This is a genomic window from Peribacillus sp. YIM B13482, from assembly GCF_042787975.1.
Lineage (GTDB): Bacteria > Bacillota > Bacilli > Bacillales > DSM-1321 > Peribacillus > Peribacillus simplex_A.
Genome location: NZ_JBHZPF010000042.1, coordinates 1 through 47,027, shown reverse-complemented (window position 1 = coordinate 47,027; position 47,027 = coordinate 1). Strand labels below are relative to the sequence as shown.

39 protein-coding genes, 1 tRNA gene, 3 pseudogenes and 2 riboswitches are annotated in these 47,027 nt (G+C 39.2%); of the genes and pseudogenes, 14 read left to right on the top strand and 29 right to left on the bottom strand.

The genetic code is table 11. The features are described 5' to 3' along the window. Window positions 1-141: 141 nt before the first annotated feature. Together ACFX4L_RS18300 and ACFX4L_RS18295 are read right to left on the bottom strand one after the other, a co-directional pair. Window positions 142-849: a nitroreductase family protein gene (locus ACFX4L_RS18300; protein WP_377405818.1), complete on the bottom strand. Its 708-nt coding sequence runs from the start codon at window positions 847-849 to the stop codon at window positions 142-144. Between the two features lie 114 nt (window positions 850-963). Further along, window positions 964-1,380: an RrF2 family transcriptional regulator gene (locus ACFX4L_RS18295; protein WP_089365044.1), complete on the bottom strand. Its 417-nt coding sequence runs from the start codon at window positions 1,378-1,380 to the stop codon at window positions 964-966. Between the two features lie 521 nt (window positions 1,381-1,901). Between ACFX4L_RS18295 and ACFX4L_RS18290 the strand changes: the two genes are divergently transcribed. Beyond that, window positions 1,902-2,084 carry a hypothetical protein gene (locus ACFX4L_RS18290; RefSeq protein ID WP_284471645.1) on the top strand — a complete coding sequence of 61 codons (183 nt, stop codon included), beginning with the start codon at window positions 1,902-1,904 and terminating at the stop codon, window positions 2,082-2,084. A 114-nt stretch (window positions 2,085-2,198) separates the two neighbouring features. Further along, window positions 2,199-2,744 carry an NADPH-dependent FMN reductase gene (locus ACFX4L_RS18285; protein WP_284471646.1) on the top strand — a complete coding sequence of 182 codons (546 nt, stop codon included), beginning with the start codon at window positions 2,199-2,201 and terminating at the stop codon, window positions 2,742-2,744. A gap of 129 nt (window positions 2,745-2,873) precedes the next feature. On the opposite strand, the gene ACFX4L_RS18280 is transcribed toward ACFX4L_RS18285, so the two are convergent. The 8 genes from ACFX4L_RS18280 to ACFX4L_RS18245 form a co-directional block, all read right to left on the bottom strand. Beyond that, entirely contained in the window at window positions 2,874-3,659 is a 786-nt protein-coding gene (locus ACFX4L_RS18280) for a glucose 1-dehydrogenase (protein WP_377405816.1), read from the bottom strand. A 15-nt stretch (window positions 3,660-3,674) separates the two neighbouring features. Further along, entirely contained in the window at window positions 3,675-4,529 is an 855-nt protein-coding gene (locus tag ACFX4L_RS18275) for a RhaT/GlcU family sugar-proton symporter (protein WP_061461839.1), read from the bottom strand. 142 nt (window positions 4,530-4,671) lie between these two features. Beyond that, complete coding sequence (locus ACFX4L_RS18270; RefSeq protein ID WP_377385122.1) at window positions 4,672-4,836, bottom strand: hypothetical protein; 165 nt, start codon at window positions 4,834-4,836, stop codon at window positions 4,672-4,674. Between the two features lie 51 nt (window positions 4,837-4,887). Next, on the bottom strand, window positions 4,888-5,202 hold the full coding sequence (locus ACFX4L_RS18265; protein WP_377385120.1) for a hypothetical protein: 315 nt from the start codon (window positions 5,200-5,202) through the stop codon (window positions 4,888-4,890). A 245-nt stretch (window positions 5,203-5,447) separates the two neighbouring features. Further along, a complete protein-coding gene (locus ACFX4L_RS18260) occupies window positions 5,448-7,274 on the bottom strand; it encodes an APC family permease (protein ID WP_377385118.1) in 1,827 nt (608 codons plus the stop codon). 136 nt (window positions 7,275-7,410) lie between these two features. Next, window positions 7,411-7,554, bottom strand: a riboswitch (cyclic di-AMP (ydaO/yuaA leader). Between the two features lie 410 nt (window positions 7,555-7,964). After that, complete coding sequence (locus ACFX4L_RS18255) at window positions 7,965-8,420, bottom strand: GtrA family protein (RefSeq protein ID WP_289320936.1); 456 nt, start codon at window positions 8,418-8,420, stop codon at window positions 7,965-7,967. Then, entirely contained in the window at window positions 8,380-9,402 is a 1,023-nt protein-coding gene (locus ACFX4L_RS18250) for a glycosyltransferase family 2 protein (protein ID WP_089364585.1), read from the bottom strand. Before ACFX4L_RS18250 ends, ACFX4L_RS18255 begins: the two co-directional genes overlap by 41 nt. A gap of 15 nt (window positions 9,403-9,417) precedes the next feature. Next, window positions 9,418-11,088, bottom strand: a complete 1,671-nt coding sequence (locus ACFX4L_RS18245; protein WP_375166254.1) for a DUF6044 family protein — start codon at window positions 11,086-11,088, stop codon at window positions 9,418-9,420. Between the two features lie 173 nt (window positions 11,089-11,261). On the opposite strand from ACFX4L_RS18245, the gene galU reads away from it, so the two are divergent. The 3 genes from galU (at window position 11,262) to ACFX4L_RS18230 (ending at window position 14,466) form a co-directional block, all read left to right on the top strand. Continuing rightward, complete coding sequence (galU, locus tag ACFX4L_RS18240; RefSeq protein WP_089364586.1) at window positions 11,262-12,122, top strand: UTP--glucose-1-phosphate uridylyltransferase GalU; 861 nt, start codon at window positions 11,262-11,264, stop codon at window positions 12,120-12,122. Window positions 12,123-12,817: 695 nt separating this feature from the next. After that, window positions 12,818-14,194: a cytochrome P450 gene (locus ACFX4L_RS18235; protein WP_377405814.1), complete on the top strand. Its 1,377-nt coding sequence runs from the start codon at window positions 12,818-12,820 to the stop codon at window positions 14,192-14,194. Window positions 14,195-14,292: 98 nt separating this feature from the next. Next, window positions 14,293-14,466 (top strand): hypothetical protein, encoded by a 174-nt coding sequence (locus tag ACFX4L_RS18230; RefSeq protein WP_155727224.1) that lies wholly within the window; start codon window positions 14,293-14,295, stop codon window positions 14,464-14,466. Window positions 14,467-14,541: 75 nt separating this feature from the next. Here the strand turns inward: ACFX4L_RS18230 and ACFX4L_RS18225 are convergent, their stop codons facing one another. Next, window positions 14,542-14,712, bottom strand: coding sequence for a YjcZ family sporulation protein (locus ACFX4L_RS18225; protein ID WP_089364588.1), 171 nt, complete (start codon window positions 14,710-14,712; stop codon window positions 14,542-14,544). Window positions 14,713-15,013: 301 nt separating this feature from the next. Here ACFX4L_RS18225 and ACFX4L_RS18220 point away from each other — a divergent pair. The 3 genes and pseudogenes from ACFX4L_RS18220 to ACFX4L_RS18210 form a co-directional block, all read left to right on the top strand. Continuing rightward, window positions 15,014-15,205, top strand: a pseudogene (locus tag ACFX4L_RS18220) (amino acid permease); the annotation flags it as partial. Window positions 15,206-15,567: 362 nt separating this feature from the next. Then, window positions 15,568-16,245, top strand: coding sequence for a FadR/GntR family transcriptional regulator (locus ACFX4L_RS18215; RefSeq protein WP_377385112.1), 678 nt, complete (start codon window positions 15,568-15,570; stop codon window positions 16,243-16,245). Between the two features lie 14 nt (window positions 16,246-16,259). Next, window positions 16,260-17,498, top strand: a complete 1,239-nt coding sequence (locus ACFX4L_RS18210; RefSeq protein ID WP_377385110.1) for a CynX/NimT family MFS transporter — start codon at window positions 16,260-16,262, stop codon at window positions 17,496-17,498. Window positions 17,499-18,286: 788 nt separating this feature from the next. Here the strand turns inward: ACFX4L_RS18210 and yhbH are convergent. After that, a complete protein-coding gene (gene yhbH, locus ACFX4L_RS18205) occupies window positions 18,287-19,456 on the bottom strand; it encodes a sporulation protein YhbH (RefSeq protein WP_089364591.1) in 1,170 nt (389 codons plus the stop codon). A 516-nt stretch (window positions 19,457-19,972) separates the two neighbouring features. Next, window positions 19,973-20,152, bottom strand: coding sequence for a hypothetical protein (locus ACFX4L_RS18200; protein WP_089364592.1), 180 nt, complete (start codon window positions 20,150-20,152; stop codon window positions 19,973-19,975). A gap of 118 nt (window positions 20,153-20,270) precedes the next feature. Here ACFX4L_RS18200 and ACFX4L_RS18195 point away from each other — a divergent pair, with 118 nt between their 5' ends. Continuing rightward, window positions 20,271-20,480: a hypothetical protein gene (locus ACFX4L_RS18195; protein ID WP_061461829.1), complete on the top strand. Its 210-nt coding sequence runs from the start codon at window positions 20,271-20,273 to the stop codon at window positions 20,478-20,480. Window positions 20,481-20,635: 155 nt separating this feature from the next. On the opposite strand, the gene ACFX4L_RS18190 is transcribed toward ACFX4L_RS18195, so the two are convergent. The 3 genes from ACFX4L_RS18190 to ACFX4L_RS18180 all read right to left on the bottom strand — a co-directional run bounded on the left by ACFX4L_RS18190 (window position 20,636) and on the right by ACFX4L_RS18180 (window position 25,925). Beyond that, the gene (locus ACFX4L_RS18190; protein ID WP_061461828.1) at window positions 20,636-22,531 is read right to left on the bottom strand and encodes a PrkA family serine protein kinase; all 1,896 of its coding nucleotides are present in this window, start codon (window positions 22,529-22,531) and stop codon (window positions 20,636-20,638) included. A 549-nt stretch (window positions 22,532-23,080) separates the two neighbouring features. After that, window positions 23,081-24,715, bottom strand: a complete 1,635-nt coding sequence (locus tag ACFX4L_RS18185; RefSeq protein ID WP_284471656.1) for a glutamate/serine transporter AimA — start codon at window positions 24,713-24,715, stop codon at window positions 23,081-23,083. A 199-nt stretch (window positions 24,716-24,914) separates the two neighbouring features. After that, the gene (locus ACFX4L_RS18180; protein WP_375166313.1) at window positions 24,915-25,925 is read right to left on the bottom strand and encodes a glutaminase; all 1,011 of its coding nucleotides are present in this window, start codon (window positions 25,923-25,925) and stop codon (window positions 24,915-24,917) included. Window positions 25,926-26,239: 314 nt separating this feature from the next. Between ACFX4L_RS18180 and ACFX4L_RS18175 the strand changes: the two genes are divergently transcribed. Then, complete coding sequence (locus ACFX4L_RS18175; protein ID WP_377405820.1) at window positions 26,240-27,559, top strand: ATP-binding protein; 1,320 nt, start codon at window positions 26,240-26,242, stop codon at window positions 27,557-27,559. A gap of 4 nt (window positions 27,560-27,563) precedes the next feature. Then, on the top strand, window positions 27,564-28,511 hold the full coding sequence (locus tag ACFX4L_RS18170) for a response regulator (protein ID WP_284471657.1): 948 nt from the start codon (window positions 27,564-27,566) through the stop codon (window positions 28,509-28,511). 112 nt (window positions 28,512-28,623) lie between these two features. Here the strand turns inward: ACFX4L_RS18170 and ACFX4L_RS18165 are convergent, their stop codons facing one another. The 7 genes and pseudogenes from ACFX4L_RS18165 to ACFX4L_RS18135 form a co-directional block, all read right to left on the bottom strand. Next, on the bottom strand, window positions 28,624-29,631 hold the full coding sequence (locus tag ACFX4L_RS18165) for a FecCD family ABC transporter permease (protein ID WP_377405812.1): 1,008 nt from the start codon (window positions 29,629-29,631) through the stop codon (window positions 28,624-28,626). Continuing rightward, window positions 29,628-30,634, bottom strand: a pseudogene (locus ACFX4L_RS18160) (FecCD family ABC transporter permease). Before ACFX4L_RS18160 ends, ACFX4L_RS18165 begins: the two are co-directional and overlap by 4 nt. A gap of 64 nt (window positions 30,635-30,698) precedes the next feature. Next, window positions 30,699-31,619, bottom strand: a pseudogene (locus ACFX4L_RS18155) (iron-hydroxamate ABC transporter substrate-binding protein). Next, window positions 31,570-32,418 carry an ABC transporter ATP-binding protein gene (locus ACFX4L_RS18150; protein WP_377405810.1) on the bottom strand — a complete coding sequence of 283 codons (849 nt, stop codon included), beginning with the start codon at window positions 32,416-32,418 and terminating at the stop codon, window positions 31,570-31,572. Before ACFX4L_RS18150 ends, ACFX4L_RS18155 begins: the two are co-directional and overlap by 50 nt. 268 nt (window positions 32,419-32,686) lie before the next feature. Continuing rightward, entirely contained in the window at window positions 32,687-33,436 is a 750-nt protein-coding gene (gene nfsA / locus ACFX4L_RS18145) for an oxygen-insensitive NADPH nitroreductase (RefSeq protein ID WP_377385099.1), read from the bottom strand. Between the two features lie 86 nt (window positions 33,437-33,522). Next, complete coding sequence (gene trmL, locus ACFX4L_RS18140; RefSeq protein WP_089364594.1) at window positions 33,523-34,011, bottom strand: tRNA (uridine(34)/cytosine(34)/5-carboxymethylaminomethyluridine(34)-2'-O)-methyltransferase TrmL; 489 nt, start codon at window positions 34,009-34,011, stop codon at window positions 33,523-33,525. A 67-nt stretch (window positions 34,012-34,078) separates the two neighbouring features. After that, window positions 34,079-34,942, bottom strand: a complete 864-nt coding sequence (locus ACFX4L_RS18135; RefSeq protein WP_309145527.1) for an amidase domain-containing protein — start codon at window positions 34,940-34,942, stop codon at window positions 34,079-34,081. 271 nt (window positions 34,943-35,213) lie between these two features. Between ACFX4L_RS18135 and ACFX4L_RS18130 the strand changes: the two genes are divergently transcribed. After that, complete coding sequence (locus ACFX4L_RS18130; RefSeq protein WP_284471664.1) at window positions 35,214-35,906, top strand: DUF421 domain-containing protein; 693 nt, start codon at window positions 35,214-35,216, stop codon at window positions 35,904-35,906. A 468-nt stretch (window positions 35,907-36,374) separates the two neighbouring features. Here the strand turns inward: ACFX4L_RS18130 and queG are convergent, their stop codons facing one another. Next, the gene (queG, locus tag ACFX4L_RS18125; RefSeq protein WP_061461821.1) at window positions 36,375-37,514 is read right to left on the bottom strand and encodes a tRNA epoxyqueuosine(34) reductase QueG; all 1,140 of its coding nucleotides are present in this window, start codon (window positions 37,512-37,514) and stop codon (window positions 36,375-36,377) included. A 105-nt stretch (window positions 37,515-37,619) separates the two neighbouring features. Between queG and ACFX4L_RS18120 the strand changes: the two genes are divergently transcribed. Next, window positions 37,620-38,288: a B3/B4 domain-containing protein gene (locus ACFX4L_RS18120; RefSeq protein WP_089364596.1), complete on the top strand. Its 669-nt coding sequence runs from the start codon at window positions 37,620-37,622 to the stop codon at window positions 38,286-38,288. A 259-nt stretch (window positions 38,289-38,547) separates the two neighbouring features. Here the strand turns inward: ACFX4L_RS18120 and ACFX4L_RS18115 are convergent. The 5 genes from ACFX4L_RS18115 to mgtE form a co-directional block, all read right to left on the bottom strand. Further along, window positions 38,548-38,621, bottom strand: a tRNA-Gly gene (locus tag ACFX4L_RS18115). A gap of 190 nt (window positions 38,622-38,811) precedes the next feature. Continuing rightward, window positions 38,812-39,225 (bottom strand): YbjN domain-containing protein, encoded by a 414-nt coding sequence (locus ACFX4L_RS18110; protein WP_061461819.1) that lies wholly within the window; start codon window positions 39,223-39,225, stop codon window positions 38,812-38,814. 154 nt (window positions 39,226-39,379) lie between these two features. Further along, the gene (locus ACFX4L_RS18105) at window positions 39,380-41,332 is read right to left on the bottom strand and encodes an FUSC family protein (protein ID WP_377385093.1); all 1,953 of its coding nucleotides are present in this window, start codon (window positions 41,330-41,332) and stop codon (window positions 39,380-39,382) included. Between the two features lie 383 nt (window positions 41,333-41,715). Then, window positions 41,716-42,744 (bottom strand): NADP-dependent oxidoreductase, encoded by a 1,029-nt coding sequence (locus ACFX4L_RS18100; protein WP_377405808.1) that lies wholly within the window; start codon window positions 42,742-42,744, stop codon window positions 41,716-41,718. A gap of 500 nt (window positions 42,745-43,244) precedes the next feature. Next, a complete protein-coding gene (gene mgtE / locus ACFX4L_RS18095) occupies window positions 43,245-44,603 on the bottom strand; it encodes a magnesium transporter (RefSeq protein WP_176432039.1) in 1,359 nt (452 codons plus the stop codon). 280 nt (window positions 44,604-44,883) lie between these two features. Beyond that, window positions 44,884-45,049, bottom strand: a riboswitch (M-box (ykoK) riboswitch). Window positions 45,050-45,407: 358 nt separating this feature from the next. On the opposite strand from mgtE, the gene ACFX4L_RS18090 reads away from it, so the two are divergent. After that, window positions 45,408-46,745, top strand: a complete 1,338-nt coding sequence (locus tag ACFX4L_RS18090; RefSeq protein WP_377385090.1) for an alpha/beta hydrolase family protein — start codon at window positions 45,408-45,410, stop codon at window positions 46,743-46,745. The last annotated feature ends 282 nt before the right edge of the window (window positions 46,746-47,027 follow it).

The following is a 47,027-nucleotide window of genomic DNA, read 5'->3' as shown; positions in this document are numbered from 1 at the left end:
AAAAAAGGTAGATTTCCTCAGAATAAACTGAGAAAAACTACCTCTATTGGCCCGAAGGGACTTTTTCAGTGCCCTCCGAATTTCAGCTATCCTTTTACTTGGTATCTAATCCTTGCTCCAAAAATCCTTTTATGTTGAACCTTAGTATTTATTCCAAGTCAATAAAGTATCTAGTGGGAAACGGACTTTTTCAAATCCTGCTTTAGTTCCTTTTCCAAGGGAGATTAACATGACAGGTTTGAATTTTTCCGGTACATTGAATGCATCCACAAATTTGGCTTCATCGAACCCTCCCATAGGGACTGTATCGTATCCTTTTGCTTTTGCTGCTAACATGATCTGCATGGAAACCAAGCCACCGTCAATCATGGCTACACTTAAAGCCTTTTCAGCAGAAAAGTTACCGTAATTATGGATGATGGAAGCTACAAATGGCTCTTTGATTTCATTCTTCATGATCCCTTTATCCACCAATTCACCATAAATTCGCTCTGCATTTTTGTAACCTTCTATATCAGCTAAAACGGCAATGACCGCAGAGGCATCAACAATTTGTTGTTGGTTATTTGCGATGGGCAGCAATTCTTGTTGGGTTTGCTTATCTTGAATCACAAGGAATCTCCATGGCTGTAAGTTTGAAGAAGACGGCGCTTGAATCGCAACCTCCAGGATTTCTCTAATTTCTTCTTCAGTCATCACGTATTCAGCATCGTATTGGCGAACAGATCTCCGTTCTTTTGCGACCGTAAGGAAGTCTGTATCAGTAAGGACCTTCGGCTTTTCTAGCGGTATATTCAATTCTTTCGATTTATTTAGGTACTCTTCTTTACTCATTGTATTTTTTGTCATTTATAATGACCTCCATTTAACTGTGTATATTACAGGAACAGTATATTACGATTACTGTTCTTTTGTCAAATACAGTTTAAGAAAAACGAAACCCTATTAGTTTCGTTTTTCACTTTAAGATTTTGATAGTAAATCAGCAATCGTCTTTTGTTCCAAGCCTTGTATAATCCAGCTCTCCATCTCGTTTTTCAAACCGCATAAAGCGTCGCGAGAAGAAGGCTGAAAGCATTTTTTATCATTCACATCAAGGAAGCCCTTTGAAAAAGGTTCGGATTTAATTGCAGCGTATATATCTGCAAGTATGATTTGTTCGGGATTTTTGGCTAGTGAATATCCGCCATCCCTGCCTTCTTTAGCTTGAATCAGCCCTGCCTTAACTAAATTACTTAATATTTTTCTGAGAAAACCCGACTCCGAATCAAGCTTATCGGCCAATTTAGCACTATTACATAATCCATCCTGATCTGCAAGAACGAGCAAAGCTTGTACTGCAAGACTAAACCACATTATACTGGATACCTTTTCAGACATTTCTTTCACCTCTCCTCTACTTTAAACTATTTTTCAATGAATATAAAACGCTGCATCGAACAATTCTTCCTAAAACCTCTTTTAAATGAACCAGCCATGCGGAAAAGCTTGCATACCCTTTTAGACCGATCGGAGTTTTTCGGAGCAGTGATAGTAATGGGAAGTAGAATCTGTCACCAAAATGAATGGATAAACACAGTACTCCCACTTGGCGTATTTTATATCACCTTCCATTAAATGCTTTTCCCCATTTTACAAAAACCAGGAAAAAAATGGACTAGTTATTTGTCCAAAATAGGTTTTTTGGGAATATGGTAAACTAACTTAATAGAATTTTCACTCAGGAAGTGTTAATGATTGATGCTAAAGACCCTCTCATCACGACTATAAGCTGGTTATTGGCTTGGAACGGAAATTAATGATCATGGCCCTCTTGGTTTTGTTCATAGCTGCTTCAGAGTATGTCCATTCTTGGGTGGTCGGTAAAATTTTCAAGATGGGGAAAGGGGGATATCATCACCTTGACATTTACAGGAGGAATGCGAAGCATCAGTGCAGGATCCGTTCTTGCGACTACCTATTTCCCTGCTGCCGTCGCTGTACCCGTTGTACTTGGTATGCTTTTTAAGCAAATGCTCGCTTCCTTTTTTGGCTTCATTATGGAGAAGCATTCCACCGTTGTTCGAAAGAAGGGTGATCAGTGAAAGATTATTTCCTAAGCATCCCTTTTCCCTTTCATTTAATTTCCAATTATAATAGACTAGTGGAACTTATTAACATGATTATCCATAAAAAATAAACAATCGGAGGTAATGAAGATGAAAATTGTTGCAATAGTGGGAAGTATTCGTAAAGAGTCTTACAACCTAAAGCTTGCCAAATATATTCAAACTAGATATCAAGATCGTTTTGATCTCGAAATCTTAAACATTCGGGACCTTCCTTTTTATGATCAAGATATTGAAAATGAGCCTCCTGCAGTCGTGAAAGAATTTAAAAGCAAAGTGGCTGATGCAGATGCAGTCCTATGGGTAACGCCTGAATACAATGGGACGATTCCAGGCGTATTGGGCAATGCCATCGATTGGTTGTCACGTGTGGATAAAGTCTTGATTGGCAAACCTTCATGGATCATGGGTGCGTCAATGGGACAATTAGGAACGGTTAAAGCTCAATTGCATTTACGTGAAATCCTATTCGCTCTAGGCATCTCCTCCCCGCTCCTTCCCGGGAATGAAGTATACGTCGGAGCCGTGCATGACAAAATCAATGACGAAGGCAGTCTTACACATGAGTCGACTGTCCAGTTTATCGATACGGTCGTCGATAACTTCATTAGCTGGTATAATCATCATACTCGTTAATGCTTTTAAGACAAGAATCCCAGCAGATCGCTCCTGCTGGGATTCTTGCTGCTTCATTCATGAGTTAAATGAGCCTTGATGGCAGTGCTCCTTCTCGATTTAAATCCTGCCTTTTCTAGGCAGATACATTCATCCTCTTCCAGCTTGGAATGAAGGATATTTCGTCATCCCGCCATCAGCAAATAAAGTGATGCCCGTTACATAACTGGATTCTGAAGATGCCAGCCATACGGCAACCGCGGCAATCTCTTCAGGCTTTCCGATATACCCCATTGGAATCATGCTTTCCAGATCCTTTTTCTTTTTGGGATCTTCAAGTTTGTCGGCATTAATTGGCGTGGCGATGGCTCCAGGTCCAATGCTGTTCACACGAATCCCTTTCGGTGCATATTCAAGCGCCAGGGTTTCCGTAAGCAACTTCACACCGCCCTTGCTTGCCGCGTAATGTACGAATAAAGGCCAGGGAATCATCTCATGTACACTGGACATGTTTATCACATTCCCTTTAACATTGTTCTCGACAAAATACTTGATCGCTTCACGGCAGCCTAAGAAATTACCGGTTAAATTGGTGTCAATTACCCTATTCCAGTCGCTTAACGGCATCTCGTGAGATGGAACGGCATTTTCTACTCCTGCATTATTAATGAATATATCAAGTTTCCCGAATTCCTTTACCGCAGATCGAACAATGTTAATCATATCTTCTTCAACCGTGACATCACATTTCACTGCAATAGCTTCCCCACCATTGTTTTTGATTTCTTCCAATACACTGTCCGCTTCCTCTGATTTAGTGCGATAATTAACCACGACCTTTGCCTTTTCCTGAACAAAGCGAATGGCCATCGCCTTTCCTAAACCAGTGGATGAACCGGTTATAACAACGACCTTACCCTCTAAATCTGTATACATTCAATCACCCTCCAATTAACTTTTTGCCAATCCGAGCATAATCCCGGCTATGATAATCAAGATAATTCCTATAACGATTCCAATTAGTTGGCGCTTCGTTTTCTTTTCACGTAATATGATGATCCCGCCGAGAGTTGATATGACTATGCCCATTTGAGAAAGGGAAAAACTCGTAGCCACTCCAACACGGGGCTGGGATATGAATAAAAACATGTTCCCTGCAGCCCATATCAGTCCGGGAATTATATTGCGGATCGTATATTTGTTAAACGGTTTATGTTTAAAGGTCAATAATAGACCGCCTATCACCATCCCGATCGCTTGAGGGAACAATGCTGACCAGCCATTAACATTGAAAAGCCGGGCTACGACCACATAGACCAAATAACCGAACGTCGAGATGAGGAGAATAATGATTCCTTTTTTCAAGTTTCCCGATTTGCCCTCTTTTGATTCTTTATCTTCCAAGGAGGTCAAGACAATTCCTATAATAATGAAAACTAGTGCCAAAACGCCTAAAATGACCGCTTTCATAGTAGACCATTCGTGAAAAACAATGACCCCGAATAAAGTCGTTGAAATGAGCTGTAATCCAGTTGATATCGGCATCGTTTTGGAAACACCCATTAAATCAATGCTCTTAAGCTGATTAGCTTGTCCAACGGCCCAAAACAATCCAGAAACGATCCCGACGCCAAACACCAAAAGTGACAACTTGATATCGGCAAAAATATAAACACCAATTGAAAAAATCAAGGCGCCAATCGTTGTACCTAGTGTTTGACTATAGGGTCCCCCCCCAAGTTTCACATTAAATAAAACGATGCTTCCCCAGAATAATGCAGGCAAGAGAGCTAATAATATATCCATCTTCAACCCCCATATTTGTATGTACTAACGGAAATTTCATTTTATATTCTCTTAATATGTTGTTCGCATTATTTGAATTGAACCTCGGTAATTTTATCCAGTTCCCGCAGAAATAGTGTTCAACACAAAAAGGGCTGCAGTCTCAGCCCTTTTTGACGATAGTGATATTAATTGCAGCTACCCACCATGTTATGATGTTGCATGTCCATTTCCGAATCATCACTACCTTGAAATAATCACTTTCATAAACAGCCGTCGTTCCGATAAAGATGAGGGAGAACAAGAGAGTCAGAAAGAAAAGGAGCAAATCCCCTCCCACTTTTTGTTTCTTTTACATCCTCTCTCTTTATATAAAAAGTCACAAAGAATATACTGGGAAGGTATTCAGATTCATCGAAATGATCATGAAAGTTTGTGAATCAAGAGCCAGCATGACCCCAAGCATGGCTCCTATCAGTGTTGTTGATAGAGACTCCATAACCGCTGTTAAACCGAATGGCCTTCCGCTATTGATGCTGCCACTGCACATATTGAGATGGCCAGAACGGTAAAACCGCAGCTTGCCGGGCAACAGGAATGGCAGCATTAAACTTGCCGTTATACTTAACATCATGACCATGCATTTACCCAGGCTAACACCAATATGATTATGGTGAAATACTCTAGTTAGCAAATGCAAAATCCAGTAGCCTATATGTTATGAAAGATGAAGTATCCTTGCACCTTACTGAGCAATAATAGTTATTGTGAAATTAATGAGTTATTAATGAATGATCTTATTATATCGGGGGCGTTAGTTTGAAAAAAGACAGCCGTAGTGCTGTCTTTTTAATTATGAGATTATAAATAATATACGAACAGAGCCCAATAAAAAAGCAAACCATATGTAGGTTTGCTTCTTTTCTTAGATGATGGAACTTACTTCTTCAAATGATAGGGAACTGTCGCAACAACTACATTTCTTCTATAAAGCAAGTAGGCCTTAATCAGTAAACTTGATTGGTTATGAAGAATATTGTGCCAGCCTTTCTTCGGAATAAATTGCGGGATTATTACCGTAACTTTATAGTTGGATTCACTCGCTTTATGTTCAACTGTATCCACGAATTTAGTTAATGGCTGTATGATACTCCTGTAATAAGAGTTTAGTGTGACGAGTCTAACATCTGGCTGCCACTTTTTCCACTTTTCTTCAAATTTCTTTTCATCTTCTCTTTCAAAAGCAACATAAACGGCAATGACCTGATGTGCTGATAGAGATTTAGCATAATTTAAAGAGTTCTCAACCACATGAGTTATACCGGCCACAGGCACAATAATGATATTCCCTTCTATTGGCAAGATGGGCTCACAAGTTGTAATCCTTAGCTGGTCTCCGACTGCTTCATAATGCTTCCTAATTCGATGAAAAATTAAAATGATGATAGGTAAAAAAATCAAAACAGGCCAAACCTGAGTAAATTTGGTTAAAAAGAATATCATCGTGACGATAAAACTAATAGTGGCACCAATTGAATTAATGGTTAATTTCATGATCCAGCCTTTTGGCTTTTCGCGTATCCATTTGACAATCATCCCGGTCTGGGAAAACGTAAATGGAATAAATACCCCTACCGCATAAAGTGGAATAAGATTTTCTGTATGTCCCCCAAATGCGACTATTAAGATGATGGATGCAAGTCCTAGTATGATAATTCCATTGGAATATCCTAATCGGTCCCCTCTAATCGTAAACGCCCTTGGTATGAATTTATCTTTTGCAAGATTCACCGCAAGCAAGGGGAAAGCGGAATAGCCAGTATTGGCAGCAAGAATCAAGATCAATGCAGTCGTACCTTGAATGAAGAAATACATGAAATTCCGACCAAAGATCTCTTCAGCAATCTGCGAGACGACCGTTACCTCTGCGCTAGGAACAATGCTTAAATAGTAGGCTAAGAATACGATTCCCGTAAATAATACAGCCAGTAAGGAACCCATAGCTATTAAAGTTTTTGCAGCATTATTCGGAGCTGGGTCTTTAAAGTTCGGAATCGCATTGGAAATCGCTTCGACTCCTGTCAATGCGGAACTTCCTGATGCAAATGCTCTTAGCAGTATGAATAAACTGATGCCCGCTACTGGAGTCCCGATTGGCGCGTGTAATTCCGGTGAGACTCCTCCTGTCAGGATTTTGTAAATTCCTACACCAATCAAGATGAACAATGCTAAAACGAATAGATACACCGGATAGGCCAAAACAGAGGCCGACTCCGTAACCCCTCTTAGATTAAGGATGGTAAGCAGAAATACAAAAACGATGGCTATGCCTACATTATATGCATGAAGGCCGGGAAAGGCGGACGTGATAGCATCCGTACCTGCAGAAACACTTACAGCTACAGTTAAAATATAATCGACCAATAAGGATCCTCCAGCTATCAACCCTGGATTGATACCTAAATTGTTTTTTGAAACCACATAGGCTCCCCCGCCATGAGGATAAGCAAAAATGATTTGTCTATAGGACAAGATCAATGCAGCCAACAGTAACAATACTCCGATGGCGATGGGTATGGAATACCAGAATGCCGCAGCACCGACCGTGATCAGAACGATTAATATTTGCTCCGGTCCATAAGCAACCGAAGACAAAGCATCAGAAGATAATATCGCCAAAGCCTTGGTTTTGTTAAGCTTTTGATCACCTAGTGCATTTGATTTTAAAGGTCTCCCGATCAAAAACCTCTTTATAGAAGATAACATCAAGAATTCACCACCATTTTTAAGTTATAAGTTTATGTTACCCAGCTATAGAAAAAACAAAAAAAATGGAAAAATGCCCACAAGTCATAACTAAATAGACCTGTAGACATCCACTTTTTTGTCTAACAAGCTCCACCTTCCCTCTCATATAACGCTTACGAGGTTAGCTGTCGGATTCGGACCTAAGAGTAGCCCTACCTTGAAAGGATTCACCCCTTGGATTGTTAAAATAATCCCATACCGGACCCCCCGTACCATAAGGTTTAAGCGATTTAGAAATACGAAACTGTTGATTATCATACTCCCGTGAAATGGAAAAGTAAATGAAAATTTTGCACAGTAAAATAATAATTTATTTTAAGTGAGGCTTTGTTCTGACGTATATAACATAAGTCATCCAAGTGCATGATTCGAAGGTAGGAAAAAGGTGAATAACTTGTTAAAAAAGAGAAACTTCCCAATCAATTTTTAAGAAATGAAAGAACAAAAACGGTGGGTCCTTAAAAGGGAAAATTACCGAATTACGAAACTGTTTAAATCTCTAATTTATTAACGGTTCACCTTTCTTATTAAAAGGATCTGCCCCCGCTTGGATAGGTTTGCAATATATAAACTCCACGCTGAAAATCAAAAATTCGCTTCTTGAAATCCACTTTGATTTCCATCCAAAGGGGCATTCTTTGATTCTAATCAGTTCCTTCCTTCTTGAATTGTTCCCAAATTGCTTTTTTTAAAGACAAAGTATTTCTGGCCAATATAGTTCAGTACTGTATAAAAGATTGTTCCGATAAGTACAGCCACATTTTGCTGAATGGAAAAATGAACGGATGCTTCCAAGGATCCTGCAATGGCTTGTCCTAAAGAATAAGCCGCGGAATAACAAATCAGGATGACGCAAAAGAAACGGGCAACCCCTCTCCGCCAATCTATATCGCTTCTAAAAGTAAAAGTCCTGTTCAACAGAAAACTCGTTACTGCTCCCATACCATTGCCGAAAAAGGTAGAGATCCAGTAAGATAATTCAAGAACATTCATGAGAAAAAGCATGATGGAAAGTCCAACCCCTGTATTGACCATTCCAACCAATAAAAAGCGGATAAAGGAGTTAGTGTGTTTTAGATAGTTTTTCAATACTTGTCCGTTCATTATCTAGTTGCTCCCGTTTATTTAAATCGAGCGGATTAAATAAATCCAGATCCACAATATATTTAGGCCGGCGTTTGGATTCATTATAGATTTTACCGATATATTCCCCAATCAAGCCGACAGCAATCAACTGGAGTCCGCCGATCAACCAGATGGAGGTAATTAATGAGGTCCAACCAGTTTCGGTCTGCCCAAAAAACTTTAACCATAAAAAGTATGACCCAAAAAGTAAGCTAATGAAAAAGGAAAGACATCCTAGCCATAATACAAGCCGGATCGGTGTTACTGAAAAGGAAGTAATGCCATCAAGAGCAAAAGCAACCATCTTCTTAAATGGATATTTCGTTTCCCCTGCCAATCTTTCTTTGCGGTCATAATAAACAGAGTCCGTCTTAAACCCAATAAGCGGGACGATTCCCCGTAAAAAAAGATTCGTTTCTTCAAATCGTTCCAACTCCACGATCGCCCTTTTGCTCATTAGCCGGAAATCTGCATGATTATAGACAAGGTTGACCCCCATTTTGTTCATCATTTTATAAAAGCCAGTTGCAGATGTTCGTTTAAAAAATGAATCAAGGTCCCTTTTTTGGCGGACGCCATATACAATTTCACATCCTTCAGTGAATTTCCGAATGAATTCAGGGATGACTTGAATATCATCTTGTAAATCTGCATCAATTGAAATCACACAATCCGAGGCTTCCTTGGCTGTAAACAATCCGGCAAGGAGTGCATTTTGGTGGCCTGCATTCCGTGAAAGCTTTAGTCCACGAACATATTCATTGTTAATCGTTTCCTTATATATGATCTTCCATGTTTGATCTTTACTTCCATCATCAACCAATAGAATTTTACTTTGACCAGACACAACATTTTCTTCGACTAAACCCCTCACCAATCCACAAAGCTGGGAAATGGTATCCTGCAAAACACTTTCTTCGTTATAACAAGGTACAACAATCGTCACTATCGGTGAATTCACAATATCCCCCCCTTTTCAAATGACTCTGTATAAATGAATTTTCCAAACGGTCCCTTTCTTTGTGAAAATCCTATCCAGTTCCAACCCGTTTTCCTTCGCGTTGTTGATTGGTACGGCAGAAAATATATACTTGCCGCCTAATCCTTTAAACGCATCTACATTAATCTCCAAATTATCCAACTCTTTCTTCGAGCCTTTTTTGAACATATAATGCTTACCAAGCTCATCGGCAAATAGGTAACAACGTCCTCCCCATTCATCAAAGTAGATTCTGATGTTTTTATTCTTTGCCAATTCGTTTTCAATTATTTGACGAAATTGATGTTTGTATGTAAGCGGATAGAAATTGTTATAGCTATCGAGCGTGTAAAACCCATTAAATTGGGCGATAGCAGGATGTAGACCGATGCTTGCAACCCGATATTCTTCCTGTGGGAGGCCAATATGCTCTTCTATATCCTGAAAAAGGCTTTCTGCATAGAACTCTTTAAAAGATGGTTTTTTATTGTTAGTGATTTCTTCATTGAAACCCATTAAAACCATGATTTGAACGGCAATGAAGATTAAAAGGGTTTTCTTAGCAAATTCACTGTGTTCCCAGATGATTTTTATGGCGAGGGCAAACCCCAAGTAAATCACCATCGGCCTTAAAAAGTGAAATCTGGCAAAATTAAAAGTATCCAAGGTATGGAACCTTTCTGTTAAAGGAAGCCAGCCTTTATAAAACCAAAATGCATACCATGCGGAGAGCATAAAATTCAAACCGAACAAAAAAACAAAAACCCTTTCCTGTCTCCACAGTTTTTTGATCAAAATAATATAAAGGGCAAAAGCTGTAATCGGCAGGATGATAAGCGCATGTACAGTCATGACATGCGTATGTCCAAGAACGAAATTTTTGAAAGTAAGCTTAATGACCCACTCGAGCGGTAGCCTTGCGTGAAAATATTCATCCCTGCTGTTTGGCTCCGAATCAAAAATGAAAGAAGCAATCAAACGATACTCCACAAGACCAAAAATGAAGGTCATATAAACGATTGAAAGAAAAAACCTTAAATTCCAACCTTTTCTCCTAATCACATCCGTTATCCAAAGAAGGCCCATTGCAACCAGGAAAAAGAAAAAGCCAAGTACGATGCTTGAATATAGAGGTAAAAGTGTAAGGACCAAATAATTCTTCCACGAGTGGTCCTTGTTGCGGATATTCAAAAAAGCCCAAAGGGCTAGCGGCATCCCAAGCGTGCTGAGCATTCCCGATGGCCAAAATGGAGTAAGGGCAAAGGCTAAGGATGTTCCAACCCTAATCCATCCCGATTGGCGCCCTGTAATGAAATGTTTTTTTAATAGGATATACATACCAAAGAAAGCAATAAATCTTGTTAATGCCTGGCTTATTGCATATGCAACCATTGTCGGAAAAAGGGCATGAAGCCACACGATAATACTGAATTCACTGCCAAACGCATTTCGGGGCAGCCCATTCATAATCTGTGGAATTTTGGCGTTTATTGAACCAAATAACTCACCGCTTTCTGAAAGCACTTTATACCAGGCAAGGTTGGAATCCAAATTATCATGTACACGAATATGTGCATTTTCTCCAAGGATGAGTAGAGGAGAGAGATATAAAATTATGACGAGTAAAGCAAAAAGGATTTGTTTTCGCTCTTGATTTTCAATTGGCAAAATATACACCTCTTGACGAAATTCATATATCCATAATATTTACTTCAATGGTAAATCTATTCTTTTTCAGGGATTTATTTTCACCTTTTTTTGATATAGGTCAACCAATGACTACATAAAATGAAGGGTAGAACAAAAAGCGGAATAAAAGAACCTTAAAAAGGGGCTAGGCTATGATAAAGAAAGCCGTAATTCCAGCAGCCGGTTTAGGAACACGATTTTTACCTGCTACAAAAGCTCAACCAAAGGAAATGCTGCCGATTGTCGATAAGCCGACCATTCAATATATTATCGAGGAAGCGGTACAATCAGGGATTACAGATATTATCATCGTTACGGGGAAAAACAAACGTGCCATTGAAGATCATTTCGATAAATCCATAGAGCTTGAAATGCTACTACAAAAGAAAGGACAAAATGATCTGCTTACAATCGTGGAGAACATTTCCAATATGGTGGATATTCACTATGTAAGACAAAAGGAACCATTAGGTCTGGGGCATGCAGTTCTATGTGCCAAAACTTTTATCGGAGACGAACCTTTTGCCGTCCTATTAGGTGATGATATCGTGGATAGTCGTGTCCCAGCCTTGAAACAGCTAATGGAACGGTATAACAAGGTTCGAGCGAGCATTATCGGGTGTAAGGAAGTGTCACCTGCCGCTGTCTCAAAGTATGGGATTGTAAATTTCCAAGAACAATATGAGGATTTATTTCTGGTACGAAACTTAGTGGAAAAGCCAAAAGTTGAGGAGGCTCCATCAACACAGGCTATTATTGGCCGATATATTTTATCACCTGCCATTTTTGAAACCCTTGAAACCGTACAGCCCGATTGTAAGGGGGAAATCCAGCTTACCGAAGCTTTAGACCTTTTGCTGGAAAAGGAACCAATATATTCGTACATCATCGAGGGAAATCGATATGACGTCGGGGATAAATTCGGCTTTCTTCAAGCTTCAATAGATTTCGCCTTGAAACGACCTGAACTTCGCGATCAGCTAATATCTTATTTAAGACTGTTGTTTCCTTAATAAGGTTCATAAAAGCCTATGCCCAATTACCAAGATGTGATTGGGTCATTTTCTTAACTTCTTGCATTTTTGATTCAATGGAAAGATTTTTTGAGTTTAGTCAGCTCCAGATACATTTTAATATGACCCCAATAACATGTTCCCGTACCAAAAGCTTAAGATCTATGAATATGAAACTGTTTATTAATGGCAAATCAAAGTGAAAATTTTGAACAGAAAAAGAATAATTTATTGTTAGTGAGGTTATGTTGATAAGGTATATCAAACATATGAGATCCAGAAAGGATTGCAGAGAATCACATGCATAAAAAAAATAATCCGATAATAACCGATGAATTTTTAGATAGTGTAGTTAAGGAAATCAATGACCTATTTGGTGGACCCATTAATGAAAAAAATGATCGTTTCCAGCATGGGGACGATCAAGAAAGAAATTGAATCCTCCTTATCCACAACAAGGAGTTTCCTCTACCGGGAAATTACCCCACATCTTCTGAATCTAGTCTCAAAAAAACTCTGGCGGTTTTTATCCAGAGTTTTTTTTATGGCTAAATGCAGGCTGACTCCCCTTCTTTTCCTATATATAGCCGTATCATAAGAAATTTAAATGTTCATTATGACTTGTCCAAACAGATTTAGCTTATCCTCATAGAATGAATATACGTAACTATTTAAAAGAAAGGGGTCAAACAACATTGAGTCACACTGATGATGTCTTCCGCAATTCTCAAAAAGTGCCAAATGGAAGGCTGATTTCCGGACATACAAAGGAGTTTCAAAAAGATGCCCTTGGCTTTCTTACCCGATTGGCCAAGGAATATGGGGAGGTCGCAAAATTCCGTTTTGGACCATTCCAAAATGTTTACCTCGTTTCCAACCCTTATTTAATAAAACAAATACTAGTAACAAAACAAAAATCCTTCGTCAAATCAAAGGACCTCAAAGCTTTAAAACCACTTATTGGTGAAGGTCTGCTTACAAGTGAAAAGGACTTTCATATGCGCCAGAGAAGGCTTATTCAGCCCTCTTTCAAAAAGAATCATATTAGCCATTATGCCAAGGATATGATTGATATCACAATGGCTTATATATCAACTTGGGAACATAATGATGAACGGATAATTACAAAGGATATGATGGACATCACTCTGGGGATAGTCAGCAAGACCATGTTCAGCATAGAATTCACGGATGGCTCTGAAATTGTAGGGAAACCGCTGGACACTGTATTAAAAGCTGCAGTCAAAAGGATGAGATCGATTTTCCGGTTGCCATTATGGGTACCAACTAAAATCAACCGTGAATATAAAAAGGCGATAAAAAGCCTTGATAAAGTGATTTACGAAATTATTGAAAAACGGAAGACCGACACAGTAAAACATGAAGACATGCTTGGAATCCTGATGGATGCACGTGATGCCGAAGACGGATTAGGAATGACAAACCATCATTTACGTGATGAGTTAATGACCATTTTTCTTGCAGGTCATGAAACGACAGCAAATGCTCTTTCTTGGGCACTGTACGCACTTTCAATGAATCCTGAAATTCAATCTAAGCTTTTCTGTGAAGTGGATAGCATAATTGGTCGTAGGACACCCAGCCCTGACGATTTCATGAAATTACCATACACTCAAAATATCATACAAGAAACACTTCGAATGTACCCGCCAAGTTTTATGATATCCCGGGATGTGGAGGAGGATGTCGTTATAGGAGGATATCACTTTAAAAAAGGCGATATGATTATAATAAGTTCTTATGTGATGCAGCATGATCCAAAGTATTTTGAACAACCGGATTCTTTTATTCCTGAACGATTTGAAAACAACTTTTTGAAAAACCTGCCTATGTTCGCTTACCTTCCATTTGGCGGAGGACCCCGGGTTTGTATCGGCAATCATTTTGTCATGATGGAAGCAGTGCTTGTCCTGGCTTGCATTTCTCAACGATATAGGATAAAGCTTGCACCTGACCATCATGAAGTAACCCCACTTCCGTCCCTTACGCTCAGGCCTAAGCGTGGGCTGCGCATGGTCGTAGAAGAAAGAGAAGCGAGCCTTTGCACCTGAATCATCAACTTTTAAATGAATATGAATGATTCCCCATGAACAAAACATTTTTATCTCCTTTAAGAGACTGGCCTATTTTTTGAAAGGAGGGTTGAAAAATGTATATGCACCATTCACCAAAGATGGGTATCATCCACACTGAATTACAATATTTAGGGATGGCCTCGCAGGTATATACCGGTTATTTAGAATTTATAAGGGAAATTGATCCGGTACAAGAATCTGAAGACCAACAGCCGCTTCCTCTCCCCTTTTTATATGAGAACGAGTAGTCCCATTAGCCATTTCCTGCTCTAAACCTTATATGTTATAGAAAAACCGACCTATCAAGGTCGGTTTTTTGTTATTCAGCAGTATGTTCCATAACCGTAACCCTGGGCGTACCCGCCGCCAAATCCAGCTCCGCCGCAAAAGCTAGCTCCCACAATCACTAAAAGGATAAACAAAACGACTATAAAGGCGAAACCTCCGCCAAATCCAAAACCGCCATCACAACCACAATCTGACATATATGACATCTCCTTATTCGTTTTTATAGAAGGACTTGAACTGGTTACATCATCTTATTCACTACCAAACAAAATGACAGTGAAAATGCGTTTTAAGATAATTTTTTTAACTCTCGTCTCTTGTTCAATATGTATTTTTTTCGGAATGTATGCAAAATCGGCTTTTCCAAAAACCTCCGATTATTTTAAATAAAATTGCCCACATAATTTTTTCATTCCACTCTTAAAAAATCACTTATTATACTACTTTCCTTAATTTATTTCATAAAATTCAAATACTTTTAGATAATAAAGAACCCCTAAGGCATTTCTAAGAACAACCCAAAAGGGTATCCCACTTAATGGAATATTTTTAACTACATCATGTATATTTGGTGGTGTGTATTTATCCTATTTGACCCCAGATCTGATATTAAGCTACCTTATGGCCATCCCTTTCCTCACAGTTCTATTATTATCGATTAGTATTTGTTCGGTGCAATTGAAGCTGCGTAAACAATAAACCGACAAACGGGGTTTCTGGTTAAAATGGCACACATATACAACTATATTAGCTATCACATCTTTAAGCTTTATCTTTTTTGCATTTATCTTCAATAAGCAAAATATAATTGGAACTACTGTATGTCTTGTCACTTTAGCAATACTTATCCTTATTTCTTTTATTGTCAAACAAAAAAAGAAATAAGGAAAATCCCTGAATTTATTGGATTTCAGGGATTTTTTCTTTTCCAAAATTCTTATGGGAAATTGAAATTTGATTTTACAAATACTCGGATGCAACAACATTCTTGTTATATATTAAACATACATATGTTAAAATAACCAATGAACCAATCATCCTACAAATTCGAGGTGTATATATTGTCCATATCTAAAACAAATCGCTTATCCCTTGTAGAGCAAGTGGTTTCCCAAATCGAATCGTTAATCGAATCAGGTGAATGGGAAATTGGAAATCAGATTCCTCCTGAAATGGATTTGATCCAACAATTCGATGTAAGCAGAAATACATTAAGAGAAGCTGTACGATCACTTGTTTATGCAGGTCTTTTAGTGACGAAACAAGGAAAGGGAACATTTGTAAAGTCCTCAAGTGCCTTGGGGGCGGCATTTCAAAGAAGGATCCAGCAGTCAAGTTTATTAGAAACGTTAGAGGTCCGTCATGCCCTTGAAAGAGAGGGAGCTCAGTTAGCGGCACTGAGACGTAACCAGGGAGATATAGAAAGATTACGGCTTCATATAACAGCTTGCAGTAATGCGGCAAAAGCAAAGGATATCAAGGCTTACGAAGAAGCGGATATCCAGTTGCATAAATCGATTATGGGTTCATCACATAATGGTTTATTGATTGATTTGTACGAACATATGGAAGACTCCCTCCATGATTCCATCCATCAGATAGTCGAGATGAGTTCTGATGCGAACCTTCATCTGAACATCCATTGCAACCTTGTAGATGCAATCATCGAGCAAGATGTGAACCGGGCAATCGAAACAGTGAATGAATACATTGCACAATTCAAAAAGTCTTTAGAGTAAGTACGGAGGAGATTATGAGCATTCATCAAGCGGCAAATCAACTGGAACAAACAAAAATGGATATTAAACCCAGGTTAGGACTTCTCATCATCGGGATCATTCTTCTTGGTGCCAATCTGCGGGCTCCCTTAACATCTGTTGGCCCCCTTGTCACTTCGATCCGGGATAATTTAGGAATTTCCAATACACTATCAGGTTCCTTAACGACATTGCCTTTGCTTTCTTTCGCATTATTATCACCATTTGCGCCTAGGATAGCACGGCGGTTTGGAATGGAGCTCACCCTTTTCCTTTCCTTGATATTATTAACGATCGGGATTGGGATACGCTCTGTTGGCGGCGTATTGACATTGTTCATTGGGACCATTTTAATCGGGTTGGCCATCGCAATGGGCAATGTATTGTTACCCAGTCTGATAAAACATAACTTTGCTAGGAATATCGGTTTAATGACAGGGACATATGCAGTTTCCATGAATTTATGTGGCGCAATAGGTTCCGGGATCAGCATTCCCATTGCTACATCATCGGGTTTGGGTTGGGCTGGTGCCCTTGGATGCTGGGGAATTTTATCTCTTATTACGGTTTTCTTTTGGATGCCGCAATTAAGACGGCCATTCAAGTCAGGTAAGGATATACAAACGGCTCAAAAGGTTAAAAACATTAACTTATGGCGTTCTGGATTAGCTTGGCAGATTACTTTTTTCATGGGGTTGCAATCGTTTATCTTCTATACAGTAATTACCTGGATGCCGGAAATCCTGGAGCAAAAAGGTCTGAATGCTGATGAGGCTGGCTGGATGCTATCCATTATGCAGCTTGCCGTCATTCCCATAACATTCATTGTGCCAATTTTAGCTGGACGCTTACAAAGTCAGCACCTGTTAGTGGTCCCACCTGTCACCTTCCTTATTGCAGGGATATTCGGCATATTATACGGAAGCACTATATTCATACCAGTATGCATGATATTGATCGGAATTGGCGTCGGAACCATTTTCAGTTTATCCATGATGTTCTTTAGTCTTCGAACACAAAGTACCAATGAAGCGACGGAATTATCAGGAATGGCTCAATCATTCGGTTACCTCTTAGCTGCCATCGGACCGGTATTATTCGGATTGCTTCATGACGTTACACATAGCTGGACAATTCCCTTATTTATGTTGGTCGTTATTTCGGCACTTATTTTCATTGTTGGAATGCGTGCAGGAAAAAATGAATATGTAACTACAAATGAAAGTCTCTCATGAATTTTGTAAAAAAGAGCATACTTACATGATAAAGAACCTGTGAAAGCGTTAGAACAACGTGTTGTCGAATTAACGAAACGAATGATATAAGTTTAGTGTATTTGAAAAAAGCCATTGTTCCTGTTGAGCAATGGCCTAGACAGTGGACAAACTCGATTAAAATCAAGTTTGCCTACTGTTTTTTTATGGCTTGTACAATTTGAAAGAGGGCTATCGCCAGTACAAATCACCAAAACACATTTGTGTGACATGTCATTTTTATCAAAGTGTACCGAAAGTAAAGATATCAAAAAGTAGTGACACGTCATATTGGGCACGATTATATGATAGAAGCAGATCATCTGCGTCATCATCTAGATATAAAAACCTATCTATGCGAAAAGTAAAGAAACGATTGAGCGTGTTTTCGCAGATGAAAAAAGAATAGCATGGTGCGTTGGACTACTTAAAGGGGACTTGAAAAATTGTCCATGCAGGTGATGCACTTTCGCTGCCATGAATGTAAAGAAGATGGCCAATTGGACATGGGAAGGTCAAAAAATGGCCTAACATAGTGGGCTCGTAAAGACACAATTCCTTAATATTGAGCAAAATTCAATTTCAAAAGGGGTTCGGAATGTTTTAATTCCGAACCCCTTTTATCTGAGCCATTGCTCTTGTTGAGCAATAGCCTTTTCGTATGTAATTCCTGAATCTGCAAAATGAAAAAAGACGTACAATGTGAAGCGCACGCCTTTTTTGCCTACAATTATAATGACTTGGAAATCGCCATCTCCGCGTTCTCTTTTTTATGCATACTTCTTACTTTCCTCGTCTTTAAAAAAGCTCTTCATTGCGTGGAAAACATCTGCCTTTTGCTTAAGGATATAATACCTGAATTTTTCATTCTCGATATTCTTATAGGCTGTCATCAATGTAGAATGACGATTGTATTGATTGACTTCCCCATACCCGAACATATTGGAAACCTTCATGAGTTCTTCAACAAGCTTAACGCATCGAACGTTATCTGATGTGAGGTTATCACCGTCGGAAAAATGAAACGGATAGATATTGAACTTCGCAGGGTCATATTTATGATCAATAAGTTCTAATGCTTTTCGGTATACGGACGAACAAATCGTACCGCCGCTTTCCCCTTTTGAAAAAAAATCCTCTTCCGGAACCACTTTCGCTTCAGTATGATGGGCAATGAACTCGATTTCAACCGTTTCATATTTTGTCCGCAAGAAACGGTTCATCCAAAAGAAAAAGCTTCGAGCCATATATTTTTCCCACAACCCCATACTACCAGAAGTATCCATCATTGCCAGCACGACTGCTTTGGAATCAGGTTTCTGGATCTCATTCCAGGTTTTGAATTTAAAGTCTTCCTTATAAATAGGATGAAACCCTGGATCCCCGCTTAAAGCGTTCCGTTTGAAAGCCGATATCATCGTTTTCTTTTTATCGATATTTCCCATTAAGCCTGTCTTGCGGATATCGTTGAATTCGATATGTTCAAGCGTGTGCTCCGCCTGTTCTTTCTTCTGGAGATTAGGCAGTTCCAATTGGCTGAACAGGGCTTCCTCCAATTCCATCATCGACACTTCGGCTTCATAATAATCCTCACCGGCCTTATCACCTGCACCTTGGCCCTTACCGGCCCCGGCATCGGACGGTGAGCCATCCCTTGCAACCACATCCCCCACTTTACTGTCTCCATCGCCTTGCCCTACATGTTTGTTTTTATCATAGTTATAACGAATTTTGTATTCATCCAAGGAGCGAATGGGAATCTTGATAACATCCCGGCCATTAGACATTATGATGCTTTCTTCTGAAATTAGATCAGGCAAATTATTCTTGATCGCTTCCTGCACCTTTTCCTGATGACGTTGTTGATCATCATAGCCTTTCCGATGGAGGGACCAATTTTCCTGTGAGATAACATATTGTTGATTATTCTCTTCCGACATTCTCTTCCCCCCTTAAAAATGTTTGCACGCTTTTCATCATTCCTTCATATAATAAATTAGTGTGGGAAAGCCCACATCATTCCGGTGTCCCAATGAAAAATACTATGCGAAAAAACGGATTAAAAGAAAAGTATTACTCTATCTTATGCAGCGGTGCAGGATAATTTACCACAAAATTCAATAATGGACGTTTGCCTACGAACTAGACAAGTCATGACATGGACATACGGACCCTTTAAATATTTTTTTCTAATGTTAATGCAACATAAGTATTTATCTAGAAAACGAACAGACTTATCAGTCCTGTTCGTTTTTCAGCAGGCTTCATTTATCGGATTAGATTTTTATAAGGTAACTTAAAATATCTTTTTGATGTTAGCCGGGTACAAAATCTAAAAGCAGAGACATGCAAATACATATCAAAAAATAGCAGCAATAAACCACAACAAAAGGGTGCTCCAGTAATTTTCTGGACACCCTTTTACACAGATAGAATGATTCTGGTTGTGATATTCGTCAATCTTTATCTTCCTCAATTTCATGTTGCACTGTACCTGGGCGTTTGTCCCGCTCTTTCAATTCTTCATTCGTCCTTTGATTTTCCATCTGCTTCCCAAGTTCTTTCATCTCTTCATAATCCTTAGCCATGGAGCTGTTTTCCGGAACATGTTCTCTTTTCAATTCTTCTTTACTCATTTGCTATCACCTCCACTTATTGATACCCAATATTTCCAAATCCAAAACGTAACATATCCAATGGGAAGATGGGGTATAGATAAGACATTATGAGCAAACCAAAGGAGGTGTAAGAAGTATGCAAACAACTACACTTTATGTAAAAGAAGCAACGTCAGAAGGTCCGATTCTAAATCTAGAGTCCATACTTTTAAAAACAGAAGGCGTGGAACGTGCGATCATCGATGTTGATGATGGGGAAATTAAAATCGATCATAGCGAAGACGAACTTTCCCCCGACCAACTTATCACACTTATTGAACAGTATGGCTTGAATGTAACCAAATAGGAATCCAAAGTACCGGGCTCCCCCTAGTAGGGCCCGGTACTTTTTTTTAATTTTTAAATATCCGATACCCTGTCACCTTTAACAAATACTTTACCTTTCCTAAAAAAGGATATAAACCCCTACCCAATAGGGGGCAGGGGCAAGAAAGCATGCATTTACCGATTTAACAAGCTGCCCACATAGCGCAGCAAATCATTGGCCGAAGTGGAATTATAACCGTGCTCATCGATAAGTCTCGTAATGACTTCGTTCACCTTCTTCAGTTGCCTTTCGTCTGGTGTTTTCGTTGAAGTAGTGATTTTGACGACATCCTTCAAATCCGCGAATAGCTTCTTCTGGATTGCTTCCCGTAAACGATCATGTGAATTATAATCGAATCGCTTTCCTTTACGCGCATATGCAGAGATACGAATCAATATTTCTTCGCGGAATGCTTTTTTTGCATTCTCGGAAATTCCAATTTGCTCTTCAATCGAGCGCATCAATTTTTCATCCGGATTAATTTCTTCCCCTGTCAAAGGATCGCGCAGCCTTGATTTATTGCAGTATGCTTCGACATTGTCCAGATAATTATCCATGAGGATTTTCGCAGACTCTTCATATGAATAGACAAATGCCTTTTGCACTTCATTTTTTGCAATGGCATCATATTCTTTACGTGCAAGGGAAATGAAATTCAAATACCGCTCCCGAAGTTCGTTTGTAATGGACGGATGCTGATCAAGACCTGCTTTTAATGACATAAGTACATCCAATGCATTGATGGACGGATTTTCCTTACGAATGATCGTAGAGGAAATTCGGTTAATCACGTAACGTGGATCGATTCCGCTCATGCCTTCGTCCTGATATTCTTTCTTCAATTCATTGATGTCTGCGGAATTAAAGCCTTCCACATTTTCCCCATCATACAGCCTCATCTTTTTCAGTAAATCTATATCGCCCTTTTTGGGATCCTTCAAGCGGGTCATGATGCTGAAGATTGCCGCCACCCGTAATGTATGCGGGGCAATATGAACATCTGAGACATCACTTTCATGAATCATTTTTTCATAAATCTTTTCTTCCTCGGTAACCTTCAGATTATACGGAATAGGCATGACGATGATCCGCGAATGCAATGCCTCATTTTTCTTGTTGGAAATGAAAGCTTTATATTCCGTTTCATTCGTATGGGCCACGATAAGTTCATCTGCACTGATCAATGCAAAACGCCCTGCCTTAAAATTCCCCTCTTGTGTCAATGAAAGCAAATGCCATAAGAACTTCTCATCACATTTAAGCATCTCCTGGAATTCCATCATCCCGCGGTTCGCCTTGTTCAGTTCGCCATCAAAGCGATAGGCACGCGGATCCGATTCAGATCCATATTCGGCAATCGTCGAAAAATCGATGCTGCCCGTCAAATCAGCAATATCCTGTGACTTAGGATCAGAAGGACTGAATGTTCCAATTCCAACACGCTTATCCTCTGAAAGGAAAATACGCTCGACCATCACATCTTCAATCCTGCTTCCATACTCCTGTTCTAACCTCATTACATTCAGCGGCGATAGGTTTCCTTCAATCCGGATGCCGTATTCCTCATAAAAATCACCCCGTAAATACTGCGGAATGAGATGCAGTGGATCTTCATGCATCGGGCATCCTTTTATTGCGTAAATGGCACCAGAATCCTTTAATGAATAATTTTCAAGTCCACGCTTCAGTAAAGAAACGAGTGTAGACTTTCCTCCTGAGACCGGACCCATAAGAAGCAAAATCCGCTTACGGACATCCAGCCGCTTTGCCGCCGGATGGAAATATTCCTCGATGAGCCTTTCCAGTGAATCTTCAAGCCCAAACAACTGACCGCTGAAAAAATTGTATTTCTTTGACCCATTTACTTCCTCTATCCCTGCATCTCTGATCATGTTGTATACACGTGAATGAGCAGATTGAGCAACTAATGGCGTTTCTTTCAAAATTTCTAAGTACTCTGCGAAGGTGCCTTCCCACTTCAGCTTCTGTTCATCTTCTCTAAATTTTTCGATTTTCTTTAAAATATCCATTTAAGGAACCTCCCCCTGTCACTTTCAGAGAATACTTAAATCTATGCTCTAAGTCTGACAAACATGTCAGACTTTAAAAAGTGTCCGGGCATTGTTTAGAAACCTCCTGCACGCTCCATATATCGAAAAAGGCTTCATCATTGAACAATTGATGACAAATCGGCTGACAAGAAAAATAGTGTACACTACTGCTAAAAATTAGGGTATACTAAGCCTATACTTAAGTGGGACAATATGGGTAAAGGGAGGTCACATTATGGGCACAATTATTATCGTTGCAGTTGCTATTACATTTTTAGCCGCTATCTTTACTGCTGGTTATGAAGATAAACCGGGTGTCAAATAAAGAAAATATTAAGGCCTTTCTTACATTCCAAAAAAAGGGACAGCAAATTAAATTTGCTGTCCCTTTTCTTTGCACACCCATCCATATAAATAGAAAAAAGTCCTTTCGAACCCTGGAAGGATTTCTTAACTTTTAAAATAAATTATTAATAAACACTTCATTGATTTCATGCTTGCATGAAATCAATGAAGTGTCTTCATATTTTATACAGCGTTCTTTTTTTCCGTTTGAGATGTGATATCGTTCTCCAATGCTCTCAAGTCGTCGTTTACTTTTTTTCCTTGTTCCAAATATTCTGTTTGGAATCCACTCTTTATTGCCCACCTATAAAACACTAGTGATAAACATGTAATGAGGGCCATATCCCAACCAAATGGAATTACGTTAAGTCCACCAAACTTTTCACTGCCTAAATATGAAATGGTCATCATACAGATTAAGTAAACAACCATCCAAAGTCCTGCCGAAAAGTTTTGACGGAATCCTTTCCAGTTTATTTTTGCTTGATAATAGAAATAAACGGGAAGACCGATCATTATGATAAATAATACTTGACCTGTCAGCGGCCATCTTGCCCAATAAAGAACCAAAGAAGCAAAAACAAAGCCAAGTGGCGCAATGATGCTTAATCCTTTTAGACGTAATGGTCTGTACAAGTCCTTACCTGTGCGTCTTAGTGTCATAACAGTAACCGGACCTGTAATATAAGAGACTAAAGTGGCAACCGAAATTACCTCTGCTAGTACTCCCCAGCCCCTAAACATGAATAAAAATAAGAAAGATACACCTAGATTTAAAAACATGGCTTGACGCGGGATACCATAAAGAGGATGAAGTTTTCCAAACACGCTTGGTAAATATTTATTCTTTTCCATTCCATAAATCATTCGTGACGTTGTCGCCGTGTATGTTATTCCTGTCCCGGAAGGGGAAATAAAAGCATCGACGTATAGTAAAATGACTAGCCAGTTTATGCCTAAAACAATTGCTAAGTCAGCAAACGGTGAATTGAAATTCAAATGATGCCATCCGTTCACAATCATGGACGGATCAACGGCTCCAATAAACGCAATCTGTAATAAAACATAGATAACCGTTGCAATTAAAATGGAGCCAATCACTGCAATTGGGATCGAACGTCCAGGATTCTTTGCCTCACCTGCCATATTAATCGGACTTTGAAAACCGTTAAACGCAAAGATTATTCCAGAAGTCGCTACTGCAGTAAGTACACTTGCCCAACCATTAGGTGCCATACTTCCCGCTGACGTAAAATTGGATGCATGAAAACCAGCAAATAAAAGTGATCCAATCGTAAGTCCAGGTATAATAACCTTAAAGACTGTAATAAATGAGTTAGCTTTTGAAAACAAACTAACTGTCCAGTAATTTAATAAAAAGTAGACGATAAGTAATGCAGAGGCAATTGCCAAGCCTCCCCCTGTAAGACTTCCATTTTTCACTAAACCATGTGTCCACTGCGCCCATTCCCATGGCCATGAGCTCATATATTGAACTGAAGCAATCGCTTCAACTGGAATTACGGAAACAATTGCAATCCAGTTTGCCCAACCTGCAAGAAACCCTATGAACGAACCATGAGAGTACTGCGTGTATTTTACCATTCCCCCAGCTTCAGGAAACATTGCCCCTAATTCACTGTAAGAAAGTGCAATAAATAATATAACAACCATTCCTATAATCCAAGAGATAATGGCAGCTGGTCCTGCGATTTGTGCCGCTCTCCAAGCTCCAAATAACCAACCTGATCCAATAATAGACCCGAGTCCTACCATCGTTAATGAGAACGTTCCCATCTTTCGCTGTAAATTATTCATATGTTCATCACCATGCTTTCCAAAAATTCATTCCTTTAAATAACGTTTTAAAGTAACTGGATTTATGATTTGTGCTAGTGTACGCCCAAATAAATCTTAATGTAATTGCTGCATTCAGATCACCTCTTATTAAGCGCCTAACTTTTGATTGGAATATCTTAAGGTTGTCCCCTTTATGAGAACAATATTTTCTGCTTTTTTAGAAAATGCTTAGATCCCATTCTTCTGCCATATGTTTCAATAGCATACTACCTGTCACGCTATTCCCATATTCATCAATTGCCGGCGCATAAATACCAATACCACATCCACCTTTGAAGGGCATTCCGCTTCTGGCACTTGGAGGAACTGATGCCATAATTCCACCCGATACTCCACTTTTGGCTGGCACCCCAACAAAAGCCGCAAATTTCCCCGAAGCATTGTACATTCCACAAGTAAGCATTAACGCTTTGGCTAGTTTAGCCACTTTTTTAGGGAGAACTTGTACTTGACGTATAGGATGGTATCCATCTAGTGCGAGAATCAATCCAATCAGGGCTATGTCTTCTGTAGTCACTTCTATGGAACATTGCTTCAGGTAAACCTCTAAAGCCTCCTCTACATCAGATTCTAAATAATTCATCTCTTTTAAATAATGTGCTAAAGCTCTATTTCTATGAGCGGTTAGCACCTCAGATTGAAACACTTCCTCATTGATGATTGGGCGCTTCCCTAACAAATTTTCAAATAATGCAAGGAGAAATTCCAATTTTTTTTGTGAAGACTCCCCTGGCAGAAGCGAAGCTACAGTAATCGCCCCAGCATTTATCATAGGATTAAACGGTTTTCCTGGCTTATGCATTTCTAAACGAATGATTGAATTGAAAGCATCCCCAGTTGGTTCCACATCGACCCTATCCAACACATAAGAAATGCCGCAACCCAAGCATGCTGCTATAAAGCTGACCACTTTTGAAATACTTTGTAACGTGAAAGGGACTTCCCAATCTCCTGACTTTATCATGTTTCCACCTGGCTCTAGTATGCAAATACCTAACTGCGATAAGTGTGTATTCCTCAACGCAGGTATATAATTGGCGGTTTGTCCTTCAGTAGCATAGGGTTTGTAATTTGCTACCCATTCATCCAAGCAGGCTTGCTTTTGATTATTAACATGAATGTTATAATCTTTTGTTAATTCTCCAACCACTTTCTTCCACCTCTTCATTGTTGTGCTTAACTTTAATGGATTAGATGAAAACATAATGAATATTCTAAATATTGTTAAGCGCTTTCAAAAGTTTTTACCTACCTTGAATTTTAAAACGGGAACTACATAATCTTACAAAAACCTACAAAATCTAAAAAATAAAAATCCTTTAAAAGCAAAAACGGGATTCTTTTCACATGTTTTGATACTATTTTTGTGGATAGAAAAAAAGATTGTTTTTTCCGTATTTTTACTAATACGTTCTATTAAGCAAAGTAAGCATTGTATTGAAGCCGCTGAAACTGTATACTGATTTTTTAAACAATTGGGAGGTGAACGCCTTGAATCTCGGTACGTTAATGAAAAAAGAGGTCAATATCCTTGCTCTGATGTTGTTAACAGTCCCATTAGCTGGTGAATTGAGTTTTTATCCTTTAAATGAAACGTTTCGGATAAGTTTTGGTCCGCCTGCACTTTTCTTCTTTTTACTATTATTACAGAAAACACCTGCTATTTTATCGGGTGCCTTGACAGGAACGATGGTTGTGTTATTTCGTATCCTAATAGACTTTTTCACAAATGATAATTTTCACTGGGCGTCCACTTTTCAAGAACAGTATCCCAGTTTTTTCTTTTATTTCACCTATTCCTTTCTTTTTTCTTTAGTGAAAATCAACCGCTTTCAAAACCGGTCTTTGATTATTGGATTTATTGGCCTCATTATCGAAATATTATCCGACACTGCAGAATTAATCATTCAATATTTTGTATTAGAAACAACAATTACGTTAGGTTCATTAAATGAGATGATCGTGATCGCATTCGGACACAGTTTTATCGTTTTAAGCTTTTTTAATATGATGAAACTTTATGAGGCACAATCAAGAGAAAGGCAAATCAGAAAACAAAATGAACACATGCTGATGCTCATTTCCAATTTATATGAGGAAACGATTCATTTAAGAAAAACATTAAAAAATGCAGAGAATATAACAAAGGAATCGTATGATTTGTATCGCGATTTAAAAGAACGGGAAAAACGGGAAAAGCAACCCCATGTTCTTACACAGCAATATAGTCAAAGAGCATTGCGCATTGCGGGTGAAATGCATGAAGTTAAGAAAGATAATCAACGAATTTTTGCTGGTCTCTCTAAATTGATTTCTAATGAGAGTTTTAAGGATTATATGGAAGCTGCTGAACTTATTCGATTAATTATCCGAATTAATGAAAAATATGCCTTATCACTTGGAAAGGATATTCAATTTGAATACTCTTTAGATGGAAACACCGATTCACATTATCATGTATATACCGTATTATCTCTTTTCAATAATTTAGTCGCAAATGCAGTGGAGGCAATTAAAGAAAAGGGAATCATTAGTTTAAGTTTGAGTGAACTTTGCGATAATGTAGAATTTAAAGTTGCTGATAATGGTCCTGGGATCCCTAAAAAATATCAGACCGTTATATTTAAACCTGGATTCACTTCAAAATATGATCATTTCGGGACCCCTTCAACAGGGATTGGACTCTCATATGTTAAAGAAGTTGTGAAAGAACTGGGAGGGGATATCCTATTTGAGAGTAAGATTGACGGCGCTGTTTTTTCTATAAAGTTACCAATCCATAAGTTGATACAGAAAGGATGATTCCATGCGTTTTTTTATAACAGATGATGATTGTGCTATACGTTCGAACTTAAGCCAAATTATAGAGAACGAAGATTTAGGAGAAGTGGTAGAGGAAGCGGAAGATGGCAGTCAATTAGAAGGACATATTTTGAATTTAAAACAAATTGATATATTATTTATTGATTTATTAATGCCCATCCGGGATGGCATTGAGACACTTCGTCATATAAAAAGTACATTTAATGGAAAAATAATAATGATTTCACAGGTTGAATCAAAAGAGCTGATTGGTGAGGCATACTCACTCGGAATCGATTATTATATTACTAAACCAATTAATCGCATTGAAATATTAACAGTTATCCGAAAGGTCATGGAACGTATTCATTTAGAAAGATCGATCACTAATATCCAAGCCTCTTTAAATAGTGTATTGAATTTTGAACAGCCAAAGGCTGATAAATCAAATAATTTTAATGAAAAAAGCATAAAAGAGGTGGGCGAATTTTTATTATCGGAATTAGGGGTTGTGGGAGAAAATGGGGCAAAGGATTTAATTGAAATGCTTCAGTATTTATTCATGTATGAACGGACATTTACTTTTGAACAGCATTTCCCGACTCTTAAAGATATCTTTGAAGAAATTACAAAAAAAAAGCTCGGAGCATCAGCTGCGCAAGTTGATATTAATCGAGAAATGAAAGCTGCCGAACAGCGAATACGCAGAACGATCAACCATTCGTTAAATCATTTTGCTTCGCTCGGTTTAACGGATTTTTCAAATCCAAAGTTTGAAAATTACGCTTCTAAATTTTTTGATTTCACAGTCGTTCGCCAAAAGATGAAAGAACTGCAAAATGATTCAACGATCGTCCTTACTCCTACCCGGGTAAATACAAAAAAATTCATTCAAGTATTTTTTTTCGAAGCGAAACGATTGAATCCAGAGGAAATAAATAGATATAGATAAATTCCATAATTAAAAATAAATAACTATGGAATTTTGTTTGATTCTACAAAAGGAAGTGCTCAAAAAAAGCGTAAAATCCCCTGAAAGATTTCAAGGGATTTTAGCAATGAACTCACTTCTTCAACAATAAATACATGAAATAAGGAGCACCGATCAATGCAACCATGATACCTGCAGGAATCCCCTCAGGTTCAACAATATTACGACCTATTGTATCGGCAAGCAACAATAGCCATCCACCGATTAAAATGGCAACTGGAATGAATAATTGATTTCGAGGTCCCACCAAAGATTTTGCTATATGGGGGGCCATGAGTCCAATGAATGCAATTCCGCCTGTAACAGAAACGGCAGCCGCAGCCAGTGCGACAGCTGTGATTAGCAATACGATCCGTTCCTTTTCAATCGATACGCCCACTCCAATTGCGATTGGTTCACTTAAACCAAGCAGATTCAAACGGTTTGCTTTATATAAAGTGAATGGAATGAGGATGATTAACCATGGAAGAATAGCCCAAATGAAGGGCCAATCCGTACCCCATATATTTCCCGCCAACCATTTTGCAATGAAATCGACTTTTGCCCGTTCCGCTGATGAAATGAGGACAATCATCAAGCCTGAAAGCGCCATTGAAAATCCTACGCCAATCAAAACTAACCGAACAGGTTCAAGGCCAGCCCTTTTCTTAAATGAGAGTATATATATTAAACAGGCCGCCAGTAACGCGCCTATAAAAGCGACAAGTGGGATCATGTAAACAAACGAACCTGTATCAATCGGGAAAAACAAAAAGAAAGCGGCAATGGCAACACCAGCTCCTGAGTTGATTCCGATGATTCCGGGATCGGCTAAATCATTACGTGTGATTCCCTGTAAAATGGCTCCCGACAGTGCAAGGGCCATGCCTGCTAAAAGGGTAATGATGATCCGCGGTAATCGGACAGAATATAAAATGAATTCCTCTTTAAACGTCCCTTGCCCGAAAAGCGTTGGAATCAGTCGCCCTAAAGAAAGATTCGAATACCCCGAACATGTCCCAATAATGATCGTTATGATTATGAGTGCGAATAATGCACCTAATATCCATCGCTGTTTTTTGATTAAAGCTGACTGGATCATGAAAATGATTTACCTCCTTTACGCACGATTAGGAGGAAGAAAGGTAAACCTATCATCGCAACAACCGCTACCACAGGTGTTTCATATGGAGAATTTATTGTCCGGCCTATCGTATCGGCAAGAAGCATGAAAGTGGCGCCTGAAATCGCTGACATAGGCAGGATGAATCGATAATCCGTACCAACGATTGCCCTAACCATATGGGGGACCATTAACCCGATGAATACCATATTCCCAACAAGAGCAACGGCAGCACCAGCTAGGAGAATGATGACTACGAAGAGGACCGCCTTTATTTATGTTGTCTTTTGACCTAATCCTAACGCCACTTCTTCACTTAAGCTAAGTATTGTGAGCTGTCTAGAAAAGATAAAGGAGATCAGGATGCCTATTACAATAACTGGGACGATTACACGGAGCTGCCCCTATGATGTTCCGATATTCCCGCCTGCAGTCCACATCGAAACATCCTTTGATACCTTGAAATAAATACCGACCCCTTCCGAAACGGCAAATAGGAATGCAGAGACTGCAGCACCAGCCAATACGATCCGTAAAGGAGAAAATCCTCCCTTTTTCATCGCACCTATGCCGAAAACCATGGTAGCCCCCACTGCGGATCCAATAAAACACGCAGTCATTATCCCTAAGTTATTAGCTGAAGGAATAAATGCCAAAGTTATGGCGAGACCTGCATTGGCACCTGCCGTCAATCCAAGCAACCCTGGATCAGCAAGTGGATTTCTAGTCATTCCCTGCATGATGGCACCAGAAACGGCAAGTGCCGCACCAACAAAGATTGCACCCACTTCACGGACCGGATTTCCCGAATGATGGAAATCTTATCACCGGTAGCATTTGATGTCAGTGCTTGCCAGACATCTTTGACGGTAGCATCTGCCGCACCAAATGCCATCGAAATAAAGAACATGCCCATGGATGCAGCAATCCCGATGATCAGTTTATATATAAATGGGATGAAACGTTTATTCTCATTAGTCATCTGTCTCTCATCTCTTTATTTATAGAATAAAAGGAGAGGTATTTGAATCCCTCTCCTCGCTGTATTATTTACCTAGAAAACTTTTGGAAAAGAAGTCTATTTGGTAATCTAATGTTATTGGATCATTGAAGTAAAATTCTTTCGCATTAGCTTCAAATAGTTGATTGTTTTTAACAGCAGGAATGTTTTTATACGTATCTGTTTATTGGAATGAATTATCCTCATCTTTATTATTACTCAAAATCACATAATCACCGGCATAGTCTGCCAGAACTTCTAAAGATAAAGCAAAGTAACCATCTTTCAACGCCACTTCTTTTACTTTTTCAGGCATGGCCAAATTCATTTCTTGATAAAGGATTTCCGTTCCACGTCCCCAATTATCACCAAATACATAGAACTGTTTGTCAAACTTTTCAAATACGGAAACGGTAGTATCTTCACCGATTTTAGCTTTTATGTCTTCACCGGTTGTTTTTGCACGTTTTTTGAAATCATCCACCCAAGCCTGGGCTTCTTTTTCTTTATTCAAAAGCTTACCAATTTCTATGTGCTGCGTTAAATAGTCCACTTTTCCGTATGTATACGTAACGGTTGGAGCAATTTCACTTAATTTATCGACATTTTTAATCGTTGATAAACCAATGATTAAATCCGGATTCAACTCCATGATCTTTTCCAGGTTTTCGTCCGTCACTTCTTCGACATCCTTTAGTTCTTTAAAGTTCGGGTTCATTTTAGACCAGGAATCTACCCCTACAAGGTTAACATCCAAAGCCATTACGTTACCTGCGAAAGTAGATAGTACTACAACGCGCTTTGGATCTGCAGGAACTTCAACAGGGCCGTTTTCAGATTGGTAAGTGATTGTACCTGATTTTTCCTTTTTGGAAGTGGAGCCTTTTTCTTTTTTGGTCGACTCGTTACCACAAGCACTAATAATTAACACTAACAGCAGTATAAACGGGATCATTATCTTTTTCATTTGATGTCAAATCTCCTTTTAATAAATTGTAGGTGCTGCACATTGGTTTGTTCGTTCGTTGATTTCGTCCGATTACCGCATCAATATGGAATACTTCCTTAAGCACATCATGAGTGATGACTTCTTCACAATCTCCTGCTTTGACTATTTCCCCTTCTTTTAAGGCAATGATATAGTCGGCAAAGCCAGCAGCTTGGTTTAAATCATGAAGGACCATGACAATCGTACGTCCCTGTTCTACATTCAGCCTCTGTAATAGTTCTAAAACCTCTAGTTGATGCGCCATATCCAAATAGGTGGTCGGCTCATCGAGGAAGATGATTTCCGTTTCCTGGGCAAGGGCCATGGCAATCCAAACACGCTGGCGCTGGCCACCTGAAAGAGCATCCACCGGACGGAACTTAAAGTCTTTCATGCCGGTCACTTCAAGTGCCCAATCAATCACATCATAGTCCTTTTGGGTCAGACGCCCAAAACCTTTTTGATAGGGAAAGCGCCCATATGATACGAGCTCGCCAACTGTCAAACCACTTGCACTCTCGGGTGGCTGCGGAAGTATGGCCATTTTTCTTGCAAGGATCTTAGTGCTTTCTTTTGAGATATTCACCCCATCTAAAATAACCGTACCTGATTGGTTTGGAATGATCCGGGTGATCGCTTTCAAAAGTGTGGATTTCCCACATCCATTTGAACCGATGATCGTTGTGATTTTTTTATCTGGAATTTCCACACTGAGATCTTTTACAATTAAATGTTCATCGTACCCAATATTTAAATTCTCTGTATATAGGCGAACCATTTTTTAACCTCCATTTACTGAAAAATAGGTAAGTAAAGACTCAATTGAAAATGATTATCATTACCAATACTTTAATCCTATAATTCTATCTAAATATATTGTCAATAGTTAGTTCATGGGTATATAAGAAGACAACCTTTTAGAACTTTCGCCTGAAAAGTTTTACCAATTGATAAATGAAAACAGTGAAGATCCCGGAAATAATTCCGGGATCTTCACTGTTTGGCGCATGCTCAGGATTTTGAAAGGATGTCCCTTAAGTCATCAATCAATGTTTCTTAAATCCTTGCTTCTCCACGTAATCTTTCATGTACAGCCTGCTTTTTTTTCCAAGCATGCCAGCCATTTGCTCGGTCCAGGTGTCTTTTCGTTTACCTTTAGTCCGGCTTTCGTAATAACTGGAAATCGTTTCATTGTACTCTTCAAGTTGTCCGATGAACTCCTGCTTATCCTCCTGATATCCATTTTCATGATAGATATTGGACTTCGGCAAACGGGGCTTTTTATCCGAACGGTTTTTCGGATATCCAACCACTAAAGCGAATAATGGAATAACCCGGTGCGGTATATTCAAAACCTCAGACACTTCCGGGAGATTATTGCGTATCCCGCCGATATAGCAAATGCCAAGTTCCATCGATTCTGCGGCCAATGCTGCATTTTGAGCCGCCAGAGCAGCGTCAATACAGGCAACCATGAATTTCTCCGTACTTTCAATCGATTCAGTCAGGTCCATGTTTTCCATTTCGGAAACCATATCCTGACGATATAAATCGGCGCAAAAGACGAATAGATGTCCATTCTTCTCTACATAAGATTGTGGTCCGGCAAGTTCAGCAAGCTTGGCTTTCTTTTCCGGATCGGTTATCCCTATGATTGAATACGCTTGAATATAACTTGAAGTCGATGCAGCCTGGGCGCATTCCACAATCGTATTGATTTGCTCCTCAGACAATGGCTTGTCCTCAAAAGAACGAATGGAACGGTGATCTAAAATCTTCTCAATTATTTTATTCAAAGCTCTCACCCCTATTGAATATGTAAAGTGAAAAATCCATCATCGGGGCTGTAATTCCCCCGATGACAGTAAGCCAGTGATGACACTCAACCTTTTGTTTTCAAATCCAATTCACGGTAATTTTGCTGTCTCAATGCTTCATAAATCAAGATGGCAGCCGTGTTCGACAGATTAAGGGAACGTACTTTATCCGTCATTGGAATCCGAAGGCACCGATCCATATTTTCTTGGATCAGCTCTTTCGGGAGACCCGTCGTTTCACGGCCAAAAATGAAGTATATCTCACTGTCTTGATCACTGTAATCGAAGCTGGAATGCGGCTGCTCGCCGAATTTCGTTAAGTAATAAAATTCACCGCCGGCATTCTTTTCGTAAAACTCTTCTAACGAATCATAATAATGGATCTTTACATTCTCCCAGTAATCGAGCCCAGCCCGTTTGAGCTGTTTGTCATCCGTTGAGAAACCAAGCGGGCGAATGAGATGCAAAGACGTATCCGTCCCTGCACACGTTCTTGCAATATTGCCTGTATTTGCTGGAATCTGTGGTTGATATAAAACTACATGTATTGCCACTTCATATTCACCTCTAGTTTGAACTTCACCTTAATTATAGCATTAAACAAAAAAGACTAAAAACCAATCACCCTCCATCCAAAATCACAAAGAATTTATAAACGATGTTCGGTGTATATCTAGTCGAATCCTCATACGTCCAATACCGGTGACGGCTATTCATCGTATGGGCATTCACAAGCGGCATCCCATCCTGATCCTTCGCGGTTACAATCAAGTTATGATCAAACCGTCCGTCCCCTTCAAAATCTATACAGAGGATATCACCCAAATTCAATTCCTCTGCCGTCTCCACCTGCTTTGTCCTGATGGCATTCCCGGATTTTAGCAGATGATATAAAGAATGTGCCGTCGTCCAAGTGTAACTCCAGCTTTTTCCTCTTATCCACCAGCCCTTACTTTTGTTTGGCGCCCCCCACATCGGAATTCCTCCCGCATGTAGACATTGTGAAATGAAATTCGTACAATCATCAGTGAATTTATGATACCTTGGATTGAATTCATTCCACCAACGCTCGGCATATTGGACGGCCTTCATCCGCTCATACTTATATGCAAGACGATTTGCGCCGGGATCACATTTTGGCTGTGCCTCTTCCGTTTCAAAGCTGGGAACCAACTCACATTCATCCACTATATACCCATTTCGAAATCGAGCTTCCCTTTCTTCCATTTCTTCTTCAATATAAAATGAATCCTCCTTTTTCAATAAATATTGCAGGTGCACTTGATAAGTCAGGACTGTATCCATGTCTTCCTTTCTCTTCGAATGAACCTTGCCTGCTGCATTCACCCGAACAATTTCCGCTGCACGGTTCCTCATCAATTCCTTTTTCAGATGTAATTTCCTTTCACTCCGTTCCTGATTATCGGAAGTATAAAACTCCACTCTTTCTTGTAAAAGGCGTTGCAATTGTTCCCTCAAGTTCATGCCCTCCTTCTTACCATCTATGCTAATGTGTATGTGCGAAGGGGATTAAAATGCACCTGACGATTTCCTCCCGCCTTTTTACGATTTTAAAGGGCAATCCAAACAACCCTCACATTCATAAATTTTAAAGTCACGTGTGATGTCTTTCCGTATGGGTCGATTACAGTATGGCTTTTTTTATACTGAATTATAATCAAAGTAATATTGGGGAAAATATAAGAATGAATACACAATTTTCTAACCTGTTTAGACCAGATTGGAGACGGAAATTTTGAGCTTTATTGAAGTGTTAAGTAGGGTAGTTGCTGCTTTTGTGGTTTTACTATTGATGACTCGAATTATGGGAAAAAAGCAAGTAAGTCAGTTGACTTACTTTAACTATATTACAGGTATCACTATCGGCGCGGTGGCTGCTTCCATCACAATCGATACAAGTATTGATTTGGTTGACGCCTTCGTTAGTTTAATCGGTTGGTCCGTACTTACTATTCTTGTAAGCTTCATTAATTTAAAATCTCCAAAAGCTCGTATAATACTTGACGGCGAACCTACAATTGTAATCAAAGATGGAAAAATCCTAGAGAAAGCGTTGAAAGGGGAAAAATTAAACATGGATGACCTTAGCATGCTATTGCGAGAACAAAGCATATTCTCCATGCAAGAGGTAAACTATGCCGTTTTAGAACCAAATGGTCAATTGTCTGTCTTAAAAAAAGTGGATAGCCCGAGTGTTTCCAAAAAGGATATTACTTATGTGAAACCATTATACATACCTACAGAAATTATTGTGGATGGAAAAATCGTTCCTCATAATTTAAGTAAACTGAGTTTAAACCAAAGCTGGTTGGAAACGCAATTACAGCAGTTTGGTGTATGCCTAAAAGATGTATTTTATGCTGAAATACAAAGTGATGGCACTTTGTATATAGATAAAAGACAAGATGACCAGTTTCCTCCACGTTAAGAGGAAAAGGGGGAGCTCAAGTCATTTAAATTTGGACAGTTATGCTTTTAGAGCTAAGGATTTGCTGATTATTAACAGCCCAATAATCTCTCTTTTTAGGTACCCGCAGGTATATATATAAACAAATATTTTCACCATAAGGAATAGAGTAGCAACTAGTTATTCAGAATGGCAAGTGTCCAAAAGAAGTGGTGCTGCAGCTCATCTTAAGTATGAATTTGTAGATGCCGTAACAAATATACCCGTATAACAACAATCTTATTACGGGGATGTAAGTACTGCTGATAGTCGATACTGGTTTTATCTTCTGTTCAATAATGTATTTACTACAAAAAACTACTACTTAGTGGTTACAAATTGGGAGCTATCCGGTTAACTTTAGTGGTAATGTCTATAACTAGAAAAAAGAGAAAGAAGCTGTCCCAAAAGTCATTTACGACTTTTAGGACAGCCACTACATCTTAAATATCATTTTGTTTCCAAGGTAAACTGCAGTCCCTTTTCAATTTCCGCCAGTACCTCTTCATCCGTTTCCTTCATTCGTGCTTCTTCCAGAACGGAAACGGACTGCCCCCGGCCAATTTTCCCAACCGCCCAGGCCGCCGTTCCCCGTATGACGGGCCGCGGATCATCCTTCATGACCTGGATCAGTTCGGGCAATGCCGTTTCGTCTTTGAAGTGGGCCAATGCTAAAATGGCATTTCTTTGGATTGGTTTTTTACCGCGCCAAGAGCCAGATACATGGCCGTATGTCTCCTTGAAGTCCCGATTTGAAATCGTAAGCAGAGGTTTCAACAGCGGTTTCGCTAACTCGGGGTCGGGTTCCATTTCTTCATGAAAATGAAAATCCATTCCTTTGTTTTTCGGACAAACGGTCTGGCATGTATCACACCCATACAAACGATTGCCAATTTTCGTCCTGAACTCATCCGGCAGGAAACCCTTTGTCTGGGTTAAGAATGCAATACAACGCTTGGAATTTAGCTGGCCACCCTGAACGAGCGCACCTGTCGGGCAAACATCGACACATTTATTGCATGTCCCGCATTGATCTTCCATCGGTTGATCCGGTTCAAATGGCAGGTTGGTAATCATGTCTCCCAAGTATACAAAAGACCCGAATTCCGGAGTGATGATCATACTGTTTTTTGCACTCCAGCCAATTCCTGCACGCTCAGCCACTGCCCTATCTGACAATTCGCCCGTATCTACCATTGACTTCACCACTGCCCCTGGCACTTTATCTTTAATGAAACCCTCAAGTAACTGCAATTTATTACGGAGAACGGTATGATAATCCGTTCCCCAAGAAGCCCGGCAAAAGATCCCTCGCCGCTCACCTTTTGTGCTTTGCGGAGCATCCTTCAATTTTGACGGATAAGCAAGTGCAATCGAAATGATGGATTGCGGTTTTTCGAATATCAATTCAGGCCTGACCCTTTTTTCTATATCGCCTTCTTCAAACCCTGACTGATAATCCAGTTCCTGTTGACGTATCAGGCGAGCTTTCAATTCGGCAAAAGCCGTGGCCGATGTAAAACCGATTTTATCTATGCCGATCTCTTTACTATATAAAATCACTTCTTGCTTGAATGCATTCATATCCATATTAATCACCTACGTTCATTCAGTATTCCGATCGAAGCTTGTATCCATTTCAAACCATTGCTATCTATGATAAACTAATTGCAATCATTTTTGGAGGTGAAACGCTTGGAAATTACCGTATCAGCTAATCTTAGCAGTAAAATCCCCCAATTCAAAGTTGGGATCATTACATATGAAAACATCGAAGTAGGTCCCTCCCCGCAAATGGTGAAAGGGAGACTTCAACTATTTCAGGAAGCTCTTTTCTTCGACCTTGAAGAAAAGGAATTGACCGACTTTTCCGGCATTAAAGTGTGGCGGGAGACTTTCAAGGCTGCAGGGACCAACCCGTCACGGTATCGCCCCTCCGTTGAAGCCCTGTACCGCCGCGTAAAAAAACAGAATTACTTGACACCCATCCATTCAGCCATAGATTTGAATAACTTCTTCTCCCTATTATATGAAGTTCCGATCGGCATTTATGATGCGGAAAAGGTATCAGGAGACATCTTGATTAAGATTGGCGAGGGGACGGATGGTTATGACGGTTTGAACGGCCGCTTGAATTCCATGGAAAATATGATTACATCAGCCGATCATGAGGGCGCATTCGGAAGCCCATACGTTGATTCAGAACGCACGAAAGTCACCGAAGAAACAAAGAAAGCCATCCAAATCATTTATTTACAACCCAATACTCCAATCACAGAAGCACATCAACTAACAAAATCCTTGATGGACATGTTCCTTGAAATCCACGGTGGTGAAGGGACTTACTCGATTGTAGAAGGCTAATCAAAATTGAACGGAAATAAACCCTTTCCACAATCGGAAGGGGTCTTTTCGTAAACTTTCCAAACTTTTAAAATAAATTACATTCCCATCGATCCATCCCTTCAGCTCATTCAACCCCTTCCCAAATTTCCGCCCCCATAAAATGCAGGTAATTTGGACAATAAAAAAATCCCACTGTAAACAGTAGAATTCTTGTAATAATATTTAAACGCAAAGCTTCGTTCTCCAGGTAACGAAACCCTACGTTATGAGTATGTATTGGAGCGGGTGAAGGGAATCGAACCCTCATCATCAGCTTGGAAGGCTGAGGTTTTACCACTAAACTACACCCGCATGTCCTTGTAGAACTTTGTCGAATTACCAATCAACAAAATTAATTATATAGTTTAATGTGAAAAAATGCAATAGTTCTTTTAAAAAAATTTAATAATTAATGTATTGTAACGTTAATATATTCATTCATTCTAGTAGAGATGTTAAAAAGTCCCCTGATTCAGAGAACTTTTTCATCCTTTATGATGATTTAAGACCAAATGACTTCCATTAACCGCGGATAAACCTGCTGTGCCGTTTCAAGCAGCATGATTAACTTCCTGAACGCCAGATCCGGTACGATATCCCCCTCAATGGAGTATGAATACCGAATGGAAATGGTTCCATTTTCTTCATACAGCTTGGAATACCTAAAATTAGCATTATATTCATTCAACAGTGTATGTACATCCTGTTTCTTTTCAGGATTCTTCAATTCGGCGACATTAAAGCAAAATAAGTCCGCCACATTTTCATCTTGATTGAAAGCAAATACTAAAAGAACCTTCCACCCGTCCTTTAACTTTTGTTCAGCTCTAAAAAAGGTGGTGCCATCTTCATTCAACTCATTCATATAGATTTTCTCACTAGTTAAAAAATCACGAAATTCAGCAACGTTTGACATGGTTCATCACCTTTCTGTTTGTAAGTACATTTTATAATGAAAACTGGCATTTTTACAGACTTTTCTATAATCCTACCAATTTCATCCTATTAACAGAGGCGAAGAAATCCTTTTTTAATTGAATGGGAGTCAAATATGAACTCCCTTATTAGAATCAATAGATTGATTCGCCAGTTGCTTCCCCGCAAAACTGAAGTGCTTCTTGAAGGTCCAAAATCTCCTGGCGAATTTTTGAATATCCTTCAATTTCAGGCACTTCTTTATTAGTATGTGATCGACCTTTATCTGCCGCTATCGCCATGGTTTCGAAAACATACAGCATTTGTGCGAGCTCCCGCTCTGAAAGGACTGGCCGTTCAGGCCAGCTAGCATTTAGATAATAGCCCAACTGTTCTATCGAAAATATAACGGGCCAAAAAGATTCCAGTCTAGCCTTGTTTTTGAATATCTCACCAAGGGATGCATTGTAAACCGTTAATAGATTCACCATATTTGTTTGCATTTTGTTCCTTTCGCTGCTTTCATCAATTGCAAGGTCATTATCTTTCTCAGAGAACGCCATCAATAATAACTGCCCCTGGCTTCGAATCGTTTTGGCCATCAAATGATTGAGAAGACTGGATGCAGAACGACTGCCGAGTAACAGCGCCCCAATAAGACCTATCAAGCTTCCAACGACGATATCGGTTATTCTTACAGTCGCAAAAAAACTGAAATCATAGCTTTGAGATGAATATTCCGCCATGATTAATGCTGAAGGAGTAAAAAACATCGCTGCCAATCCATAATTCCGAACGATGAAAAGCTCTGTAATGAATGTCAACAGTAAAATGATCAAAACGATGATGAACTCGTTATGAACGGCTGCTAGAATTAAACTTGCTATCAGGAGTCCGATGACCGTCCCGAAAGTCCTTTGGACCGCCCGATGGAATGTGGCGATTATGGTCGAACCCGACATAACGGCCGCACAGGATAAGGGAATCCAGTACGAACGGTTAAAATCGGCGGAATAGGCGATGATGGCGGCAATGGTAAGGATTGTTCCATATCGAACGGAAGAGAGAAAGACAATTGAATTCTTATCGAACGCCCCAAGAAAAATGGTTTTTAAAGAAGGCTTTGAGATGGTTGCTGCTTGATCGATTTTCTGGACAGGTTCATTCATGATGGCATCTGCATTATAAATCTTCATGAATAACTCTTCCACCTCTTCAGTCATTTGGTCAGGTTGAAGGATCTTTTTTTCATTCTTTGTTTTAGATGCAATGGAACCGGTAAGGGCACGAACGGATTGACCTAATTCTGGCGGCAGTACGATATTTTTGTTCAAGGAAATTTCCAGAACCTCCAAGAATATGGCATTCGCATGTTCATTCAGTAGGAACAACCGCTTTAACTCATCTGGGCTTCGCCTGTTTGAAAACCCGGCTAACAGTGTATCTTCAGCCTGTTTCATCGCCAATACCGTTCCCTGTCTTGCTTTATTGTATTTCTCGGTTCCCATGGAATCAAAGAATGCCCCCAATTCTCTGTACACCTTTTCCACCGCAAGCGATTCTGGTCCATGAGGGTTGAAAAACCACCCTAACATACAGATTATCCAAGATAGTGTCCCACCCATTAAAACGAGGCCCCCACGCAACGGAGCCAGACTTTGATCAACGGGCATACCTGTCGCAAGCGCAAAGCTCAAGACGAAGAATACCGCCGAAGGACCGGTAATCTTTAATGCACCAAATATAAAAAAAATACTTGCCCCGATGATCCCCATCATTATGGCTGTTCCCAATTGGTATGGAGCCAAAAGCGTCCCTAATACAACAGATAAAGCAAGACCCACCATCACAAAGAAAATCTTTATAGCTCTTTGGTGATACGGTTGGTTAAAAACGTATAAATAAGTGAAACCTCCGATCCCTGCCAGTAAACCGTACGCTAAATTTCCGAATAATAAGCCAATAAAAACAGGTAAGGCAGCAGCTATGCCTGCGCTTAGTGCTTTTATCCAAGGAAATGGATTCTTCTTTATTTCAAAAGCCTGTTTAAATGTCGTATGTATCGCATCTGATTTCAGAGATTCGGAAGGGTGCTTATTTTCACTCATTTTCAATTTATCCTTTCATTAATGATTCTATTGACTCTGCAGTGAAAGCTACTGATAAGATGACTGCTAATAATTAATATCCTTCATATGGATAAAAAGATACCACTAAAGGTAAAAGCAAAGTAGATTGGAACGGGTGTGCGAGACTCCTGCGGGAAAAGCGCGTCCAGGGAGACCCCGCAGGCGCAAAGGCACCTAGGACGGATTGCCTGCGCAAAGTGAGTGCCTATAGGCAACGTTCAAATTTGCCTACAGTCTGGGATATCTTTTTATGAAAAGGAAAACGGCCTTTTCTCGATTGAATATCGAAAAAAGGCCGTTTTTATTATAAGCTGCTTAAAAATCACAACAAAGGACCTTCCTCAGCTTTATTTCCATAATACTTAGAGTTGAGCGAATTCAGGTTCCGCAACTTTTACAAGCTGCTTACCGAGGTTCGTTCCTTTAAACAAACCTAAAAATGCATCAGGTGTGTTTTTGAACCCTTCAATAATCGTTTCTTCATACTTCAGCTTTCCTTCTTGAAGCCACTTACCTAAATCCGTCGCACCCTCTTGGAATCTAGCGGCATAATTTCCAACTGTGAAACCTTTCATAAGTGCACTCGTTTTGATCATCGCCGATTGCAGACGCGGTCCTAGATCTTTCCCTTCTGAATTATACGAGGAAATCGCTCCGCATAATGGAATTCGGGCATTCGCATTCAAAAGTGTGAAAACAGCATCTGTCACCTCGCCGCCCACATTATCGAAATAAACATCGATTCCATCAGGAACAGCATTAGCTAAATCTGTCGCAAAACTATCACTTTTATAATTTACGGCTCCATCAAATCCGAGCTCTTTCGTTAAGTACTCAAGTTTTTCATCTGAACCAGCGATGCCAATAACCTTCGCACCTTTTATCTTAGCAATTTGTCCGACTACTGAACCAACTGCTCCAGCCGCTCCGGAAACAACTACAGTTTCACCTTCTTGAGGTTTACCAATATCAAGCAAACCAAAGTAAGCTGTCAAACCGGTCATTCCAAGAATCCCTAAATGCGTTGTGATCGGAGCCACCTTGGGATCAATCACGCGGATTTCCTTTTCAGTGACAACTGTATATTCTGCCCAGTCGATATTCCCAACAACGACATCCCCTTGTTTGAAAGAATTCGATTTGGACTCAACAACTTCAGAAACAACGCCACCCGTGATGACTTTATTCAATTCAAATGGAGCAATGTATGATTTGGTTTCTTGCATTCTGCCACGCATGTATGGATCGACAGATAAATATAGCGTCCGTACTAAAATCTCATTATCTTTTGGTGTGGGAACTTCACTCTCAACAAAGTTAAAATCTTCTTTCGAAGGCATACCTTTTGGACGGTTTGCCAGGGTGATTTTTTGTTGTTTTGTTTGTGTCATCAATCGTTCCTCCTTGATTTTGAATGCGTAATATCGAAAAGAAGCGTATCACTGTTGAAGTTCATAGGTCAAAGAATATGATTGCCTTTTGCTTCCATAACACTCTTCATGTAGCCTTTCTTGAAAGTCCTAAACTTGCTACGACCTATTATGCCCTATGTTTTTCATTCATATAAAGGACATGAGGAAAATGCTTTGTCCTACAATGTTCGTTTTAAGCATAAATAATGTACGACGACTTCTACCATATACGGTTCGCTTCCTGGAAATTTAACGGCCTTTCCCCGTTTGGATACCGAGAAAAGGCCGCAGCTTGAAATACACTATTTTTATTGATCTGCTTGGCAAATGGTCAAGCTCAGCAGCTACTTTCTTTCTTCTTCTTTTTTATATTCCTGGTTTAAAACGTCAGCCTGGACTGTTTTCACTGCAATCATTGAGGCTATGTTCGCCCTTGAAAAAACTTTGCAAACATATGTGAACTTGGTTTAATGGATGGTCTACATCAATTTTGAAATAAACATCGTCGCAATTCCAAAGTAAATAAGTAACGAGAGTATATCATTTAGTGTTGTAATTAATGGACCAGAAGCAACTGCGGGATCGATGTTGAGTTTATATAAGATTAGAGGAATGATGGTCCCAGCTAAGGTCCCAATAATTAGGGTCATGACTAACGAACTTCCAACCACTAATCCCAGAACGGGATTTCCCTGCCAAACATAAGCTATGATGGAAATTAATATTCCACAGGTAATGCCTATTATCAATCCAACTTTCAGTTCCCGTATAATAAGTCTGGTTACGACTCCCTTATCCGTATCACTAGTGATTAGGCCCCTTACAACAACAGCTAAAGATTGGGTACCTGTATTTCCAGTCATCCCTGCGATCATCGGCATAAAGAAAGCAAGTGCAACAACTTTGGACAATGTTTCTTCAAAACTGCTTATAATAGTTCCAGACACTAATCCGATAAATAAAAGTAAAATAAGCCAGGGGAGCCGACGATATGCGGCCACATGGGCCTTCGTGTCAAAATCAATAGCTTTACCGGATGCCGATAGTTTTTCAATATCTTCGTTTGCTTCTTTAATGACAACATCAATAATATCATCAACGGTTACAATTCCTAATAACTCATTATTTTTTTCAACAACAGGGATTGCTAAAAAATCATAACGCTCAATAACACCGGCTACCTCTTCTTGATCTTCATAAGCCGATACGGAGATCACTCGGCTGTACATAATATCTTTAATTTTTTCAGATTCATCATTTATTATTAAATCCCGATATGAGACAACACCAACTAATTTTTTATCATTATCAATTACATAAAGATAGTTAATCGTTTCCGAAAACTCCGCAAATATTTTAAGTTTTTCAACTGATTCACGGACCGTATAATGTTGGGGGATCCATACAAAACGGTTTGTCATTATTCGTCCCGCCGTTTCAGGGGGATAATTCATGATATTTTGAACGATTTTAGATTCTTCTTGTTTCATGCCTGAAAGAAGTTCTTCAATTTTCCCAGGGGATAGGTTCTCTAACAATGAAGCTAGGTCATCATTATCCATTAAATCCATTACATGCCCGGATTTCTCTATTCCTAATTTACTAAGAATCTTTAATTGATGTACTTTTTCAAGCTCTTGAATCAGTTCAGCGATTTGTTCTGAATTAAGGAACAGCAAGAAACGTGTATGATGTTTTTCTGGGAGTCCCTCAAAAATCCGAGCAATGTCATATGGATGGAGTTCTTCTAATATTGCTTGAAATTCTTTCTTTTTTCCTTCTTTTAAAACTTTTATGATTTGTAAAGTTATTTGGTCTTCTGTCAAGACTTTTATCATTTTTGCCACTCACTCCTTTTTAGGGGAGCAAAAAAATATTTCCTTAATAAGCGTAAAAAAAATATTATTATTCCCCTTCCAAAATCTTGTGTTTATTCAATTTTCACTAAGTTTCGAGTATATCGTCGCGAATAAGGATCCAAATCCTCACCTCCAGGAAAAAAATAAAAACACCTCCATTACAAATGAAGGCGTCAAAAATACGGTATATATGCGTACATTGTCTGGATGACAAATAAAACAGTCGTATATGACTGAATGACAAATACATAGCATAAATCCAGTTCCTCCATTCGTAGAGCTTTAGCACTGTGTGGCATAGGACAAAGCCAGCTACATTAAAAACCACCTTATGTCGATGGTTTCTGTTGACCCATTGGCGTCTTTCGACATTTTTGGGCAGTAGCGTATCTCCTACACAGGAGCCTCACCTAACGAGGATATTTAATTTACACATCTACTCTAAAAGAGTTTCTTTTAGAAGTCAATGTTTGTTTTATAAAAAATTCTGATATTGACCTAATATAGCTACCGCTATGAGGGTAGTCAATTTTTAAAAAATCTACTTTGAGAACAGCACCGTCCTTAAGCATACCGATATTAGACACAGCCTCATTAGCCATTAAATCTATTATGTACACTTTTATGGAAAAATAAATACCACCTCAATGGAAAAAATCGGAAATTAATATTAATATATATTTATAATGAAGACTGATAGAAGTGATTCAAATATCAATAATGAAAGAGTGACTGAAACAGAAAACGACAATAAAGTTCTAATAAAGAAAGGAAGTTGCTCAAATGAAAAGACCTTTAAAGATTATATGTATCATCGTAAGCGCTTTAGTATTAATGGCAGGTTGCAGAATCAAGGAGGCGGAACAGGTGGATGAGAATTTGAAGGAAGTGAGCTCATTGAAAGATATTGAAGGTAAGTGGGAAGGAGATATAAATATTCCCAATCAACCCCTTCCAATTATTGTTCATTTCACGAAGGAAGATGGAACTATAAGTATTCCTGTACAAGGATTGAACGAATTCCCCTTAACAAGTGTTAAGTTAAGTAAATCAGATTTATTTTTTGATATGAAAATTCAAAATCAGCAAATAACGTTTGATGGGAAAGTCGATCAGGAAAAGATTTCAGGAACATTTGCTCAGAATGGGCAAGAGTACCCCTTTGAATTGCTTAAGAAATCCAATCAGGAAGTTGCAGAAAAAGAATCAGGTGAAGTTGTGCAGGCCGACTTAAAGAAAGGAACAATTAATGGCCTTTTAGAAATACCAAAAAATGAAGGCCCTTTTCCTGTGATGATTATAATTGCGGGTTCTGGTCCGACTGATAAAGATGGGAACACCATTGCAATTCCCGGGAAAAATAATAGTTTGAAAATGTTAGCCGAAAGTCTTGCGGAAAAAGGTATTGCAAGCATAAGGTACGATAAGCGCGGTATAGGGGAAAATATGAAATTAGCAGGAAAAGAAGAGGACCTGAGATTTGAACAATATATTGATGATGCAGCTGCTTGGGTTCAATTTGCTAAGAAGGATCGGCGTTTTTCCAAAGTTGGCATCATCGGCCATAGTGAAGGTTCTTTAATTGGAATGGCAGCTGCAAAGAAAACGGAGACAGACATATTCATTTCATTAGCGGGTGCAGGCGAACCTATAGACCAAGTACTTGTTAAACAGCTTGAAGAGCAGTTGACACCGGCGTTATTAACGGAATCCAAGGATATTCTGACAAATCTAAAACAAGGTAAACAAGTCGAGTCTGTCAATGCAGACTTATATAGTGTATTCCGTCCTTCTGTTCAACCCTACATGATTTCTTGGATTCATTATAATCCGATAGAATTAGTAAAAGAACTAAAAATCCCTGTTCTAATCGTAAACGGGAATAGAGATATCCAAGTGGCGCCCAATAATGCAAAAGCTTTGCACAAGGAAAAAGGCGATTCTGAATTACTTATAATCGAAAAGATGAATCATGTATTGAAAGAAGCCCCTGCAGATCGAGAAGGAAATCTAGCAACCTATACAAATCCTGAACTACCGTTATCACCTGGATTGGTGAATGGAATTCTTGAATTTTTAAACAAACATGACATCACCAGTAATGATGATCCATTAAAATGATGATAATTGAGAATTGGTTCTCCCGGGGGTTGCAAAAATGTATCAAATGATCAATATTAGGGTAAATACTGAAAGTCCCTAGTTAAGATAAAGAATACAAAACTTCAGCAAGGGTATTCTTTATTGCATTACCCTGTCAATACTTTGATAATGATAAATTGTATTTTTTAAATAGGAACAGGGAGCCAAATTTATTGGCTCCCTCCAGTTTGTAGACAAAAGGGGTTCGGAATTAAAAAATTCCGAACCCCTTTTTGAGATTCCCTTTGAATTTTTGCCTGA

What these genes read in the sequence shown, in the direction of transcription:
- ACFX4L_RS18300 (WP_377405818.1), bottom strand. Translation starts at nt 849, where the DNA reads ATGACAAAAAATACAATGAGTAAAGAAGAGTACCTAAATAAATCGAAA.
- ACFX4L_RS18295 (WP_089365044.1), bottom strand. Translation starts at nt 1,380, where the DNA reads ATGTCTGAAAAGGTATCCAGTATAATGTGGTTTAGTCTTGCAGTACAA.
- ACFX4L_RS18285 (WP_284471646.1), top strand. Translation starts at nt 2,199, where the DNA reads ATGAAAATTGTTGCAATAGTGGGAAGTATTCGTAAAGAGTCTTACAAC.
- ACFX4L_RS18280 (WP_377405816.1), bottom strand. Translation starts at nt 3,659, where the DNA reads ATGTATACAGATTTAGAGGGTAAGGTCGTTGTTATAACCGGTTCATCC.
- ACFX4L_RS18275 (WP_061461839.1), bottom strand. Translation starts at nt 4,529, where the DNA reads ATGGATATATTATTAGCTCTCTTGCCTGCATTATTCTGGGGAAGCATC.
- ACFX4L_RS18260 (WP_377385118.1), bottom strand. Translation starts at nt 7,274, where the DNA reads ATGTTATCTTCTATAAAGAGGTTTTTGATCGGGAGACCTTTAAAATCA.
- ACFX4L_RS18255 (WP_289320936.1), bottom strand. Translation starts at nt 8,420, where the DNA reads ATGAACGGACAAGTATTGAAAAACTATCTAAAACACACTAACTCCTTT.
- galU (WP_089364586.1), top strand. Translation starts at nt 11,262, where the DNA reads ATGATAAAGAAAGCCGTAATTCCAGCAGCCGGTTTAGGAACACGATTT.
- ACFX4L_RS18230 (WP_155727224.1), top strand. Translation starts at nt 14,293, where the DNA reads ATGTATATGCACCATTCACCAAAGATGGGTATCATCCACACTGAATTA.
- ACFX4L_RS18225 (WP_089364588.1), bottom strand. Translation starts at nt 14,712, where the DNA reads ATGTCATATATGTCAGATTGTGGTTGTGATGGCGGTTTTGGATTTGGC.
- ACFX4L_RS18210 (WP_377385110.1), top strand. Translation starts at nt 16,260, where the DNA reads ATGAGCATTCATCAAGCGGCAAATCAACTGGAACAAACAAAAATGGAT.
- yhbH (WP_089364591.1), bottom strand. Translation starts at nt 19,456, where the DNA reads ATGTCGGAAGAGAATAATCAACAATATGTTATCTCACAGGAAAATTGG.
- ACFX4L_RS18200 (WP_089364592.1), bottom strand. Translation starts at nt 20,152, where the DNA reads ATGAGTAAAGAAGAATTGAAAAGAGAACATGTTCCGGAAAACAGCTCC.
- ACFX4L_RS18195 (WP_061461829.1), top strand. Translation starts at nt 20,271, where the DNA reads ATGCAAACAACTACACTTTATGTAAAAGAAGCAACGTCAGAAGGTCCG.
- ACFX4L_RS18190 (WP_061461828.1), bottom strand. Translation starts at nt 22,531, where the DNA reads ATGGATATTTTAAAGAAAATCGAAAAATTTAGAGAAGATGAACAGAAG.
- ACFX4L_RS18185 (WP_284471656.1), bottom strand. Translation starts at nt 24,715, where the DNA reads ATGAATAATTTACAGCGAAAGATGGGAACGTTCTCATTAACGATGGTA.
- ACFX4L_RS18180 (WP_375166313.1), bottom strand. Translation starts at nt 25,925, where the DNA reads ATGAAGAGGTGGAAGAAAGTGGTTGGAGAATTAACAAAAGATTATAAC.
- ACFX4L_RS18170 (WP_284471657.1), top strand. Translation starts at nt 27,564, where the DNA reads ATGCGTTTTTTTATAACAGATGATGATTGTGCTATACGTTCGAACTTA.
- ACFX4L_RS18165 (WP_377405812.1), bottom strand. Translation starts at nt 29,631, where the DNA reads ATGATCCAGTCAGCTTTAATCAAAAAACAGCGATGGATATTAGGTGCA.
- ACFX4L_RS18150 (WP_377405810.1), bottom strand. Translation starts at nt 32,418, where the DNA reads ATGGTTCGCCTATATACAGAGAATTTAAATATTGGGTACGATGAACAT.
- ACFX4L_RS18135 (WP_309145527.1), bottom strand. Translation starts at nt 34,942, where the DNA reads ATGAACTTGAGGGAACAATTGCAACGCCTTTTACAAGAAAGAGTGGAG.
- queG (WP_061461821.1), bottom strand. Translation starts at nt 37,514, where the DNA reads ATGGATATGAATGCATTCAAGCAAGAAGTGATTTTATATAGTAAAGAG.
- ACFX4L_RS18110 (WP_061461819.1), bottom strand. Translation starts at nt 39,225, where the DNA reads ATGTCAAACGTTGCTGAATTTCGTGATTTTTTAACTAGTGAGAAAATC.
- ACFX4L_RS18105 (WP_377385093.1), bottom strand. Translation starts at nt 41,332, where the DNA reads ATGAGTGAAAATAAGCACCCTTCCGAATCTCTGAAATCAGATGCGATA.
- ACFX4L_RS18100 (WP_377405808.1), bottom strand. Translation starts at nt 42,744, where the DNA reads ATGACACAAACAAAACAACAAAAAATCACCCTGGCAAACCGTCCAAAA.
- mgtE (WP_176432039.1), bottom strand. Translation starts at nt 44,603, where the DNA reads ATGATAAAAGTCTTGACAGAAGACCAAATAACTTTACAAATCATAAAA.
- ACFX4L_RS18090 (WP_377385090.1), top strand. Translation starts at nt 45,408, where the DNA reads ATGAAAAGACCTTTAAAGATTATATGTATCATCGTAAGCGCTTTAGTA.